General features: G+C 60.9%; 19 protein-coding genes and 3 pseudogenes (1 of these 22 cut by a window edge). 8 read left to right on the top strand and 14 right to left on the bottom strand.

The features are described 5' to 3' along the window. Positions 1-567, bottom strand: a pseudogene (locus ACIP1X_RS06850) (cbb3-type cytochrome c oxidase subunit I); the annotation flags it as partial. A 95-nt stretch (positions 568-662) separates the two neighbouring features. On the opposite strand from ACIP1X_RS06850, the gene ACIP1X_RS06845 reads away from it, so the two are divergent. Beyond that, entirely contained in the window at positions 663-1,343 is a 681-nt protein-coding gene (locus tag ACIP1X_RS06845; protein WP_400750546.1) for an alpha/beta family hydrolase, read from the top strand. A 1,076-nt stretch (positions 1,344-2,419) separates the two neighbouring features. Here ACIP1X_RS06845 and ACIP1X_RS06840 read toward each other — a convergent pair. Then, complete coding sequence (locus ACIP1X_RS06840; RefSeq protein WP_400750543.1) at positions 2,420-2,839, bottom strand: type II toxin-antitoxin system YafO family toxin; 420 nt, start codon at positions 2,837-2,839, stop codon at positions 2,420-2,422. Positions 2,840-2,845: 6 nt separating this feature from the next. Beyond that, positions 2,846-2,992, bottom strand: a complete 147-nt coding sequence (locus ACIP1X_RS06835) for a hypothetical protein (RefSeq protein ID WP_172680093.1) — start codon at positions 2,990-2,992, stop codon at positions 2,846-2,848. Between the two features lie 679 nt (positions 2,993-3,671). Here ACIP1X_RS06835 and ACIP1X_RS06830 point away from each other — a divergent pair. Further along, a complete protein-coding gene (locus ACIP1X_RS06830) occupies positions 3,672-3,965 on the top strand; it encodes a DUF6124 family protein (protein ID WP_400750549.1) in 294 nt (97 codons plus the stop codon). 237 nt (positions 3,966-4,202) lie between these two features. On the opposite strand, the gene ACIP1X_RS06825 is transcribed toward ACIP1X_RS06830, so the two are convergent. The 3 genes from ACIP1X_RS06825 to inhA all read right to left on the bottom strand — a co-directional run bounded on the left by ACIP1X_RS06825 (position 4,203) and on the right by inhA (position 7,564). After that, positions 4,203-5,768: a methyl-accepting chemotaxis protein gene (locus ACIP1X_RS06825; protein WP_400750541.1), complete on the bottom strand. Its 1,566-nt coding sequence runs from the start codon at positions 5,766-5,768 to the stop codon at positions 4,203-4,205. 102 nt (positions 5,769-5,870) lie between these two features. Next, positions 5,871-6,662 carry a lysostaphin resistance A-like protein gene (locus tag ACIP1X_RS06820; RefSeq protein WP_400750538.1) on the bottom strand — a complete coding sequence of 264 codons (792 nt, stop codon included), beginning with the start codon at positions 6,660-6,662 and terminating at the stop codon, positions 5,871-5,873. A gap of 215 nt (positions 6,663-6,877) precedes the next feature. Then, positions 6,878-7,564 carry an isonitrile hydratase gene (gene inhA, locus ACIP1X_RS06815; protein ID WP_400750536.1) on the bottom strand — a complete coding sequence of 229 codons (687 nt, stop codon included), beginning with the start codon at positions 7,562-7,564 and terminating at the stop codon, positions 6,878-6,880. A gap of 89 nt (positions 7,565-7,653) precedes the next feature. Between inhA and ACIP1X_RS06810 the strand changes: the two genes are divergently transcribed. Continuing rightward, the gene (locus ACIP1X_RS06810) at positions 7,654-8,637 is read left to right on the top strand and encodes a GlxA family transcriptional regulator (protein WP_053118818.1); all 984 of its coding nucleotides are present in this window, start codon (positions 7,654-7,656) and stop codon (positions 8,635-8,637) included. On the opposite strand, the gene ACIP1X_RS06805 is transcribed toward ACIP1X_RS06810, so the two are convergent. The 6 genes from ACIP1X_RS06805 to ACIP1X_RS06780 form a co-directional block, all read right to left on the bottom strand. Beyond that, positions 8,606-9,505 (bottom strand): alpha/beta fold hydrolase, encoded by a 900-nt coding sequence (locus ACIP1X_RS06805; protein ID WP_400750533.1) that lies wholly within the window; start codon positions 9,503-9,505, stop codon positions 8,606-8,608. The genes ACIP1X_RS06810 and ACIP1X_RS06805 overlap by 32 nt on opposite strands. 12 nt (positions 9,506-9,517) lie before the next feature. Beyond that, the gene (locus ACIP1X_RS06800; protein ID WP_400750531.1) at positions 9,518-10,150 is read right to left on the bottom strand and encodes a BRCT domain-containing protein; all 633 of its coding nucleotides are present in this window, start codon (positions 10,148-10,150) and stop codon (positions 9,518-9,520) included. A 12-nt stretch (positions 10,151-10,162) separates the two neighbouring features. Beyond that, positions 10,163-10,552 carry a hypothetical protein gene (locus tag ACIP1X_RS06795; protein ID WP_400750528.1) on the bottom strand — a complete coding sequence of 130 codons (390 nt, stop codon included), beginning with the start codon at positions 10,550-10,552 and terminating at the stop codon, positions 10,163-10,165. Positions 10,553-10,945: 393 nt separating this feature from the next. Then, positions 10,946-12,772, bottom strand: a complete 1,827-nt coding sequence (locus ACIP1X_RS06790) for a glycoside hydrolase family 15 protein (RefSeq protein WP_400750525.1) — start codon at positions 12,770-12,772, stop codon at positions 10,946-10,948. After that, positions 12,765-13,565 carry a glucose 1-dehydrogenase gene (locus ACIP1X_RS06785; RefSeq protein ID WP_400750524.1) on the bottom strand — a complete coding sequence of 267 codons (801 nt, stop codon included), beginning with the start codon at positions 13,563-13,565 and terminating at the stop codon, positions 12,765-12,767. The genes ACIP1X_RS06790 and ACIP1X_RS06785 overlap by 8 nt, the downstream gene beginning before the upstream one ends. 118 nt (positions 13,566-13,683) lie before the next feature. Then, positions 13,684-14,694: a hypothetical protein gene (locus ACIP1X_RS06780; protein WP_400750521.1), complete on the bottom strand. Its 1,011-nt coding sequence runs from the start codon at positions 14,692-14,694 to the stop codon at positions 13,684-13,686. A 243-nt stretch (positions 14,695-14,937) separates the two neighbouring features. Between ACIP1X_RS06780 and ACIP1X_RS06775 the strand changes: the two are divergent. After that, positions 14,938-16,108 (top strand): annotated as a pseudogene (locus ACIP1X_RS06775) (MFS transporter). A 210-nt stretch (positions 16,109-16,318) separates the two neighbouring features. On the opposite strand, the gene ACIP1X_RS06770 reads toward ACIP1X_RS06775, so the two are convergent. Continuing rightward, entirely contained in the window at positions 16,319-17,455 is a 1,137-nt protein-coding gene (locus ACIP1X_RS06770; RefSeq protein ID WP_400750519.1) for a cupin-like domain-containing protein, read from the bottom strand. Positions 17,456-17,587: 132 nt separating this feature from the next. Between ACIP1X_RS06770 and ACIP1X_RS06765 the strand changes: the two genes are divergently transcribed. From ACIP1X_RS06765 to ACIP1X_RS06750, 4 genes and pseudogenes are all read left to right on the top strand, one after another. Then, positions 17,588-18,322, top strand: a complete 735-nt coding sequence (locus ACIP1X_RS06765; protein WP_212544378.1) for an alpha/beta fold hydrolase — start codon at positions 17,588-17,590, stop codon at positions 18,320-18,322. A 220-nt stretch (positions 18,323-18,542) separates the two neighbouring features. Further along, positions 18,543-30,992, top strand: coding sequence for a non-ribosomal peptide synthase/polyketide synthase (locus ACIP1X_RS06760; RefSeq protein ID WP_400750516.1), 12,450 nt, complete (start codon positions 18,543-18,545; stop codon positions 30,990-30,992). Between the two features lie 2 nt (positions 30,993-30,994). Further along, positions 30,995-54,396 (top strand): annotated as a pseudogene (locus ACIP1X_RS06755) (non-ribosomal peptide synthase/polyketide synthase). A gap of 84 nt (positions 54,397-54,480) precedes the next feature. After that, positions 54,481-55,443, top strand: coding sequence for an alpha/beta hydrolase (locus ACIP1X_RS06750; protein WP_400750514.1), 963 nt, complete (start codon positions 54,481-54,483; stop codon positions 55,441-55,443). Positions 55,444-55,589: 146 nt separating this feature from the next. Here the strand turns inward: ACIP1X_RS06750 and ACIP1X_RS06745 are convergent, their stop codons facing one another. Next, positions 55,590-55,980, bottom strand: the 3' end of a protein-coding gene (locus ACIP1X_RS06745) for a TonB-dependent siderophore receptor (protein WP_082341413.1). It continues 2,072 nt past the right edge of the window; the window shows 391 of its 2,463 coding nt (coding positions 2,073-2,463); the start codon falls outside the window, past its right edge — the gene reads right to left on this strand; the stop codon is at positions 55,590-55,592.

Below are 55,980 nucleotides of genomic sequence, written 5' to 3'. Positions count from 1 at the left end.
CTACTTGGTGAAACTCACCGGCAACTCAAGGTTGTTGACGATGTGCAGAATCGCCACGGTGATGATGAACGCGCCGAAGAACCAGTTGCCCACGTAGATGTGTTTGGTTTTGCGCTGCATGATCGTGCCGAAGAACACGATCGCGTAGGCGACCCAGACAATGGTGATCAGGATGTCGATCGGCCATTCCAGCTCGGCGTATTCCTTGGAGCTGGTGTAACCCAGTGGCAGGCTGATGGCCGCCAGCAGGATCACCAGTTGCCAGCCCCAGAAGCAGAACGCGGCGATTTTTGGCGCGAACAATTGGGTCTGGCAGGTGCGTTGCACCGAGTAAAACGAACTGGCGAAGAGTGCGCAGCCGCCGAACGCGAAGATCACCGCGTTAGTGTGCAGCGGGCGCAGGCGGCCAAAACTGGTCCAAGGCAAATTGAAGTTGAGTTCGGGCCAGACCAATTGGGCCGCGAGAAAAACCCCGAGCCCCATGCCGACGATGCCCCACACCACCGTCATAATGGCGAATTGGCGGACCACCTTGTAGTTGTAGGCGGTACTGATAGAAGTGTTCATGGTTCCCCATCCACGGTTCAGCCGAAGTGAGCCCGCGCAAAAGACGCGGCGAATCCTTCGTCTGGAGTTATAGGCAGACTAAAAGCGAGGCAAGCATGGACAAACAGCACAAGGCCAGTATTGACGGGGATCAATGGGCGCAGTGCGTGCGTGATCATGGGTGGCTTTGGGATGCTGCTCATGGGGAAGCTGCGGCGACGTTGATCCTGGCTCACGGTGCTGGTGCGCCGATGGACAGCGACTGGATGAACGACATGGCTGGGCGCCTTGCTGCTCTTGGGATTAACGTGTTGCGCTTTGAGTTTCCGTATATGGCGCAGCGGCGGGTTGACGGTGGTAAACGTCCGCCCAATCCGGCGCCGAAGCTGTTGGAGTGCTGGCGTGAGGTGTTTGCTGTAGTGCGACGTCATGTCACTGGGGTTTTGGCGATTGGCGGGAAGTCGATGGGGGGGCGGATGGCGAGTCTTTTGGCTGACGAATTGGGCGTGGATGCGTTGGTGTGTCTGGGGTATCCGTTTTATGCGGTGGGGAAGCCGGAGAAGCCTCGGGTTGAGCATTTGGCTTCTTTGCAGACGCGGACGTTGATTGTGCAGGGGGAGCGGGATGCGCTTGGCAATCGGGAGGCGGTCGAGGCTTACACGTTGTCACCGAGTATTGAGGTGACGTGGCTAGCGGCCGGCGATCATGATCTGAAGCCGTTGAAGGTTTCCGGGTTTACCCATGAGCAGCATTTGGCCAGCGCTGCGCAGAAAGTATCCGAGTTTCTCAAGGGTTAATCGAGATCCCGAACCGCATAAAGATCGGCTCCCTTTCCCCTCGCCCCCTTGGGGGAGAGGGCTGGGGTGAGGGGGATGGATATCAGCTGCGACATATTTTTTGAGTACATATCCATTGCTGCGGTAACGGCCGCTCAGGGTTCCGCCCTTACGGCGGGTCACTTTTTCCAGACGCCGAAAAAGTAACCAAAAAGGCTTGCTCCTACGTTCGGCCCGCTCGCTGGGGCTCGGGGTTCCTTCGCTCCGGGCTCCATCCGGGCGCATCGCCTCCGGTTTGCTGCGCTGCACCTCCTCTCGATGTGTTTGGCTGCGCCAAACGGTCGCTGCGCTCCCACCCCCGGATGAATCCCTCCACTCAGCCTTCCGATGTCGCTTGTGGATCAAGATCCAAATCAAAATCAAAAGCAGCAGCCGAGCTAACGCTCATCCTGTTGAATGGGGCGGCTGCGCCGCGAATTCCATGTAGGAGCTGCCGAAGGCTGCGATCTTTTGATTTTGTTTTTGTAGGAGCAGAGCTTGCTCGCGAAGGCGGCCTGATAGCCGACCAATCTCTTGCTGAAGCCACTGGATCCCCCTGTAGGAGCCAGCCTGCTGGCGATGGCGACCCGCCGAATCTCTATCAGATGTACTCAATCCGTGTGGGAGCGGGCTTGCTCGCGAAAGCGTTCGGGCAAACCACATCAAACCACCAGAGCAATCTCCAGCATTCCTGTCTTTAAACGTAATCCTTCGAGTCCGTTTAAATTACACAAACCGTTACGCCACAAGCCCTACAACGCCTTGCGCCGTTACCTACGCGTACGCCAGAATCCGCCGGCATACACGACCATGACTCGGGCTATATCGTTTCCCTGCCACTGCCCATCAGTGCTCGGGTTTAGTAGCCCGCATGGTTTTAGTAGGTGCATGAGTCCCATTAGTCAGGCGTATCAGCTTGCACTCAATGGTGGCTGTGCTCAGGGCCCTTTCGAGCGCGCCGGTCTTGCTAATTCCTCCGGTCTACTAACCTGCGCACAGCCGCCACCTTTCTTTTAGTAGAGAAAGGTTTTATTCCATCTCACGCCCAAACCTGCAGTTCATCGCTCATCGATGTCCGGAAAGCGGATTCTGCCAACAACCCAGGGCTCAACGATTTCGCAATGTATGGTGCGCAAAAAAGATCCCCACTCGCTCCGGTTATGGGCGTCAGGGCCAGTGATTGTGAGTAGCAGGTACTCATCCCGAAAGGGGTCGTAGGCATAGATCAGCCAGAAATCGTTATCAGGATCACCCACCAATGCTGTGCGGTAGTACTGACGATTGATTGTTGCCCATTGAGTCTGAAGTGTCTGGCTACTTGCAAGGTGAATATGGTGCATATCGCTCAGGTCGAGTCGTTCGTCTCTCCCGAAAATGGCGGGTAATTCGTCGCAGATTTTGTAGTTGTAGAAGTGTGCCGCGAAGTTTTTCCAGTTATTGATTTGTTCAAAAAGTGTGGAAATTTTGATGGCTGGCATCCAGGCCTACTTTGTAAAAGGTAGCCTGCCAGTGATCACAAATTTATCGAACACTTTCTGCCCATCACGCGCGGCTTGCCGAACATCAAGGAATGTCAGTTCATCACGGACATCTTTTTTGTTGGGTTTGTCGGTTTTTCGGGTGGTGGCCATCGGAGCCTCCGAAGGATGTGTATTCATGCTGACCAGCTTATGTGAATTAATTTTGAGCGGCAAACAGTAGAACCCTGCTCAGAGATGGGCAAGTCGGCGGATTCTGATCGAGTTGTAGGACATGGAGCGCAGATGTGTAGGCACTGAAATATCGTCATTTGATGGCTGCGATGGCGCGGGATGCATTTTCAGGTTGAGCGATTTTGTCTAATCGTTTCAGAAAACGGCTTGAACATTTTTCGGCATTTCGCGTTGTTAAACATGATTGCTGACAGATGTTTAAATTACACAAACCGTTACGCCACAAGGCCTACAACGCCTTGCGCCGTTACCTACGCGTACGCCAGAATCCGCCGGCATACACGACTATAGGCCGGGTTATATCGTTTCCCTGTCACTGAAAAACAGTGATCGGGTTTGGTAGCCCGTTTTGAGTTGTGGATGTTGCGACACCTCCAATGCGGTCTATTTTTTGCGTCGCTTTGTATGGTGGGCATGCGTGGGGCTCATTCGTGAGCGCCGGGTTTCCCAATTCGACCGGTCTACCAACCCGCGCATGGCCGCCACCCGCCGTTTGGTAGCGAGGGTGATGGCTCCCATTCTTCGAATTGGAGTTTCATTTATGTTCAAAGCCACCCCAGACGTAGAACCGATCCCGTAGGCCCCATCGCTTGAGTCTCTGAAGACAAAAGACGCCGCCGACCGCGCGCTCGACTTTTATCTCGGCCCCGAAATCCCGAAGTACTTCCCACCTAAGTCCCGCCCCATTTACCTGGTCGATCCCACAGTGGATGACGAAACGCTGCTCGTTGAAGCCAGTGAATCACTGTCGTCAGCTAATGCCATGGCCGGCAATATCGCCAATTCGGTGAGAGGCCCGGAGCGTAAGCCACTGCTGGCGCTGCAACATGTGATCATGCTGAACGAGCTGCTGGTCAATCGGTTGCTGGATAAGCTGAAGTTGCGTCAATAAAGTCGTTGGCTGTTATGGCGTCATCGCGAGCAGGCTACCTCCTACATTTAGAATGTATTTCCCTGTGGGAGCGAGCCTGCTCGCGAAAGCGTTCTGTCTGGCAGCATCCTTTTCGCACAGGCAACAAAAAGCCCGAACAGCTTTCGCCGTACGGGCTTTGAAGATCTAAGATCGCAGCCTGCGGCAACTCCTACAGGGATCGATGTAGGAGCTGCCGAAGGCTGCGATCTTTTGCTTTTAGCGGTTAAACCGCTCCACCAACGAGTACTGCGTATTCGCCGTCTTCGTCAGCTCTTCACTCAACAATGCCGAGTTGTGCGCCTGCTCCGACGTCTGATCCGCCAGTTCTGAAATGTTGCTGATGTTGCGGCTGATCTCTTCCGCCACCGCACTTTGCTCTTCGGTTGCCGCTGCAATCTGCGTGGTCATGTCGGTGATGTTAGCCACCGCTTCACTGATCCCGACCAATGCCTGATCCGCTTCCAATACCCGCGCCACACCTTCTTCGGCCTGGCGATGCCCGGCTTCCATGGTTTGCACGGCGCTGGACGCGGTCTGCTGCAACTTGGCGATCAGGGCGTGAATCTGCCCGGTCGATTCGCTGGTGCGTTGCGCCAGTTGACGCACTTCGTCAGCCACCACGGCAAAACCACGGCCCATCTCACCAGCACGTGCGGCTTCAATCGCGGCGTTGAGCGCCAGCAGGTTGGTCTGATCGGCGATGCCTTTGATCACATCAACCACGCCGCCGATTTCGTCGCTGTCCTTGGCCAGTTGGGTGACGGTCAGGCCGGTTTCGCCGACAACTACCGACAAGCGCTGAATGGCTTCGCGGGTTTCCCCGGCGATGTCACGACCACGACCGGTCAGGCGATTGGCTTCCTGCGTCGCGTCAGCCGTGCGCTGCACGTGGCTCGCGACTTCTTGCGTGGTCGCGGCCATCTGGTTGACGGCGGTGGCGACCTGTTCGGTTTCCACGCGTTGACGTTCCAGACCGCTGGAGCTGTTGTGCGCGAGGACGTCGGATTGCCTGGCCTGATCGGTCAGGTGTTCGGCGGTGTCTTGCAAGCGGGTCAGGCAGGTTTTCAGACGTGCTTCCTGGCTGAGGATCGACATTTCCAGACGCGCCTGCGCGCCACGGCTGTCGGTGTACATTTGTGCGATCAGCGGGTCGGAGGTGGTCTGTTCGGCCAGACGCAGCAGGCGTTTCAGCCCGCGTTGCTGCCATTGCAGGCCCATCAGGCCCAGCGGCACCGACAAACCGGCGGCGAGGGCGAAGCCCCAGTGCGAATTGAGGGTCGCGCCGATCACGAAGCTCAGTTGGCTGACCAGAATGAACGGCAACCAGTCTTGCAGCACCGGTAGCCATTTATCGCTGGACGGGATCGCCGACTTGCCTTGGTTGATGCGTTGGTAGAGCGCTTCGGCGCGGCGGATCTGTTCGGCGGTGGGTTTGATCCGCACCGACTCGTAACCGACCACCTGATTGCCGTCGAACACCGGTGTCACGTAGGCGTTAACCCAGTAATGGTCACCGGTCTTGCAGCGATTCTTGACAATGCCCATCCATGGCAAGCCTTGTTTCAATGTGCCCCACATGTGCGAAAACACCGCCGCCGGGACGTCGGGGTGACGTCCCAGGTTGTGCGGCGCACGGATCAGTTCTTCACGCGAAAACCCGCTGATTTCAACGAAAGCGTCGTTGCAGTAGGTGATCACGCCCTTGGCGTCGGTTGTGGAAATCAACCGCTGCTGAGCCGGGAACGTCCGTTCGCGTTGTGTGATGGGCTGGTTATTACGCATGGTTTTTCAATCCGCAAGGCTTTGAAAGGTTGTCGGCGGTCGCGGCGTTTTATTGAAATTATTTTTCAGATTCAAGAATGGCGTCGCAAAACGGCCATTGCTTCAACCCGCGAGCATCGGATAGGTAAACAGCGCAAAGTGCAGCAGATTCAGGCCGAAATGCGTAGCGATCGCCGCGCCCAGTCCGCCGAAACGGTAGGCCAGGCCATAACCGACACCGGCCAGACTCGCGAGCAACACCCACTGCCAACCGGCACCCAAATGCACCAGGCCGAAAATCAGTGAGGCGAGCAGCAGGGCGAGGTTTTCGCCGTAAGGCAGGTTTTTCAAACGACGGCTGAGACCGCCCTGTATATAGCCGCGAAACAGCGCTTCCTCGACCAGCGTCACCAGCAGCAGATTGTTCAGCACCCATAGCCAGGCCTGATCGGGCCACTTCGGCGCCCACGCGATCACGCCGAGCAATACCGCGCCGCCGAGGGCGAGGATCACGCTCAAGGTCAGGGCGACGACGGTGGCGTAGACCGTCAGTCGCAACGAACGCCGCGCGACAATCCACGGGCAGACCAGCAACAGCCAGAAGCCAATCAACGGTTTGTCGAGATTGAGGTACATCGCGAATGGCACGGCGTCATCGGTGAAACGTTGCGGATCGATAACCCGAGCGCTGGAGAAGCCCGGCAACCAGTGCAGCGCCAACGCCAGCGCCAGCACGATGAACAGACCGTGACCGAGAAACCGCCCGACCGGCACCTGTTGCTGGCGCACGGCGAAGGCCGCGAACATCAGTAGCCCAAGCGAGAGCAACGCCAGCCAGCCGAGTTGGCCGTGGCTCAACGCCAAACCGTAGCCGAGGCTGAGAAGGGCCAGATAGAGCCATGGCAAAGCCTTCATCGAAAGTCCCTGTGCACATTTGTGGAAGGGCTTTCTACACGGGCGAGGGCGTGGGGACAAGTGAAGGCTGCGAGAACATGTTGCCCATACACACATCAAAACTGTGGGAGCGGGCTTGCTCGCGAATGCTGAGTATCAGTCGACATCTTTGTGATCTGACACACCGCTTTCGCGAGCAAGCCCGCTCCCACAGGGGATTTGTATTCCATCAGGAATTAACGCAAGTTGAGTTTCGCCGCCGCACGTTCAGTAATTTCCGTGCGCAATTTCAACGAAGGCGCAGCACGCAGGCGGGCCTCATCGACAACAGCGCTCGGCGCCGTCTCCGGGCTGCCCGAGTCAAACGGCGGCGCCGGCGCATATTCCAGCTGCAACTGCACCAGTTGCGCGGTATCCGCACCCACCAACTCGGCCGCCAACACTAAGGCAAAATCAATCCCGGCCGTAATCCCGCCACCGGTAAACAGGTTGCCGTCACGCACCACGCGATCCTTCACCGCAATCGCCCCCAGCGTCGGCAGCAGATCGTGATACGCCCAGTGCGTGGTCGCGCGTTTACCCTTCAACAATCCCGCCGCCCCCAGCACCAGCGACCCGGTGCACACCGACGTGACGTATTTCGCCTGGGCAGCCTGACGCTTGATGAACTCCAGCGTCGCTTCATCCTCCATCAACACGCCGACACCGCCACCCCCCGGCACACAAATCACATCCAGATCCGGGCAATCTTCAAATGTCGTGGTCGGTTTGAGCAGCAAACCGGTGCTGGCGGTGACGGGCATCAGATCCTTCCAGATCAGATGCACCTGCACGTCCGGCAGCGAGGCGAGCACGTCATAAGGCCCGGTCAGGTCGAGTTGCTGAACCTGCGGAAACAACAGAAAACCGATCTGCAGCGTCATCGTTCTTGCTCCATGAAAAGGGGTGGACGGCTTCACTGTAGGCGCGTAGGTTCTGGCGCATACGCCAATAACCCCACGAATTACGCCAAATGCCCAAAACCATCCACGTACTCGCGTTTGCCAACATGCAGATCCTCGACGTTACCGGGCCTTTGCAAGTGTTCGCCTCGGCCAACGACATCGCCCGCCAGCGCGGCTTGCCGATTCCCTATGCACCAACGGTGATCGCCAGTGGCGGCGGGGCGGTGATGTCGTCGGCGGGGCTGGCGGTATTGGCCGAACCGTTGCCGCAAGAGGCGAGTGACACGTTGATCATCGCCGGTGGCTGGGGCATTTATCCCGCCGCCGAAGACGTGCCGCTGGTGGATTGGGTGCGCGAGCATGCGGCGAAATGCCGGCGGGTTGCCTCGGTATGTACCGGCGCGTTTCTGCTGGCGGCGAGTGGCTGGCTGGATGGTCGCCGCGTGGTTACGCACTGGACACGTTGCGAGCAACTGGCCCAGCAACATCCGAAACTGCAAGTCGAGGCCAATCCGATCTTCATCAACGACGGCCCCGTTTGGACGTCCGCCGGTGTCACCGCCGGCATCGACCTGGCACTGGCAATGGTCGAAGAAGATCTCGGCAGCGACATCGCGCTGGACGTCGCCCGGCATCTGGTGGTGTTCCTCAAACGCCCGGGCGGGCAATCGCAATTCAGCGTGACCTTGTCGCTGCAAAATCAGGGCAATCGTTTTGATGAACTGCACGCGTGGATCGCCGAAAACCTCACCTGCGACCTCGGCATCCCGACCCTCGCCGAACAAGCCGGGATGAGCGAACGCAGCTTCGTCCGCCACTACCGCGCCGACACCGGCCAGACCCCGGCGCGGGCGATCGAATTGATCCGCGTTGAAACCGCTCGGCGATTGCTCGGCGACACTGGATTACCGGTCAAACGCATCGCCGCCAATTGCGGGTTTGGCAGTGAAGAGACATTACGCCGCAGTTTTCTGCGGGCGATTGGCGTGACACCACAGGCCTATCGCGAGCGGTTTTCGGTCAGTGCTGCAACAGATCCAGTAATGCCTTGAGGGTTTGTTCGGGGGCTTCTTCGGGAATGTTATGCCCGACACCGGACAACACGCGCCGCTCATAAAAACCAGTGAAATGCTCCGCGTCTTCATCCTCTTGTGGTGCAGGGCCGACACCGTCGTCGGCGCCGCACAAAGAAATGCTCGGCACGCTAATGGCCGGTTGTCGAGTCAGCAAATCTTCCATCGACTCAAGCGCCGAATCTCCCGCGACATACATAAAGCGATGGCGATAGGAGTGGATCACCACGTCAACGAAATCAGGGTTGTCGAAGGTTGGCGCACTCAGGGGATAACGCTCGGCGCTGCGCGACCAGGTCGGTGACCACAGCTTCCATAGCAATTCACAAAACTCCCGACGATTTTGCTTCAGGCCCTCAACGCCACGTGGCGTGTGGAAGTAATACTGATACCAGAGCCGATGTTCGGTCTCGGGATCCAGCGGTCGAATCGAGTTCGGAATGTCCTGCAGGTTGTAGCCATCACCGGTCACCAGGCCGCGCACCCGTTCCGGAAATAACGCCGCGACGATGCATGCCGCGCGACCACCCCAGTCATAACCGCAGAGCGTGGCTTGTTCGATGGAGAGTGCATCCATCAAATCCAGCAAATCCTGAGCGAGTGCGGCTTGCTGGCCAGAGCGCAGTGTTTTTGCATCGTTGAAGCGAGTCGGCCCGTAACCACGCAGGTACGGAACGATGACTCGGTAACCCTGAGCGGCGAGGAGCGGCGCGATCTCGTCGTAAGCGCGAGGGGAATAGGGGAAACCGTGAAGCAGGATCACCGGCACACCGGTTTCCGGGCCATGCACCTCATAGGCAATGGTCAGGCTGGCGGTTTTGCACAACAGAATCGCTTTTCCACTCATACCGGGCTCCTGTTATCCGAACAGCGCCTTCTGCCAATGATCTTCACTGATGATGGCGATCGGCACGCCGCTGTCTCTTAGCTCAACGGCTTTTTTGATCTTCGTACCATAGCTGCTGTGCAGCCACTGTTCATTACCGATGCTGCCGATCACCAGATAGTGGGTTTTCTTGCTGACACCTGCACCAATCAGTCCGCCGCGTTCTACGATCAACGATTCACACGCTTTGCGCGGCCCGTAAGCCATAACACCGGTAAACAGAAAAACGCGATCGGCACAGTCCAGCGACGGGGCTGGATTATCGAGCGGCAGGTTGTTGGGCATGCTGAAGGTTTGTGCTGCGCCCACTGGCAGACCGGCGAATTGGTGAAGTATCTCCAGCAATTCCACAGACTCGTCGGCATCCAGCACGCCATCGCTAAGCATGCCTTCAAGACGCCTGTAGAGAATATTGACTACTGGATCTTCCAGGTGCACCCAGTGCGTTTCGATCCAGGTTTTTAGAAACTCGGCTTCCTGCTGGTTAATCTTGCCGTCGGCGGCAAGCCCTGCAGCAATACCGGCCAGCGCATCGGCCGAACGCCTGTCGATCCGCGCTTCGTGAAAGAAACGGCTGTTTTGAAATTCCTGATGTAAATCGACCATTGATGCTTCTCCTTAAGCCTCAGCTTCCGCCACCTGATTGAAATACTTCGTCCGATCCGGTGTAAACGTCACCACCATTTTCGTCCGCGAGCACGTCAGCGCGCGTTCCTCCCGCAAATCAATATCCAGATCCTCCCCACGCAAGCCTTGCCACTGTGCGAGGTATTTCAGTGAGCCGAATTTTTCGAGTTTTTTCAGGCTGCGGCTGACGCCTCCTTTCCAGCCGAGTACCGGCAGTTCGTTGGCGAGGCATTTGTCGGCGAGGTCGGGGAAGCGCGTGGCGCGCTGGCGGCCGATTTCCCAGCATTTGATCAGGCCTTTGTCGGCGTCTTCCCAGAGTTGGGTGCGGGTCAGGCCGCTGCGCAGCGGTGAGGTGATGGGGCGCTGGACGTGTTGGGTCATTCCGGTTCCTTGAAATTCGGGTTTTGTTGGACAGCTCCGCTGTGCCCGTTGGGTTTGATGGTAGGGGGGGATGTAACGGCTGGCAACAGGGTATTTCAGGGTGTGAGTGCGGGGTGTGGGGGAGGGATGACGCGGCGGATGTTGAGCTCCTGTAGTCCATAGCCATGCGAATTTGTGGCGAGGGGATTTATCCCCGATGGGCTGCGCAGCAGCCCCAAAGTCAGAAAACTCGGTACCTCTGGGGAAATGAGTTGGATGGTTTTGGGGCTGCTTTGCAGCCCATCGGGGATGAATCCCCTCGCCACAGGGGATTTGCATTGGCTGATTAAATGTCGGTATCAGTCCTACAAATGCGGATGTCTGTGGGGTATTTCCTACAGTCCCCGTCGAACATCACGGCTGCCACTCACTCTTTTCCCCATTCAATTTGCGATCCAGAAAACTCGCCGCACTGATCAACGCAAGATGCGTCAGCGCTTGCGGCGTGTTGCCCAAATGCCGCCCATGGCTGTCGAACTCTTCGGCGTACAGCCCCAACGGATTGGCGTATCTCAGCAATTGTTCAAATTCCAGGTGCGCCTTTTCCACCTGCCCGGCGCGGGCGAGGCATTCGACGTACCAGAACGAGCACGCGGCGAACGCGCCTTCGGTGCCGGACAGTCCATCAATATTGGCGTCATCGTTGCGATAGCGATAAACCATGCCGTCGCGCACCAGATGTTTTTCAATCGCTTCAAGGGTCGACAACCAGCGCGGATCCTTGGCACTGACAAAGCGCACCAGCGGCATCAACAGCATCGAACCGTCGAGCGCGGTGCCGCCCTTGTATTGGACAAAATGACCGCGCTCTTCGTCCCAAAAGTTGTCCCAGATGTCGGCGTAAATCGCCTGCCGGGTCTGATCCCATTGCGCGAACGGTGCCGGCAGCGAGCGTTTCGAGGCGAGACGGATTGCCCGATCCAGCGCCACCCAGCACATCAATCGTGAATGCAGAAAATGGTGCTGTTCGCCGCGCATTTCCCAGATGCCGACATCGGTGGTCTGCCAGGTTTCGCAGACCTGATCGACCACTTCGCGCACATGCTTCCAGCCTTCGTGGGAAATCGCGTCACCGTACTTGTTGACCAGATACACCGCGTCCATCAGCTCGCCAAAGATGTCGAGCTGGATCTGGTCGTAAGCGCCATTGCCGATACGTACCGGTTTTGCGCCGCCGTGCCCGGACAGATGATCCAGTTCGGTTTCCGGCAACTCCTGCTGACCGTCGATGGCGTACAAAATGTTGAGTTTCATCGGTTGCCCGTGGCAATCGCTGACCCGTCCGCGCAGCCAGCCCATGTAGGCGTTGGCTTCGCCGACGAAGCCCAGACGCATGAACGCGTAGACCGTAAACGAAGCATCGCGGATCCACGTGTAGCGGTAGTCCCAATTGCGCTCGCCGCCCGGTGTTTCTGGCAGGCCAAACGTGGCGGCGGCGAGGATGGCGCCGTGTTTGCGCGAGGTCAGCAGCTTGAGCGCGAGGGCCGAGCGGTTGACTATTTCTCGCCAGCGCCCGCGATAGATCGACTGGCCAAGCCAGTCGCGCCAGAACTTCAGCGTGCGCTCCATGCACAGTTGCGCGGCGCCTTCCTCGAAGCGTGGATCGTCTTCGCCACCGAGCAGGAATGCGGCGGTTTGATCTTGCTTCAAGGTGAAGGAAGCGACCGCTGCATTGGCGTCTATCTGCAGCGCTTGATCCGAAGCCAGGCGCAATGACGGCTGACCTTCGGCGCTGAAAATCACCGTTTGCTCATCCATCCGCGCATGCGTGTCGGCCCGCGCATAATCGTGGCGCACCGCGCAGCGCACGTGAAAAGTCGCCTCGCCGCTGACCACACGAACCCGACGGATAAGCACCGGCAAATCATCCTCGCTGTCGCCCACCGGCAGCAGATCGGTGACTTCAACCACCGCGCGTTCGCTCAGCCAACGGGTTTGCAAAACGTTGGTGTCGGGCAGGTAAATTTGCTCGCGTCGCGCATCGGGCAAGTCCGGCGTGATCTGGAAAATCCCCGCTTCCGGCGTGTCCAGCAATGAACAGAAAATCGACGGACTGTCGAACTCCGGCCAGCAGAAAAAATCCACGCTGCCGCGATCGTTGACCAGCGCTGCACTGCGCATGTCGCCGATGATGCCGTGGGCGCCGATGGGGCTTTGTCGTTCCAGGTGATGCTCAGCCATTGCCGCGAAACTCCGGATAGAGGCTCATGCCGCCGTCGATAAACAGGGTGGTGCCAACGATGTAATCGGAGGCGTCGGAAGCGAGGAAAACCACCGCGTTGGCGACGTCTTCGACATCACCGATACGGCCGTAAGGAATCAGTTTAAGCAGCTCTTGTTCAGCATCGCCGGCCGTTGCCGCCGCATTGATCGGCGTGCGAATCGCCCCCGGCGCGATGCCGTTGATGCGAATGCGTTGATGGCTGACTTCCTGCGCGAGGGTTTGCATCAACTGATCGACGCCACCCTTGGACGCCGCGTAATTGACGTGGCCGGCCCAAGGAATGCGTTGGTGCACCGAACTCATGTGGATGATCTTGCCGGCGGCGCGGGAGACCCCTTCGCGGACGCCCTGACGATTGAAAATCCGCAGCGCGGCGCGGGCGCAGAGGAACTGCCCGGTGAGGTTGACGCCAATCACCGCGTTCCAGTCGTCCAGCGACATATCCACCGCCGGCGCGTCTTTCTGCATCCCGGAGTTGGCGATCAGAATGTCCAGCGAGCCGAAGGCATCGAGGGATTGGGCGAATAGTCGTTCGACATCGGCTTCCTTGGAAACATCAGCACCGATGGCCAGCGCCTGACCGCCGTCGGCGATGATCTGCCGGGCCAGTGCTTCAGCGGGCTCTGATTGACGGTTGTAATTGATGACCACCGCAGCACCAGCAGCGGCGAGGGCTTTGGCGGCCGCGTGGCCGATGCCGGAACTGGCGCCGGTGATCAGGGCTACTTGTCCGGTGAGGGAGATGTGCATGCGATGGCGCGCCTTGAGTGAGGGCCTATTTAGCTGACTGGTCTGGGGCGTTGAGAGTTCAGAGGCGAGATCAAAAGATCGCAGCGTGCCGCAGCTCCTACAGGACTTTTGACCTTCCTCACGCCTGAATTTGATACCGCGCGCTGTGCTTATGCCATTCCTGGTTGCCCGCAATCCACGTGGTCAAACCTGTCAGGTAACGCCGCACTAAAGGGTCGGCGTCTTTCAGTAGCCGTTGTTCCAGCGCCACGTATTCGCGCATGACCGCATCATGAATATCCGCAGTTTTGTCGATGGCTTCCTGCAGCGAGCAGTCATGTTTGGCCGCCAGCAAGTAGGGCAGTTTGAAATCGCCCGTTTCGTTGAGGTGCTCTTTGTAAGCGGAATACAAGTCGTTGAGCAGCGTGGTGGCGAGGGACGCCAGTGCGCAAACGCGTTGCATCTCTGGTTTGGCGTAGACATTGGCCGGCACCTCATAGCCGCCGATGGGATCGATCAGCACCTGACAAGGCCAGAAGCTGTTGACCTGCCGGCTGGCCAGATATTCGGCGATGGTTGGCTTTGTGCCATAGAGACGCCATGGCCCCTCGGCCGCCATGGCGACAAACATGGCGATGGTGATTTGTCGCACGCGGGCGACCTGCGAGGGTGTGGAGAAATGGGCGACCCGCTTCATGTACGCGAGCAATCCTCTCAACACGGGATCGTTCCTTTGCTGTTGCAGGAGTTCTTTTTTGTAGGGGGGAGGCAAGTAGACCGGGTCTATTCCGGTGACGGCAAATGACAACTTCTCGGCGACTTTTTCGGGGCAGCCACCCAACGATTGATCGTCGCAATAATGATCGTCCACCGCGAACAACGCCGCGAAACATTGCGCTGCCAGTAGCAATCTGTCGGGATCATCGGTGTCTGCATGACACAACATTGCGTAGCGCCCAAAGTCGCTCGCGCGAATTTTTTCCTGTTTGCCGGCAAAGATACCTATGCGCTTTATCCATGCCATCAGGCGCTTGTTGACGTCCCGGCCCAGCGCTTCATCAATGCGTGTCGGGGGGGGGCAAACAAGTGTGCGGACAACAAAGGGCGGTACGGCGGCGCGCGATTGAGCTGTGTTGGTGGGCTGATTCATGGCGAACTCCTTCGGCGGTGGAAGCGATCAGTCGTTGTCATTGAGCAGCGTTTATAAAAGCGCTTTTTGCCCGAGAAGCGCACCTGTCAGACCTGACAGGTGCGCACGGTTTTGCGACGAATGGTCGAGGTGCCAACGGCGCTCGGCATGAACTGCAAAGCCTTCACATTCCACCAACAATTCCCCACTTCCACGCCACCCAACCCTATGGCAACTTGACGGCCCTTGATGAGGCTGTAACCGATGGCAAACCCCTACCGCGAATTGTTCAACGCCCCCGGCGCACGAAATTTTGTCTTGGCCGGGATGATCGCGCGCATGCCGATTTCCATGACGGGCATCGGCGTGATCACCATGCTTTCGCAGTTGAAGGGTGGTTATGCGCTGGCCGGTGGCGTGGCGGCGACGTTTGCCTTGGCCACGGCGTTTTGCGCGCCGCAGGTGTCGCGGCTGGTCGACCGTTTTGGTCAGCGGCGGATTCTTCCGGTGTCGGCGTTGATCGGTGGCGGGGCGCTTTTGCTGTTGTTGCTGTGCACGCGGTTGCAGGCGCCGGTCTGGACGCTGTTTGTGTTTGCCGCGCTGGCCGGTTGCATGCCGAGCATGTCGGCGATGGTGCGGGCGCGCTGGACTGAGATTTATCGTGGACAGCCGCAATTGCAGACGGCGTACGCGCTGGAATCGGTGCTGGATGAGGTGTGTTTTATCGTCGGCCCGCCGCTTTCAGTTGGTCTGTGCGTCGCGGTCTTCCCGGAGGCCGGGCCTTTGGGCGTTGTTGGCGCTGGCGATTGGTGTGACCGCATTCGTGGCTCAGCGCAGCACTGAACCGGCGGTGCATCCGCGTGAGTCGCAGCATCAGGGTTCGATCATTCGCTCGACCGACATTCAATTGTTGCTGGCGCTGATGATCGCCATGGGCATCATCGTCGGCGTGGTCGATGTGGTCAGCGTCGCGTTTGCCCAGCAGCAGGGGCAGCCGGCGGCGGCGAGCATTGTCTTGTCGGTGTACGCGATTGGCTCGTGCATGGCCGGCATCGCGTTTGGTGCGATGCGCTCGAAACTGCCGCTGCCACGCTTGTTTTTGTACGGCGGGGTGGCGACGGCGGTGACGACGTTGCCGCTGTTATTGGCGAGCAATATCGTCGGGCTGGCCATGGCGGTGTTTGTTGCTGGTTTGTTTTTCGCGCCGACATTGATTGTGGCGATGGCCCTGGTTGAACGCATCGTGCCGCCGGCCAAGTTGACCGAAGGCCTGACGTGGCTGGTGACGGGGTTGAGTATCGGCGTGGCGATTGGTGCGGCGGGCTCGGGGGCGTTGGTCGATGCGTTTGGCGCGCGCAGCGGGTTCTGGCTGGCGATTGCGGCGGGCGCAGTGGTGCTGGGTTCGGCGGTGCAGAGTTACCGCCACCTTAAATAACCCCGCGATCTCTGGATGGTTGGGGGAGCCTTTGTGGCGAGGGGATTTATCCCCGTTGGGCTGCGCAGCAGCCCCGAAGTCAGAGTGCTCGGTACTTCTGGAAAAATGAGTTGCATGGATTAGGGGCTGCTTCGCAGCCCAACGGGGCGGTGCGACGTTTCGATAAATCCCCTCGCCACAAGTACGGTGTAAGAGGCGTGGATTGTTGGGTTACCACCCCCGCCCCGAATTCACCCAGAAATTCACCGACAACGACGTCGATACCGACTCCACCTGATGGAACCAGCCCTCCGGCAAGAACAGCAAATCCCCAGCCTCCAGCGTCACCCGCAAAAACGTCACGTCGCGCGCCTTGGGGAAGCGCTGATAGTCCGGCGCATCCGGGTTGAAATCGCAACCATCGAGTCCACCCTCCGGTGCTGTCGACCACGTGCCCAGGGCTTCACGGTGATGCGGCGCGGCGAGGGTGAAGGTCTTCTGCCCCCAGACCTGCGCGAACAAATTATCGGTGTCGTCGCGGTGCAGCGGCGTCAGTGTGCCCTTGGGCCCGATCCAGATTCGCGGCGGAATAAACAGCGGCGTATCGAAGTAGGCCGGGTACTTGATCTGCTGCATCAACGCCGCCGGCAAGATGTTGTTGCCCATGTAGGCGGGCGGCTCACCGTCCGCACCTTTGCCCGCCGGACTGTCCAGCGAAGCGATGAAATCGGCCATCGACGTCGAACGAAAATCCCGTTCGGTGGAGAAAGTTTTCTTCACGTAATCGCCATGGCGGGTGATGCCTTGCAGCTCGGCGAAATGCACCAGCGATTCTTCGCGGCTGAGTTTGAACAGCGGCCAGTCGTGCAATGCGTTGCTGATCACCACGGGAATGCCGTGGGGCAAATAACGGCTTTTGAACTCAGTCACCGATAGCTCCTCGCGCGCACGCCGTTCGACGTTGACCTGGGTCGGCAGGCTGGCGGTGAGCTTTTCACTGAAGCGCGGCGGCGTCGGGTAGCGCTTGTTCATGTCGACTTTTTCAGCGACCGCACCGCCACCGTTTCGAGCATGGTCGATGATCTGCGGCAGCATCGTCGCCAGCCCCATGTTGCCGCCAATCTTCAGGCGACCGCTGGCGAACAGCTCTTCGACGTTGGCCATGCCGACCATGATCCCGAGGAAATCCTGTTCAGCGACTTCGATGGTCACGTCCGGGCTCGCATGGCGGCCTGCCTCGGTGCGGCTGCTGGCCTTGACCTCAGACCAATAAGCCAGCTGCGGGCTAAAAACGAATTGGAAAACACCTTCAATACCGACGGCGCCGGCATTGGCGAACAGTTTGCTCAGGATGCTCTGCAGATCCACGGTGAATCCTCGTTATTGGTTTTATCTGAACGGTTAACGAGCACCTGTGTGGGCGATTTAGCCGGCGTCGACTAATTTGCCCGGGCAGTCAACCGTTTCTCTCTACAGACGAATTTTTTTGAGGGAAGTGTGGTGACCCAGCTGACTTTGCTGTGCCTGCCGTATTCCGGTGCCAGTGCGATGGTCTATAGCCGCTGGCGACCGAAGTTGCCGCAATGGCTGCAGCTCAAACCGGTGGAGCTGCCGGGGCGTGGTGCGCGCTTTGACGAGCCGCTGCAGACCGATATGCGCGCCTTGGCGATGCAATTGGCCAGGGAGTTACAGCCAACATTGAAGACGCCTTATGCGTTGTTCGGTCATAGCCTCGGTGCGTTGCTGGCCTGTGAGATGGCCCATGCACTGCGGGCCCTGGGTTGCCCTGAGCCGGTGGCGTTGTTCGCGTCCGGCACGGCGGCGCCGACCCAGCGCGCCGATTACGATCGTGGCTTTGCCATCGCCAAGACCGACGCCGAACTGATCGAGCAACTGCGCACGCTCAATGGCACCAGCGAAGAAGTGCTGGCCAATGACGAGTTGATGAGCCTGACCCTGCCGATCCTGCGCGCCGATTTTCTGCTGTGCGGCAAATTCGAGCCGCAGCAACGCCCACTGCTCAACTGCCCGGTGCACGTGCTCGGCGGCAAGGCTGACCGCGCAACTACTGAACAATTGATCGGCTGGAGCAAGGAAACCTCGGGCAGTTTCTCGGTGGACATGCTCGCCGGCGGGCACTTTTTCATCCATGAGCACGAAGCCAAAGTGCTCAAGGTGATCAAAGACCAGCTCGACATACACCATCGCCGCCACGCCATGGCCGCGACTGCCTGACACCATTCCTGTAGGAGCTGCGGCACGCTGCGATCTTTTGATTTTAAAGATCAAGATCAAAAGATCGCAGCGTGCCGCAGCTCCTACAGGAGCGGTCTGAAATCTCCGCTGTACCTCCCGCCTGATAGTTGTTCTCAATCGCTAATTTTTCCGGTCTGCATTCGTTTTATAGGGACGACGTGCCTTTGTGCTGCCTGCCTACTGATCCGGATGCCAAGAAATGAATGCAGAAGACTCCCTGAAACTCGCTCGCCGGTTTATCGGGTTGCCCCTGGAAAAGCGCCAGATGTTCCTTGCTGCCTTGCAGAGGGAAGGGGTGGATTTTTCGCGGTTTCCGATTCCGGCCGGGGTCGAGGCCGAGGATCGGCAGGCACTGTCTTATGCCCAGCAACGCATGTGGTTTCTCTGGCATCTGGATCCGCAGAGCGGCGCGTACAACCTGCCGGCGGCGGTGCGCCTGAGCGGGCGGCTGAATCAGCCGGCGCTGGAGCAAGCGTTCGCCAGCCTGATCGAGCGCCATGAAACCTTGCGCACGGTGTTCCAGCAGCAGCCCGATGACAGCCTGCTGCAAGTGCCGCTGCAACAACCGCTGGAGATCCAGCGCGTCGACCTCAGCGATTTACCCGCTGCCGAACGTGAATTACGCGTAGCTGCAGCAGCCGAAGAGCAATCGCTGCTGCCGTTCGATCTCGCCAACGGCCCACTGCTGCGCGTGCGTCTGTTGCATCTGGCCGAGCAGGAACACGTGCTGCTGCTGACCCTGCACCACATTGTTTCCGACGGCTGGTCGATGAACGTGTTGATCGACGAATTCTGCCGCTTCTATGACGCCCATGATCAGGGGCAAGTGGCCGAGCTGCCGCCGATGCCGGTGCAGTACAGCGATTACGCGCTGTGGCAGCGGCGTTGGCTGGAGGCGGGAGAGCAGCAGCGTCAACTCGATTACTGGCTGGCGCAAATGGGTGACGAGCATCCGGTGCTGGAGCTGCCGCTCGACCGTCCGCGCCCAGTCTTGCCGAGCAATCGCGGCCGTCGCCATGAGCACGTAGTGGAGGCTGCGCTGGTCGAGCAATTGCGCGGCGTCGCCCGACAGCATGGCATCACGCTGTTCATGCTGTTGCTCGGCACCTTCAATATTCTGCTGCACCGTTACACCGGGCAGACCGACCTGCGCGTCGGTGTGCCCATCGCCAATCGCAATCGCCGCGAGATCGAAGGCCTGATCGGATTCTTCGTCAACACTCAGGTGCTGCGCGTGCAACTGGATGGCCAGACACCATTCGCGGATCTGCTCAGCGCGCTCAAGGAAACCGCGCTCGGTGCTCAGGCGCATCAGGATCTGCCGTTCGAACGGCTGGTCGAGGCGCTGAAACTGGAACGCAGCCTGAGTTACAACCCACTGTTCCAGGTGATGTACAACCACCAGCCGGAAGTCGCTGACGTCACCACCCTCAAGGTCGGCAGCGGTCTGGAACTCGGCGTGATCGAATGGGAAAGCCGCAGCACCCAGTTCGACCTGAGCCTGGACACCTACGAAAAGGGCGGCCAGTTGCACGCTGCGTTCACCTACGCCAGCGACCTGTTCGACGGCACAACCATCGAACGCATGGCGCGGCACTGGACACATCTGCTGCACAGCATCGTCAGCGATCCACAACAGCGGGTTGGCGAGATCGGTTTGCTGCAAGCGCAGGAGCTTGAGCAACTGACACAGGACTGGGGTCGTCACGACACAACATGGCCGAGCGAGCGCCCGGTGCATGAGCTGTTCGAAGCGCAGGCCGCGCAAACACCTGATGCCATCGCGCTGATTTTCGACGGTCAGCAACTCACTTATGCACAGCTCAACGCCCGCGCCAATCGTTTGTCTCGCACATTGCTGGCGCAGGGCGTCGGCCCGGAAGTGCTGGTCGGCGTTGCGGTTGATCGCGGGCTGGAGCTGATCGTTGCCATTGTCGCCGTGCTCAAGGCTGGCGGCGCGTATGTGCCGCTGGATCCGCAATACCCGCGCGACCGCTTGCTGTGCATGATCGAAGACAGCGGCAGTCGTTTGCTGCTGACGCAAAGCCATTTACTCGAGCGTCTGCCGGTGCCGCACAACGTGCGCAGCCTGTGCCTCGATCAAGCCGAAGCGTGGGAATTTACCGACGACAGCAATCCGCAACGCGCGGTGTGGGCGGATAACCTCGCCTATGTGATGTTCACGTCCGGCTCCACCGGCCGCCCTAAAGGCGTCGGTATCAGCCACGGTGCACTGAGCAAACACGCCTTCGCTTCGCAGCATTACTACGCCTTGAGCGCCGCCGATTGCGCGCTGCAATTTGCCACGTTCAACTTCGATGCCTTCGGCGAGCAACTGTTTGGCCCGCTGACCTGCGGCGCCTCGGTGGTGCTGCGCGGCAACGAAGTCTGGGACAGCGAAACCCTGTACCGGAATATCGTCGCGCACGGCATCACGGTCATGGACTTGACCACTGCCTACTGGAACATGATTGCCAAGGAATTCGCCGCCGCCGGCCCGCGTGATTACGCCGCGCTGCGTCAGGTTCACAGCGGTGGTGAAGCAATGCCGCCGGAAGGTGTGCAGGCCTGGCGCCTGGCAGGGCTGGAGCACGTCAAGTTGCTCAACACCTACGGCCCGACTGAGGCCACCGTCACCGCAACCACGCTAGATTGCAGCGATTACGTGTTCGGTCGTCAGCCGTTGCCGCTGACCATGCCGATAGGTCAGCCATTGCCGGGACGTCATGCCTATCTGCTGGATGCCGACGCTCAGCCGACGCCGATTGGCGTGGTCGGTGAACTGCTGATTGGCGGTGAGTTGCTGGCACGAGGTTACTTCCAGCGCGCGGATCTGACCGCTGAACGTTTTATCCCCGATCCGTTTTCCACTAACGGCGCACGTCTTTACCGCACCGGCGACCTTGCGCGTTTTAACGCCAATGGCCAGATCGAATACGTTGGCCGGGTGGACCATCAAGTAAAAATCCGTGGCTTCCGTATCGAATTGGGCGAAGTCGAAGCGCGCCTGTTAGAACTCGATGCCGTCAAAGAAGCCGTGGTGCTGGCGGTGCAGGGTGGCAGCAGCCTGCAACTGGTGGCGTACGTGGTGCCGAAAGACACCGCTGTGGTTGCCGCTTCACCCGAAGCCCAAGGCGCTGCGCGCGAAGCGATCAAAGCGCAACTCAAGGACAGCCTGCCGGATTACATGGTGCCGACGCAGCTGTTGTTCCTCGGTGCATTGCCGCTGAGTCCCAACGGCAAACTCGATCGCAAAGCACTGCCGGCGCCGGACGCCAGCCAGATGCAGCAAGCGTTTGTCGCGCCGCGCAGTGCGCTGGAACAGAAAATCGCAGCCATCTGGCAGGACGTGCTCAAGCTCGAACAGGTCGGCCTGACCGACAACTTCTTCGAGTTGGGCGGTGACTCGATCATCTCGATTCAAGTGGTCAGCCGTTCGCGTCAGGCCGGGATTCATTTCAGCCCGCGCGACCTGTTCCAGCATCAGACCGTGCAAGGTCTGGCCAGCGTCGCCCAGCAAGGCAACGTCGCTGTAAGCATCGATCAAGGCCCGGTCAGCGGTGAGTTGTCGTTGCTGCCGATCCAGCAGACGTTCTTCGCCGAAGACATTCCTCAGCGTCACCACTGGAACCAGGCAGTGCTGCTGCGCAGTCATCAAGTTCTGGATGCCGAGGCGCTGTTGCAAGCGCTGAATGCCTTACTGGTGCAGCACGATGCTTTGCGGTCGCGCTTCGTCGAAAGCGCTGAGGGTTGGCGTGCAGAAGTGGCGCCGGTCGCGGTGGATCCTGTGCTGCTGTGGACGGCTGACCGTCTCGACGCTGATGATCTGCAAGCGCTATACGCCAAGGCCCAGCAAAGCCTGAACCTGCAAAACGGCCCGCTGTTGCGCGCGGTACTGGCGACCGTCGCCGATGGCAGTCAGCGTCTATTGCTGGCCGTGCATCACTTGGCGGTAGACGGTGTTTCGTGGCGGATTTTGCTCGAAGATTTGCAACAGGCTTATCAGCAAACAGTGCAAGGCAAGAGCATCAAACTGCCGGCCAAAACCAGTTCGTACAAGGCTTGGGGCGAGCATCTGCAAGCCTATGCCGCGACTGACGCGGTGCAGGCCGAGTTGCGTTTCTGGCAGCAACAACTCGACGGCGCGGCACTGGATCTGCCGTGCGACAACCCGCAGGGCAGTCTGCAAAGTCGCCACGCTCAGGTGCTGCACAGTCGCCTCGACAAAACTTTCACCCAACAACTGCTGCAACAGGCGCCGGCGGCTTATCGCACGCAGGTCAACGACCTGTTGCTGACGGCGCTGGCGCGGGTGATCTGCCGCTGGAGCGGGCACGCCGACACGCTGATTCAACTGGAAGGTCACGGTCGCGAAGACCTGTTCGACGACGTCGATCTGACCTGCACCGTCGGCTGGTTCACCAGCCTGTTCCCGGTGCGCCTGACCCCGGCGGATTCGCTGGCGGACGCGATCAAGCAGATCAAGGAACAATTGCGCGCGATCCCCAACAAGGGCATCGGTTTTGGCGTGCTGCGTTACCTCGGCGACGACGCGGCGCAAGCCTCGCTCAAAGCGCTGCCGCTGCCGCGCATTACCTTCAACTACCTCGGCCAGTTCGACGGCAGTTTCGATGCCGAGGAGGGCGCACTGTTCAGTCCGGCCGGTGAGCGCGCCGGGCTGGAGCAAAGTCTCGATGCGCCGCTGGACAACTGGCTGGGCGTCGAAGGCCAGGTGTACGACGGTGAACTCGACCTGCGCTGGACGTTCAGCCGCGAGCAGTTCAACGAGGCGACCGTCGCCCGTCTGGCCGACGAATACAGCGCTGAATTGCAAGCGCTGATCAGCCATTGCTGCCTGCCGGAAACCATGGGCATCACGCCGTCGGACTTCCCGTTGGCGCACATCGCTCAGGCACAACTGGATGCGATCGCAGTGCCGGCCGCCGGCATCGAAGACATTTATCCGCTGTCGCCGATGCAGCAGGGCATGCTGTTCCACACCTTGTACGAACAGGGCACCGGCGCCTACATCAACCAGCTCTGCGTCGATGTCGACGGCCTCGACCCCGAGCGTTTTCGTGCGGCGTGGCAAGCGACCATGGACGCCCACGACATCCTGCGCAGCGGTTTTATCTGGCAGGGTGAATTGCAGGAACAACTGCAGATCATCCATCGCCGCCTCGAGTTGCCGTACGCCTTGCTCGACTGGCGCGCACGCCCTGACATCGCGCAGGCACTCAAGGATTTCACTGCCGCCGATCTGGCGCAGGGCTTCGATTTGACCGCGGCCGGCCTGCTGCGCGTAACGCTGATTCAAATCGCCGATCAGCGTCATCACCTGATCTTCACCAACCACCACATTCTCATGGACGGTTGGAGCAGCGCGCAGATGCTCGGCGAAGTGCTGCAGCGTTATGCCGGCCAGCAACCGCCGCGTCCGCTAAGCCGTTACGCCGATTACATCCAGTGGCTGCAACGTCAGGACGGCGCCGTCAGTGAAGCGTTCTGGCTGGCGCAACTGGCCGACTTCCACGAACCGACTGTGCTCGCGCAAGCGGCGGCGGGCGGCGGTGAGGTGCGTGCCGAGCGCGGGCATGCGCTCAAGCATTACTCACTCGACGCAGCGCGTACGCAACGCCTGAACGAGTTTGCCCGGCAGCAGAAAGTCACCGCCAACACCTTGGTGCAAGCCGCGTGGTTGCTGCTGTTGCAGCGTTACACCGGCAGCGCTTGCGTGGCGTTCGGCACCACCGTCGCCGGACGTCCGGCGGAACTGGTCGGCATCGAGCAGCAAGTCGGTTTGTTCATCAACACCTTGCCGGTGATCGCCGGTTCGCGTCCGGATCAAAGCGTAGCCGCATGGCTGGCGGCGGTGCAGGCGCAGAACCTCAGCCTGCGCGAGTTCGAACACACGCCGCTGGCGAACATTCAGCGTTGGGCCGGGCAGGGCGGCGAGTCGTTGTTCGACACGCTGCTGGTGTTCGAGAACTTCCCGATTTCCGAGGCGCTGCAACACGGCACCGCGCAAGGCGTGGTATTCGGCGAAGTGGCCAACCAGGATCAGACGCACTACCCGCTGACCCTGGGCGTGACACTGGGCGAAACCCTCGCGCTGCACATGAGTTTTGATCAGACGCATTTCAGTGTCACGACTGTCGAGCGTCTCAGCGCGCAACTGCTGCACCTGCTGGAGCAATTCGCCGAATCTGCCGAACGTCGTCTCGGTCAAATAGCCTTGGCAACGGTCGAAGAACACACCCGGCAGATCCTTGAAAACCAACCGCAGGCGTACCCGGTCGAACTCGCCGTGCATCAGCGTTACGCGCGCTTGGCGGCGCAGCAGCCGGATCGCACCGCAGTGATTTTCGACGGCAAGCATTTCAGCTACGGCGACATCGATGCCCGCGCCAACCGTCTCGCCCATGAACTGGTGGCGCGTGGCGTTGGCGCCGAAGTGCGTGTCGGTGTCGCGCTGCCGCGCAGCGAAGGTTTGATTGTCGCGCTGCTGGCGGTGCTCAAGGCCGGCGGCGCTTACGTGCCGCTGGACACCAGTTACCCACGCGAGCGGCTGGCGTATCTGATGGAGGATTCCGGTCTGGCGCTGTTGCTGACCGATTCGCGGGTGACGGCGCAATTGCCGATCGCTGACACCCTGACCGTGCTGGAACTCGATCACCTCGACCTCAGCGCGCACCCGGCGCAGGCACCGATCGTGGCGCTGGATCCGCACAACCTTGCGTACGTGATTTACACCTCGGGTTCCACCGGCAACCCGAAAGGCGTCAGCGTCAGCCACGGCCCGCTGGCCATGCACTGCCTGGCCATCGGTGAGCGCTATGAAATGCGCGACAGCGATTGCGAATTCCATTTCATGTCGTTCGCCTTCGACGGCGCCCACGAGCGCTGGCTGACCAGCCTGACCCACGGCGGCTCGCTGCTGATTCGCGACGACAGCTTGTGGACGCCGGAGCAGACCTACAACGCGATGATCGAGCACGGCGTGACCGTGGTCGCGTTCCCGCCGGTGTACTTGCAACAACTGGCCGAACACGCCGAACGGGTCGGCAATCCGCCCAAGGTGCGTATCTACTGCTTCGGTGGCGATGCGGTACCGAACGCCAGTTTCGAACGGGTCAAGCGGGCGCTGAATCCCGAGTACATCATCAACGGCTACGGCCCGACCGAAACCGTGGTCACGCCGCTGATCTGGAAGGCCGCTCGCGACGAACCGTGCGGCGCCGCGTACGCGCCAATCGGCAGCCGCATCGGTGATCGCAGCGCCTATGTGTTGGACGCTGATCTGAATCTGCTGCCGCAAGGCATGGCCGGTGAGTTGTATCTGGGCGGCAGCGGTGTGGCGCGGGGTTACCTGAACCGCCCGGCGATGACCGCCGAGCGTTTTGTCGCTGACCCGTTGAGCCGTAGCGGCGGCGTGCTGTATCGCACCGGCGACTTGGTGCGCCAGCGCGCTGACGGCACGTTCGACTACCTGGAACGTATCGACAATCAGGTGAAAATCCGTGGCTTCCGCATCGAACTCGGCGAGATCGAAGCCAGTCTGCAAGCCCTTGAAGGCGTGCGCGAAGCGGTGGTTGTGGCGCAGGAAAGCGCCGGCAGCAAACGCTTGGTCGCGTACGTGGTCAGCGACTCGCCGCGCGAAGATTTTGCCGAGCAACTGCGTGAACAACTCAAGGCCACGCTGCCGGCGCACATGGTTCCAGCCTACGTTTTGCGTCTGGAGCGCATGCCGCTGACCCCGAATGGCAAGCTCGATCGCAAGAACCTGCCGAAGCCGGATGTCAGCCAATTGCAGCAAGTCTATGTCGCGCCGCAAAGCGCGCTGGAGCAGCAACTGGCGACGATCTGGCAGGACGTGTTGAAGCTGGAACGCGTCGGCCTCAGCGATAACTTCTTCGAGCTGGGCGGCGATTCGATCATCTCGATTCAAGTGGTCAGCCGCGCTCGTCAGGCCGGTTTGCGCTTCACCCCGAAGGATCTGTTCCAGCATCAGACCATTCAGGCGCTGGCCGCCGTGGTGCAAACCGGCGAGCCGCTGCAACTGATCGATCAACAACCGGTGACCGGTGCAACGGCGCTGCTGCCGATTCATCAATGGTTCTTCGCCCAGCCGATTCCTGATCGTCATCACTGGAACCAGTCGGTGATGCTCAAACCGAACCAGGCACTCGACGCGCAAGTGCTCGAACAAGCACTGGACGCACTGGTAGCGCATCACGACAGCCTGCGTCTGGACTTTGCCGAACAGGCGCAAGGCTGGTCGGCGCAATACCGCGATGTCGCGACGCAAGCGGGCGAAACCGTTTTGTGGCAAGTCGAGGTCGCCGATGTCGCGGCGCTCGAAGCGCTGGGCAATCAGGCTCAGCGCAGCCTGCAATTGAGTGACGGTTCGTTGATTCGCGCGGTGCTGGCAAACCTCGCCGATGGCACTCAACGCTTGTTATTGGTGATTCACCACTTAGTGGTCGATGGCGTGTCGTGGCGGATTCTGTTCGAAGATCTGCAGAGCGCTTATCGGCAGATTCTGGCGGGTGCGACTGTGCAACTGCCGGCCAAAACCAGTGCGGTCAAAGCCTGGGCCGAGGCGCTGCAAGACTACGCCGCGAGTGCGCCGCTGCAGGCCGAACTGGGTTTCTGGCAACAACAACTGCAAGGCGTTTCGACTGAGTTGCCTTGCGACAACCCGCACGCCGGTCAGCAACACGATCAGGCGCAATCGATCCGCACGCAACTGGACAAAGCCCTGACCCGTCAGCTGTTGCAGGAAGCCCCGGCGGCCTACCGCACGCAAGTCAACGACCTGCTGCTGACCGCGCTGGCGCGAGTGATGGTGCGCTGGACCGGCGACGACAGTGTGCTGGTGCAACTGGAAGGTCATGGTCGCGAAGACCTGTTCGACAACGTCGATCTGACCCGCACCGTTGGCTGGTTCACCAGCGTGTTCCCGGCGCGATTGGCGCCGGTCGCCGACCTCGGCGCTTCGCTGAAGCAGATCAAGGAGCAACTGCGTGCGATCCCCAACAAAGGCATCGGTTTCGGTGCCCTCGCGCACCTTGGCGACGCCGCTGCACAGCAAGCGCTGCAAGCCTTGCCGAAACCGCGCCTGACCTTCAACTACCTCGGCCAGTTCGACGGCAGCTTCGATGCCGGCGACGATGCCTTGTTCGTGCCGACCAGCGAATCCGGCGGCGAAGAAGTCAACATGGCCGGCCCGCTGGGCAGCCCGTTGGCGCTGGACGGCAAAGTCTTCGGCGGTGAGCTGGATCTGAGCTGGACGTTCAGCAGCGAGATGTTCCACCCGGCGACGATCCAGCGTCTGGCCAACGATTACCTGCAAGAACTCACCGCACTGATCGCGCATTGCTGCGACAGCGCCAACCGTGGCGTGACGCCGTCGGACTTCCCGCTGGCGACGCTGACGCAGGCGCAACTCGACGTGTTGGTGCAACAGCCGCAGTCCGTCGATGACATCTACCCGCTGTCGCCGATGCAGCAGGGCATGCTGTTCCACACCTTGCTCGAACAGGGCGGTGGCGATTACATCAACCAGATGCGTCTGGACGTCGACGGCGTTGATCCGCAGCGTTTCCGCGCCGCGTGGCAAGCGGTGGTCGATGCGCACGACATTCTGCGCACCGGGTTCTTCTGGCAGGGCGATCTGGATCAACCCGTTCAAGTTGTGCAGCGTCATCTCGACGTACCGTTCCGCGTGCTCGACTGGAGCGCTCAGACTGATCTGGACGCGGCACTGCAAACCCTTGCCGATGACGAGCGCGCACGAGGTCTGGATCTGAGCGCGGTACCGTTGCTGCGTCTGATCTTGGTGCGCATTGCTGCCGATCGTCATCACTTGATCTACACCAACCACCACATCCTGATGGACGGCTGGAGCAGCGCGCAGTTGCTCGGCGAAGTGTTGCAGCATTACAGCGGTGAAACGGTGGCGCGGCCGAGTGGGCGTTATCGCGATTACATTGGTTGGTTGCAGCGTCAGGACGCCGGTGCCGCGCAAGCCTTCTGGCTCGAGCAATTGCGTGAACTGGATGAGCCGGTGCGTCTGGCGCAGGTGTTTGCGGCGCCGACGCAAAACGTCGAGCCTCACGCTTATGCGCAGCATCGGGTGCAGCTGGATTCGGAACAGACTCAGCGTTTGAGCGAATTTGCCCGCGATGCGAAAGTGACGGTCAACACGCTGGTGCAAGCGGCCTGGCTGCTGCTGTTGCAACGTTACATCGGCAAATCCTGCGTGGCGTTCGGCGCGACGGTGTCGGGGCGTCCGGCGGATCTGCTCGGTGTAGAACAGCAGATCGGGCTGTTCATCAACACCTTGCCGGTCATCGCCAGCCCGCGTCCGGAGCAGCGTCTCGGCGACTGGTTGCACGGCGTGCAGGCGCAGAATCTGGCGCTACGCGAGTTCGAACACACTGCGTTGTTCGACATTCAGCGCTGGGCGGGATTGGGCGGTGAGGCGCTGTTCGACACTATTCTGGTGTTCGAGAACTACCCGATTTCCGAGGCGCTGGAACAGAGCTCGCCGCAAGGCCTGCGTTTCGGTGCCGTGGATAATCTGGAGCAAACCAACTATCCGCTGACGCTGTCGGTCAGCCTCGCTGCCGAGCTGGCGGTGCAATTCAGCTATCAATGCGCACAGTTTACGGCCGCTTCGGTCGAGCAGATGGGCCTGCACCTGCAACGTTTGATGCTGCAAATGATCGACGGCAGCGAACGTGCACTGGGTGAATTGAACCTGCTCGACGCCGCCGAAACCGATCAGCAATTGTTGGCGTGGAATGCCAGCGCAGCGCCTTGGCCCGAGTCGCGTTGCATCCACCGGTTGATCGAAACGCGCGCCAGCCAGACGCCTGACGCGACAGCGCTGGTGTTCGGTGAGCAATGCTTGACCTACGCCGAGCTGAATGCGCAGGCCAACCGTCTGGCCCATCGCCTGATTGCCCAAGGGGTTGGCCCGGATCGTCTGGTCGGCATCGCTTTGGAGCGCGGCGTGGAGATGATTGTCGGCTTGCTGGCGATCCTCAAGGCCGGTGGCGCTTACGTGCCGCTGGATCCGCAATACCCGAGCGATCGTTTGGCGCACATGATCGAAGACAGCGGTTTGCAGTTGTTGCTGACTCAGGCGTCGTTGCTGCAAGTGCTGCCAATTCCGGCCGGTGTGCAGACGCTGGTGCCGGGCTCCCTCGAAGAACCGATCAGCGCTGCACAGGCGGCCAATCCGCAGGTGGCGGTCGACGGCGATAACCTCAGCTATGCGATCTACACCTCGGGTTCCACCGGCAAGCCGAAAGGCGTGATGGTGCGCCACGCGGCACTGGTCAATTTTGTCGCGAGCATGGCCCGTGAGCCGGGGCTTGTGGCGACTGACTGCGTGCTGTCGCTGACCACGTTCTCCTTCGATATTTTCGGGCTCGAGTTGTACGGCGCGCTGTTCAGCGGGGCTTGCGTGGTGCTGGTGGACAAGCAGAGTGCGCACGACCCGCAGGCGCTGCTGCAGATCATCGATCAACAGCAGGTCAGCGTGGTTCAGGCGACGCCGTCGACCTGGCGAATGTTGCTTGATCATCCACAGGCTGCGCGGCTTGCAGGGCGCAAATGCCTGTGTGGCGGTGAAGCGCTGGCCGAGGATCTGGCCGCACGTCTGCTTGAGGTCGCCGGGCAAGTCTGGAACCTTTACGGGCCGACGGAAACGACGATCTGGTCAGCGGCTTATCAACTGACGGCCGAGCAACGCCAGCCTTACCTTGGTGGGCCGATTGCCAACACCACGCTGCACATTCTCGGCGAACACTTTGCGCCAAACCCGGCCGGTGTGATCGGTGAATTGCTGATCGGTGGCGATGGTCTTGCGCGGGGTTATCACGAGCGGCCGGCGCTGACCGCCGAGCGCTTCCTGCCCGATCCGTTCGGCAACGGTGCGCGGCTGTATCGCACCGGTGACCTGGCGCGTTATCGCGCTGACGGGGTGATCGAGTACCTCGGGCGCGTTGACCATCAGGTGAAAATTCGGGGCTTCCGCATCGAGCTGGGTGAAATCGAAGCCTGCCTGTTGGCGCAGCCGTCGATTCGCGAAGCTGCGGTGGTGGCGCAGGAAGGGCCGGGTGGCTTGCAACTGGTGGCCTACCTGATTGCGGCGAAGCCACAGGATGCCGAGCCCGCAGCCCTGCGCGACGCGTTGAAATCGGCACTGGCACCGTTACTGCCCGACTACATGATGCCGGCGCACTGGATGCTGCTGGAACGTTTCCCGCTGACCCCCAACGGCAAGCTCGACCGCAAGGCGCTGCCGCTGCCGGACGCCAACCAACTGCTGCGCGCCTACGTGGCGCCGGATGGGGCGCTGGAACACAGCGTCGCCGCCATCTGGCAAGACGTGCTCAAACTCGACCGGGTAGGGCGCGACGACAACTTCTTTGAACTGGGTGGACATTCACTGTTGGCGACTCAGGCCACCGCGCGCCTGCAACTGGAGCAAGGGGCGGCGGTGCCGCTGGATCTGCTGTTCCGCACCGCATCGCTGCGCGAGTACGCCGAGCAACTGGCTGTTCACCTGACCCCTCACTCCAGCGAAGACCTGAGTGAGATGCATGATTTCCTGGCAGACCTGGAGACCCTTTGAAAATGACTCAGCTCGATAACCTGTCTCTGGTTCAGCGATTCATCCGTTTGCCGCTCGCCCAGCGGCAAGCGTTTCTGCAAAAAATGCAGAGCAAGAACATGAGCTTTGCGGCGTTGCCGATTCCACCGGTGCGCGGTGAGTTCGAAACGATTGGCTTGTCGTTCGCGCAGGAGCGTCAGTGGTTCCTCTGGCAACTCGACCCGCACAGCGCCGCTTACCACGTGCCGACGGCATTGCGTTTGCGTGGTGCTCTTGATCTGTCGGCATTGCAGCGCAGTTTCGATGCCTTGCTCCAACGCCATGAAGTGCTGCGCACGGTGTTTGTCGATGGCGCGGACGGCCCGATTCAGGTAGTCCAGCCGCGACTTAGTCTGCCGCTGACTGCGCAGGTGCTGGACACGCCGCCCGACGATGCAGGCCTCAAGGCGTTGATCGACGCTGAAATCGCCACGCTGTTCGACCTGCAACAAGGCCCGTTGCTGCGGGTCAAGCTGCTGCAAATCGCGCCGGATGATCATGTGCTGGTGCTGACCCAACATCACATTATTTGCGATGGTGCTTCGGCGCAGATCATGGTCGATGATCTGGTCAAACTCTACGCCGCGCACAGCAGTGGCCAGCCAGCCAACCTCGCGGCTTTGCCGATCCAATACGCCGATTACGCGATCTGGCAGCGCAAGTGGATGGAGGCCGGTGAGCTGGAGCGGCAACTGGCGTACTGGACCGAACGTCTGGGCGATGGCGGCGAAGTTCTGCCATTGCCGACGGATCGTCCGCGTCCGGCGGTGCAAAGTCATCGCGGCGCGCGTCTGGATCTGAGCGTTGGCAGCGAGCTGAGCGAACGTCTGAAACAGTTGGCCCAGCGTGAAGGCATGACGTTGTTCATGGTCTTGCTGGCGTCGTTCCAGGCCTTGCTGCATCGCTACAGCGGTCTGGCGGATATCCGCGTCGGCGTGCCGGTGGCCAACCGTAATCGGGTCGAAACCGAAGGGCTGATCGGCTTCTTCGTCAACACCCAGGTGCTGGACGCTCAGGTGCAGGGCAGCATGTCCTTCAAGGCATTGCTGGCGCAGGTCAAACAGGCGTCGTTGGGCGCGCAAGCGCATCAGGATCTGCCGTTCGAGCAACTGGTGCATGCCCTCGCACCGGATCGACAGTCGAGCCACAACCCGCTGTTCCAGGTGATGTTCAACCATCAGGGCGGCGTGGCGGCGCAGGCGTTGCAACTGCCGGGGCTGCAAGTCGAAAGCCTCGACTGGAGTTCGCACACCGCCCAGTTTGATTTGACCCTCGATACACATGAGGCTGACGGCGCACTGGCAGCCACCCTCAGTTACGCCACCGACCTGTTCGATGCTGCCACCGTGCAGCGCATGGCCGGGCATTGGCTGAACCTGCTGCACGGCATCGTCGCCGACCCGCAGCAACGTATCGGCGAACTGCCGTTGCTGGACGCCAGCGAACAACAACAGAACATCGCCGAGTGGAACCCGAACCCGCGTAGTTTCCCGAGCGAAGCCTGCGCGCACCAACTGATTGCCGAACAGGCGCGTCTGCGTCCCGATGCAATCGCTGTGCGTTTCAACGAGCAGACCCTGAGCTACGGCGAACTAAACCGTCAGGCCAACCGCCGTGCTCATCAGTTGATCGCCCTCGGTGTCGGCCCGGACGTGCTTGTCGGTCTGGCCGCTGAGCGTGGTGTGGAAATGATCGTCGGCCTGCTGGCGATCCTCAAGGCTGGCGGCGCGTACGTGCCGCTCGACCCGACTTATCCGCAGGATCGTCTGGCCTACATGATCGAGGACAGCGGCATTCAGTTGCTGCTGAGCCAGGCTGCGCTGGCCGGTCAATTGCCGGTGCCGGACGGCGTGCAGACCTTGCTGCTGGACAGCGACGTCAGCGCATTCGCCGACACCGATCCGCAAGTGATGATGGCGTCGTCGAACCTCGCCTATGTGATTTACACCTCCGGTTCGACCGGTAAACCCAAAGGCACGTTGCTGCCGCACCAGAATATTTTGCGTTTGTTCGAAGCCACCGAGCCGTGGTTCGGTTTCGCCCCGACAGACGTCTGGAGCCTGTTCCATTCCTATGCCTTCGACTTCTCGGTCTGGGAGATTTTTGGCGCGTTGCTGCACGGCGGCGAACTACTTGTGGTGCCGTACGATGTCAGCCGTTCGCCGCAGGAATTCCATGAATTGCTCTGCGACGCTGGCGTCACCGTGCTCAACCAGACGCCGTCGGCGTTCAAGCAATTGATGCACGTGGCTTGCGCTGATGCTCGGGCGAATGCCTTGCGTTACGTGGTGTTTGGCGGCGAAGCGCTGGACGTGAAATCCCTGCGTCCGTGGTTCGAGCGCTTCGGCGATGCTGCCCCGCAACTGATTAACATGTACGGCATCACCGAAACCACCGTGCACGTGACGTATCGTCCATTGTCGGTGGCGGATCTTGAGCAGGACGCCAACAGCCCGATCGGCGAGCCAATCGCCGACCTGTCGTGGTACGTGCTCGACGGCGAACTGAACCCGGTGGCCAAGGGCTGCATCGGTGAGCTGTACGTTGGCCGTGCCGGTCTGGCGCGCGGTTATCTGAATCGCGGCGACCTCACTGCACTGCGCTTTATCCCCGATCCATTCGGCGAGAGCGGGGCGCGTCTGTACCGCACCGGCGACCTCGCGCAATACCGCAGCGACGGCGTGATCGAGTACGTCGGACGTATCGACCATCAGGTGAAAATCCGCGGTTTCCGCATCGAGCTCGGCGAAATCGAAGCACGCCTGAATGCCCTCGATGCCGTGCGCGAAGCGGTGGTGTTGGCGCAGGACGGGCCGAGCGGACAGCAACTGGTCGGCTACGTGATTGCCGCGCACAGCGTCGACAACGAAGCCGATTTACGCGAGCAACTGAAGGCACAACTCAAGGCCGATCTGCCGGATTACATGGTGCCGACGCACCTTCTGTTCCTCGAACAATGGCCGCTCACCGCCAACGGCAAGCTCGACCGCAAAGCGCTGCCGCCAGCGGACGCCAGTCAAGTTCAGCTGGATTACGTCGCGCCGCAAAGTGCGCTGGAACAACAGATCGCGGCGATCTGGCAGGACGTGCTGAAACTTGAGCGTGTCGGCCTCAGCGACAACTTCTTCGAACTCGGCGGCCACTCGCTGCTGGCCACGCAAATGGTTTCGCGCATCCGCCAGACCCTCGGCCTCAACCTGCAACTGCGCCAGTTGTTCGAAAACGCCAGCCTCAAAGCCTGCGTTGCAGCGCTGGAACAAACTCAAGTGGCCAAGCCTGCGAGCATCCCTCGGGCGCCGCGTGATCAAATACAACTGCCATTGTCGTTCGCTCAGCAACGTCAATGGTTCCTCTGGCAAATGGAGCCAGCGAGCGCGGCGTATCACATTCCGGCGGCGCTGCGTATTCACGGCGCGCTGGATCTGAACGCGCTGCAACGCAGTTTTGCCGAGCTGATCCAGCGTCACGAAAGCCTGCGCACGACCTTCGTGCAGGTCGATGAGCAAGCGTTCCAGGTGATTCATGCCGAACAGGCGCCGATCCTGCTGCCGGAGATTCTTGACTGCACCTCGGGCAATGCTGCCGAGCAGACTCAGGCTTATGTGCAGCGCCAGATCAGCCAGCCATTCGACCTGCAAAACGGCCCGCTGCTGCGCGTCGGTTTGTTGCAAGTGGCGCGCGAAGAACATGTGCTGGTGTTGACCCAGCATCACATCGTCTCCGATGGCTGGTCGATGCAACTGCTGGTGCAGGAATTGATTCAGCGCTACGCCGCGTATAGCCAGGGTCACTCGGTCGAGTTGGCCGAGCTGCCGATTCAGTACGCCGATTATGCGGTCTGGCAGCGCCAATTGATGGCGGCCGGCGAGCGTGAGCGCCAACTCGATTACTGGACTGGCGTGCTCGGCGGTGAGCAGCCTTTGCTGGAACTGCCGACTGATTGTCCGCGTCCGGCGCGGCAGAGTTTTGCCGGCGCCCGTCTGGGCATCGACCTGCCGCCGCTGCTCAGCCAGCAACTGCGGCAACTGGCCCAGCGCGAGGGCAGCACGCTGTTCATGCTATTGCTAGCCTCGTTCCAGAGCCTTTTGCATCGCTACAGCAATCAGTCGGACATTCGCGTCGGCGTGCCGATTGCCAACCGCAACCGGGTCGAGACCGAAGGCCTGATCGGCTTCTTCGTCAACACTCAAGTGCTCAAGGCCGAGGTTGATCCGCAGCAGCGTTTCAGTGCTCTGCTGGCGCAGGTCAAACACGCCGCCATCGGTGCCGAGGCGCATCAGGATCTGCCGTTCGAACAATTGGTCGAGGCGCTGCGCCCGGAACGCAATCTGAGTCACAGCCCACTGTTTCAGGTGTTGTACAACCATCAGAGTGCCGGGCGTCAGGCCCTGCCGGCGTTGCCGGGGCTGATCATCGAAGCGCAGGATTGGCACAGCCAGACCGCGCAGTTCGACCTGACCCTCGACACTCTTGAGGCAGATGGCCAACTCAGCGCCGCACTGACCTATGCCACCGACCTGTTCGACGCCGCCACCGTGCAGCGCATGGCCGGGCATTGGCTGAACCTGCTGCACGGCATCGTCGCCGATCCGCAGCAACGCATCGGCGAATTGCCGTTGCTGGACATCAGCGAACAGCAACAGAACATCGCCGAGTGGAATCCGAATCCACGCAGCTTCCCGACTGAAGCCTGCGCGCACCAACTGATTGCCGAACAGGCGCGTCTGCGTCCCGATGCAATCGCCCTGCGTTTCAACGAACAGACCCTGAGCTACGGCGAACTCAACCATCAGGCCAACCGCCGTGCTCATCAGTTGATCGCCCTCGGTGTCGGCCCGGACGTGCTGGTCGGTCTGGCCGCCGAGCGTGGTCTGGAAATGATCGTCGGCCTGCTGGCGATCCTCAAGGCCGGTGGCGCGTACGTGCCGCTCGACCCGACTTATCCGCAGGATCGTCTGGCCTACATGATCGAGGACAGCGGCATTCAGTTGCTGCTGAGCCAAGCTGCGCTGGCCGGTCAATTGCCAGTTCCAGAAGGCGTGCAAACGTTGCTGCTGGACAGCGATGTCAGCGCGTTCGCCGACACCGATCCGCAAGTGATGATGGCGTCGTCGAACCTTGCCTATGTGATTTACACCTCAGGTTCCACCGGCAAACCCAAAGGCACGTTGCTGCCGCACCAGAATATTTTGCGTTTGTTCGAAGCCACCGAACCGTGGTTCGGTTTCGCCCCGACGGACGTCTGGAGCCTGTTCCATTCCTACGCGTTCGACTTCTCGGTGTGGGAGATTTTCGGTGCGTTGCTGCACGGCGGCGAACTACTTGTGGTGCCGTACGACGTCAGCCGCTCGCCGCAGGACTTCCATGCGCTGCTGTGCGACGCCGGGGTCACCGTGCTCAACCAGACGCCATCGGCGTTCAAGCAATTGATGCACGTGGCTTGCGCCGATTCGCGGGCGAATGCTTTGCGTTACGTGGTGTTTGGCGGCGAAGCGCTGGACGTGAAATCCCTGCGTCCGTGGTTCGAACGCTTCGGCAATGCTGCCCCGCAACTGATCAACATGTACGGCATCACCGAAACCACCGTGCACGTGACGTATCGTCCATTGTCGGTGGCGGATCTTGAGCAGGACGCCAACAGCCCGATCGGCGAACCAATCGCCGACCTGTCGTGGTACGTGCTCGACGGCGAATTGAACCCGGTGGCCAAGGGCTGCATCGGTGAGCTGTACGTTGGCCGTGCCGGTCTGGCGCGCGGTTATCTGAACCGTAGTGACCTCACCGCACTGCGCTTTATCCCCGATCCATTCGGCGAAAGCGGGGCGCGCCTGTACCGCACCGGCGACCTCGCGCAATACCGCAGCGACGGCGTGATCGAGTACGTCGGACGTATCGACCATCAGGTGAAAATCCGCGGTTTCCGCATCGAGCTCGGCGAAATCGAAGCACGCCTGAATGCCCTCGATGCCGTGCGCGAAGCGGTGGTGTTGGCGCAAGACGGGCCGAGCGGTCAGCAACTGGTCGGCTATGTGATTGCCGCGCACAACGTCGATAACGAAGCCGATTTACGCGAACAACTGAAAGCTCAACTCAAGGCCGATCTGCCGGATTACATGGTGCCGACGCACCTGCTGTTCCTCGAACAATGGCCACTGACCGCCAACGGTAAGCTCGACCGCAAAGCGCTGCCGCCAGCGGACGCCAGTCAGGTGCAACTGGATTACGTCGCGCCGCAAAGCGAGCTGGAACAACAGATCGCGGCGATCTGGCAGGACGTGCTGAAACTTGAGCTTGTCGGCCTCAGCGATAACTTCTTCGAACTCGGCGGCGACTCGATCATCTCCATTCAGGTGGTCAGTCGTGCACGCGCGGCGGGCATTCGTTTCTCGCCGAATGATCTGTTCCAGCATCAGACCGTACAGGCGCTGGCTTCAGTGGCGCAGACCGGCACTGACCAGCAAGCAATCGATCAGGCCCCGGTTCAGGGCGCCGCGTTGCTGTTGCCGATCCAGCAAGCGTTCTTCGCCGAGGCGATTCCCGAGCGTCACCACTACAACCAGTCGGTACTGCTGAAACCGGCCAGCGCGTTGCGAGCCGAGCTTGTCGAACAAGCCTTGCAGGCACTGGTGCAGCATCACGATGCCTTGCGTCTGTCGTTCAGCGAAAGCGCTGAAGGCTGGCGCGCCGAGTACCGTCAAGCGGCGTCGGAAAACCTGCTGTGGGTGCGCGAAGTCGCCGATGCAGCGGCGCTGGAAGCCCTGGCCAATCAGGCCCAGCGCAGTCTGGATCTGCAAGCCGGGCCGTTGCTGCGCGGGGTGTTGGCGAACCTCGCCGATGGTACTCAACGGCTATTGTTGGTGATCCATCACCTGGCGGTGGACGGCGTGTCGTGGCGGATTCTGTTCGACGATCTGCAAACCGCTTACAACCAACTGCACGCCGGGCAGGCCGTGCAACTGCCGGCCAAGACCAGTTCGGTCAAAGCCTTCGCCGAACAGTTGCAGGGCCACGCCCGCAGCGCCGAACTGCAAGAACAATTGGCCTACTGGCAGGCGCAGTTGAGCGACGTGCAGGGTGACTTGCCGTGCCTTGATCCAGAGGCGGGCGCGCTCAATAGTCAGGCTGTCACCGTCGATACGCGACTGGACAAGCAACTGACCCGACAACTGCTGCAAGAAGCCCCGGCGGCGTATCGCACGCAGGTCAACGACCTGTTGCTGACCGCGCTGGCGCGGGTGATTTGCCGCTGGAGCGGGCACGCCAGCACCTTGATCGAGCTGGAAGGCCATGGCCGCGAAGAATTGTTCACCAACATCGATCTGACCCGCACCGTCGGTTGGTTCACCAGTATGTTCCCGGTGAAATTGACCCCGGCGGCTGACCTCGCCGATTCGATCAAGTCGATCAAGCAGGGCTTGCGCGCGATTCCCGATAAAGGCGTCGGTTTCGGTGCGCTGCGTTTTCTCGGTGACGACGCCACTCGTGCAGCGTTGCAGGCGCTGCCGCAACCGCGCATCACCTTTAACTACCTGGGCCAGTTTGACGGCAGTTTCGATGAAGCGCAGGGCGCGTTGTTCAGCCCCGCCAGCGAAGGCGCCGGCGACGAGCAGAGCCCGCTGACCACGCTCGGCAACTGGCTGACCCTCAATGGTCAGGTGTTCGACGGTGCGTTGAATCTGGGCTGGACGTTCAGTCGCCAGCAGTTCGATCCGGCGCTGATCCAGCAACTGGCCGATGACTATGCCGCTGAACTGGCGCTGTTGATCGCGCATTGCTGCGAGCCGAGCAATCAGGGCATGACGCCGTCGGACTTCCCGTTGGCCGACTTCACTCAGGCGCAGCTTGATGGTCTGGCACTGCCGGCGCGTGCGGTGGATGACATCTATCCGTTGGCGCCGATGCAGCAGGGCATGTTGTTCCACAGCCTCTATGAAAACGGCAGCGGGCATTACATCAACCAGATGTGCCTGGACATCGAAGGCCTCGATCCACAACGTTTCGAAAATGCCTGGCAGGCCGCCGTCGATGCCCACGATATTCTGCGCAGCAGTTTTATCTGGCAGGGCAGCGAGCGCCCGCTGCAAGTGGTGCACAAACAGGTGCGCGTGCCCTTCACGTCGCTGGACTGGAGCGCTCGCGCCGATGTCACGTCAGCACTCGCTGAACTGGCTTCGGCAGAGCTGGCGCAGGGCTTTGATCTGGCCTGCGCACCGTTGTTGCGTCTAGTGCTGGTGCAGACCGGCGCGCAGCGTTATCACCTGATTTACACCCATCACCACATCCTGATGGATGGCTGGAGCAATTCGCAGTTGCTCGGCGAAGTGCTGCAGCGTTATGACGGCCAGGCCTTGCCGCGTCAGGCCGGGCGCTACCGCGACTACATCAGTTGGCTGCAAGGGCGCGATGCCAAGGTCAGTGAAGCGTTCTGGCTGGAGCAACTGCGCTCGTTCGAGGCGCCGACCCGTCTCGCCGAAACCCGTTTAGGTGTTGACGAAGCGGCGTTCGCCAGCAGCCACGCCAGTCACTACCACTGGTTGGACAAGGTGCAGACCCAAGCCCTGAGTGAATTTGCGCGTACGCAGAAAGTCACCCTCAACACCGTCATCCAGGCCGCCTGGCTGTTGCTGCTGCAGCACTACACCGGGCATGCCACCGTGGCTTTCGGTGCGACCGTGTCCGGACGGCCGACCGAGCTCAAAGGCATCGAGCAGCAGATCGGCCTGTTCATCAACACCTTGCCGGTCATCGCCAGCCCTCGGCCGGAGCAAACGGTGTCTGCCTTGTTGCAACAGGTGCAGGCGCAAAACGTCGCCCTGCGCGAGCACGAGCACACGCCGCTGTTCGAGATTCAGCGCTGGGCCGGGCAGGGCGGCGAGGGCTTGTTCGACACCTTGCTGGTGTTCGAAAACTACCCGTTGTCGGACGCGCTGCAAGCGCAGGCACCGTCTGGGTTGAGCTTCGGCACCGTGGACAATCAGGAACAGACTAATTTCCCGTTGACCCTGGCCGTTAATCACAATGACACCCTGAGTCTGCACTTTACTTATGCCCACGCTGCTTTCCCTACACACACCGTCGAGCGCCTGGCTGAGCAGGTGGCACACGTGCTCGCGCAGATGGTGAGCACGCCGGCCGGCCGCAGCCTTGGCGAGATCGACTTGCTGGGCGATGTCACGCGCACGCTGTTGTTGCGCGACTGGAACGCCACGACTGTCGCAACGGCCGAGCACCATCAGGTGCAGCAATGCATCGAAGCGCAGGCACGGCTGACGCCGGACGCCGTGGCGCTGGTGACCGAGCAGACCACGCTGACCTATGCGCAACTCAATGCCCAGGCCAACCGTTTGGCCCATGCCTTGATCGAGCGCGGCGTCGGCCCCGACGTTTTGGTCGGTCTGGCGATGTCGCGTGGCGTGCAAATGGTGGTCGGCTTGCTGGCGATTCTCAAGGCTGGCGGCGCCTATGTGCCGCTGGATCCGGCGTATCCGCAGGATCGTCTGACCTACATGATCGAGGACAGCGGCATTGTCCTGCTGCTGACTGAAACCAGTCTGCAACCACGTTTTGCCGATGTCGCAGTGACCACGCTGTTGCTCGATCAGCCGGCGCATTGGCTGGATGCTTACAGCGAGCGCGATCCGCAGGTGCTGATCGATGAGCACAACCTCGCCTACGTGATCTACACCTCCGGCTCCACCGGCCAGCCGAAGGGCGTGACCCTGCGCCATGGCGGCCTGAGCAACCACATGCAGTGGATGCAGGAATGCCTGCAACTGACGCCTGCGGATCGCGTCCTGCAAAAAACCGCGATCAGCTTCGATGCGTCGGTCTGGGAATTCTGGCTGCCGCTGATGAACGGCGCGCAACTGGTGCTGGCCTCAGCGCAATTCAATCTCGACCTGACCACGCTGTGGGCCGACGTCGCGCGACTGCGCATCAGCGTGCTGCAAATGGCGCCGTCGCTGTTGCAAGCGTTGCTGCCGCTGGCGACGCGTGAGCAACTGGCTTCGTTGCGCCTGTTGCTGTGCGGTGGCGAGGCCCTGAGTGCGCACCTTTCACGTGAAGTGATGGCGCTGTTCGACGGTGAGTTGCGCAATCTCTACGGCCCGACCGAAGCGACCATCGACACCAGCAGCCACACGGTGCCGCGCACGGTCGCAGACGACGCGCGAATCATGCCGATCGGGCGCCCGATCAACAACGTGCGCACCTACGTGCTGGACGCGGCGCTGCAACCTTGCGCCATCGGTGCGACGGGTGAGTTGTACATCGCCGGTGATTCTCTGGCCCGTGGTTATCACCAGCGCGGCGCACTGACCGCCGAACGCTTTATTCCGGATCCGTTCGCCGGTTTTGGCGGTCGTCTGTACCGCACCGGCGACCTGGCGCGTTATGCCGAAGACGGCGTGATCGAATACATCGGTCGTATCGACCATCAAGTGAAGATTCGCGGTCTGCGCATCGAACTCGGTGAAATCGAAGCACGTCTGCAAGCGCTGCCTGAAGTGCGTGATGCGGTAGTGCTGGCGCGGGAAGAACTGAGCGGGCCGAACCTGGTCGCGTATCTGGTCAGCCACGACAACAGCCTCGACGCGGCACCTCTGGCCGAACAACTCAAAGCGCAATTGGCCCGGCAGGTGCCGGATTTCATGGTGCCGACCCACCTGATCTTCCTTGACCAATTGCCGCTGACGCCCAACGGCAAACTCGATCGCAAGGCCTTGCCGGCACCGGACACCCGCGCGCATCAGTCGGTTTATCTGGCGCCGCAGAGCGAGCTGGAATGCAAGGTCGCGGCGATCTGGCAGGACGTGCTGAAAATCGACCAGGTCGGGCTGGCTGACGACTTCTTTGAACTCGGCGGGCACTCACTGCTGGTGGTCAATGTGGTCTCGCGCCTGCAACTCGAACTGGGCCTGAAGCTGACGCCCCAACTGATATTCCAATTCCCGGTGCTGGGTGCGTTTGTCGCGCAACTCGAGCAGTCCGGCGAGCAAATGAGCACGTCGAAATTGAGCAAGCTTGAAGCGCTGCTTGATGAATTTGAGGAGGTTTGATGGACACCGCTGTCGCACAACGTATTGCCAGGCGCTTCATAACGCTGCCGCTGGAAAAACGTCGCCTGTACTTGCAGAAAATGCTCGAAGAGGACGTTTCCCCGGCGAACCTGCCGATTCCGCCTGTCAGTGCCGAGTTCGACACCTTGTCGTTGTCTTTCGCCCAGGAACGTCAATGGTTCCTGTGGCAGCTGGATCCCGAAAGCGCGGCGTACCACATGCCCACGGCCCTGCGTTTGCGCGGGCCGCTGGACGTCGCTGCACTGGAGAAGAGCTTCAATGCGCTGGTGGCGCGCCACGACAGTCTGCGCACCACCTTCGTGCTCAACGGCGAGCACGCTGTGCAGCAAGTCCACGCGGTTTCGCCAGTGCAGCTGCAAGCGCAAGTGCTGGCGCAGAGGCCGGACGACACGCAACTGCGCCACTTGATCGAAGAAGAAACCCGCCAACTGTTCGACCTGCAACAAGGGCCATTGCTGCGCACACGTCTGCTGCAACTGGCACCCGACGATCATGTGCTGATCGTGACCTTGCACCACATCGTCTCCGATGGCTGGTCGATGCAGGTGATGGTTGAGGAACTGGTCAAAGGTTACGCCGCGTTCATTGAAGGGCAGGCGCCGGTGATGCCCGAGTTGCCGATCCAGTACGCCGACTATGCGATCTGGCAGCGGCACTGGATGGAGGCGGGCGAGCGTGAGCGTCAACTCGAATACTGGATCGCGCGCCTCGGCGGTCAGCAACCGGTACTCGAATTGCCAACTGATTTTGCCCGCCCGGCGGTCATGAGTTATCGCGGTGCCCGTCTGGAACTGGACATCGACGCGGCGCTGGTCAGCGGCCTCAAGCAGATGGCGCAGCGCGAAGGGGTCAGTCTGTTCATGATCCTGCTGGCCTCGTTCCAGGCTTTGCTGCATCGCTACAGCGGTCAGAACGACATCCGCGTCGGTGTGCCGACGGCCAACCGTAATCGGGTGGAAACCGAGCGCCTGATCGGCTTTTTCGTCAACACTCAAGTACTCAAGAGCGAGGTCGACAGTCAGGACGCGTTCAGCGCATTGCTGCAGCAGGTCAAGCAGACTGCGCTGGGCGCGCAGGCGCATCAGGATCTGCCGTTCGAGCAATTGGTCGAAGCGCTGCAACCCGAGCGCAACCTCAGTCACAGTCCGCTGTTCCAAGTGATGTTCAATCACCAGACCCAAGGCCTGTCGACTGCAGCGCCGGTGGGCGGTTTGAAAGTCGAGGGTTTGCGTTGGGACAGCCACAGCGCGCAGTTCGATCTGACCCTGGAAACCGTCGAGCACAGCGACGGCCTGTCGGCGGCGCTGATCTACGCCACCGACCTGTTTGGCGCCGACACCGTTACGCGCATGGCCGGGCATTGGCAGAACCTGTTGCGCGGGATTGTCACCAATCCTGGCCAGTCCATCGGCGAGCTGCCGCTGCTGAGCGCCGCCGAGTATCAAGCGCACCTCAACGACGGTAACCGCAGCGTCGCGCCGGCACCTGAAAAAGGCTTCGTTCATCAGCTGTTTGAAGCGCAAGCGGCGCGCACCCCCGATGCCCCGGCGCTGGTGATTGATGGCCAGCGCTTGAGCTACGCCCAGCTCAATGCCCGGGCCAATCAGTTGGCGCGCAAGCTGCAAACCCTTGGTGTGGCGCCGGATGTGCTGGTCGGTATTTCAGTCGAGCGCAGCACGCACATGCTGGTGGGCCTGCTGGCGATCCTCAAGGCGGGCGGCGCCTACCTGCCGCTGGATCCGGCGTTCCCGCAGGATCGTCTGGCGTACATGATCGACGACAGCGGCATCGATTTGCTGTTGACGCAGAACTCGCTGCTCAGCCAGTTGCCCGTACCGGACTCGCTCACCACGTTGGTGCTGGATCAAGAGGGCGATTGGCTCGACGGCTTTGCCTGCGAAGATCTGCCGACACGACTGCACGGCGAACATCTGGCCTACGCGATCTATACCTCCGGCTCGACCGGCCAGCCGAAAGGCGTGATGGTTCGCCACGCTGCGTTGACCAATTTCGTCGCCAGCATGGCCAAGGCGCCGGGCATGGTGGCACAGGATCGCGCGCTGTCGTTGACCACGTTCTCCTTCGATATTTTTGGCCTGGAAATCTATGTGCCGCTGATGGTTGGCGCCTGCATTGTCCTGACCGGGCAGGAGGTCGCGCAGGATCCGTACGCGGTGCTGGCGCTGATTGCTGCCGAGCAGGTCAACGTGGTGCAAGCAACACCGTCGACCTGGCGCATGCTGCTCGACAACGAAAACGCCGCGCAACTGCGCGGTTGCAAGTGCCTGTGCGGTGGCGAAGCACTGCCTCAGGAACTGGCGGTGCGCATGCTCGCCCTCGGCGGTGAAGTGTGGAACCTCTACGGGCCGACCGAAACCACGATCTGGTCGGCGTTGCATCCGCTGCGCTCGCAAGATGCACAACCGTGGCTGGGCGGGCCGATCGACAACACCTCGCTGTACATCGTCGGCGCCGATTTGCTGCCGGTGCCTTATGGCGTGGCCGGTGAGTTGCTGATCGGCGGTGAAGGCCTGGCGCGCGGTTACTTTCAGCGACCGGCGCTGACGGCCGAACGTTTCGTACCGCATCCATATGCCGCGACGGGCGAGCGTCTGTACCGCACCGGCGACCTCGCACGGCAGCGTGCCGACGGCATCATCGAATACCTCGGCCGCATCGATCATCAAGTGAAAATTCGTGGCTTCCGCATTGAATTGGGCGAGATCGAAGCGCGTCTGCTCGAACAGGACGCCGTGCGCGAAGCCGCCGTGCTGGCCCAGGATGCGCCGGGTGGTCAGGCGTTGGTGGCCTACGTTGTGCCGAGTGCTGATCTGAGCACGCTGGATGCCGACGCACAAAGCCGTTTGCGCGACAGCCTCAATGCACGCCTCAAGATCAATCTGCCGGATTACATGGTGCCGGCGCACATGGTGCTGCTGGCGCGGTTCCCGCGGACGCCGAACGGCAAGCTCGATCGCAAACAGTTGCCCAAACCCGATGCCAGTCAATGGCGCAAAACCTATGTGGCACCAGAGACGCCGGTGCAACAGGCGGTAGCGGCGATCTGGGCCGAGATTCTCAAGGTCGAGCGCGTTGGCCTGAGCGACAACTTCTTCGAATTGGGCGGTCATTCGTTGCTGGCCACGCAAGTGGTGTCGCGCATCCGCCAGCAACTCGAGATTCAAGTGCCGCTGCGCCTGCTGTTCGCCCACAACAGCCTGCAAGGGTTTGTCCAAGCGATGGACTCGGCGTCGACCGAGCAGGAATCGGTGATCAGCCGCGTTCCGCGAGAACAGCCGCTGGCCTTGTCTTTCGCGCAACAGCGGCAGTGGTTCCTCTGGCAACTGGATCCGACCAGCAGCGCTTATCACATCCCGGCGGCGCTGCGCTTGCGCGGCGCACTGGATCCAGCGGCGTTGCAACAGAGTTTCGATGCGCTGGTCGAGCGTCACGAAAGTTTGCGCACCCGCTTCGTGCTGGACAACGAACGTCCGGTGCAAGTGATCGAAGATGCTGCTGCCGTGACCATTGCGCTTGCAGCGGTCGATGCCGCGCTCGACGCGCAAGGCCTGCGCGGGTTGATTGAAGCCGAAACCCGGCAACTGTTCGATTTGCAGCGTGGGCCGCTGCTGCGGGTCAAACTCCTGCAATTGGCAGCTGACGACCATGTGCTGATGCTGACCCAACACCACATTGTTTCTGATGCCTGGTCGATGCAAATCATGGTCGATGATCTGATGCAGTTGTACGCCGGTTTCAGTCAGGGTCAACCGGCTGCGCTGGCGCCGTTACCGATCCAGTACGCCGATTATGGCCACTGGCAGCGGCAATGGCTGGAGGCGGGGGAGCAGCAACGGCAACTGGATTACTGGACGGCGCAGTTGGGCGGCGAGCAGCCGATTCTTGAATTGGCCACCGATCATCCGCGTCCGGCGCAGCAAAGCTATCGCGGTGCGCGTCTGCCGATCAGCCTGGAACCGGCACTGGCTGAAGGCCTCAAGCGTCTGGCCAAAGAGCGCAACACCACGCTGTTCATGCTGTTGTTGGCGAGCTTCCAGACCCTGTTGCATCGCTACACCGGGCAAAACGATATTCGCGTCGGTGTGCCGATCGCCAACCGTAACCGGGTCGAGACCGAGCGCCTGCTGGGCTTCTTCGTCAACACTCAAGTGCTCAAGGCTGAGATCGACGGCAACCTGCGTTTCGACCAGTTGCTTGATCAGGTCAAACAGCGCGCATTGGGCGCGCAGGCGCATCAGGATCTGCCATTCGAGCAGTTGGTGGAATTGCTCGCACCCGCTCGTAACCTGAGTCATACACCGTTGTTCCAGGTGATGTTCAACCATGCCAGCGATGCGCGTCGCGCCGTTTCGACGTTGCCAGGCCTGAGCCTCGAAGAACTGACCTGGGACGCCGGCACCGCGCAGTTCGACCTGACGCTGGACACCTTCGAGTTCGATGAAGGCATCAGTGCGGCGCTGTCGTATGCCAGCGATCTGTTCGAACCTTCGACCATCGCTCGTCTCGGCGAACATTTCCTCAACCTGCTGCGCGCTATCGTCGCGCAGCCGACCCGACGCATTGGCGAACTGCCGCTGCTCGACGCGGCCCAGCGCCGAGTGATCGTCGAGGACTGGAACCACACATTTGCCGACTACCCGAACCAGCAGCCGGTGCATCATCTGATCGAAGCGCAGGTCGAGCGTGATCCGCACGCGGTGGCGCTGGTGTTCGAAGGGCAATCACTGACCTACCGTGAGCTGAACGAGCGGGCCAACCGTTTGGCCCATGCCTTGATCGCACGGGGCATCGGCGCGGATGTGCTGGTGGGCATTTCGCTGCATCGCAGTCTGGAAATGGTTATTGGCTTGTTAGCCATTCTCAAGGCTGGTGGCGCTTACGTGCCGCTGGATCCGGAGTACCCGACGGAACGTCTGGCGTACATGATCGATGACAGCGGCATTCAGTGGCTGCTGACGCAGCAGGCGCTGCTCGACACCTTGCCGATTCCCGACCGCGTGCAGACGCTGTTGCTCGACGCCGATGACGCGTGGCTGGGCGACGCTGCCTCAAGCAATCCGACGCCGGCGCTGACCGCGCACAATCTGGCGTACGTGATTTACACCTCCGGCTCTACCGGCAAGCCAAAAGGCGCCGGCAACAGCCACGGCGCGCTGACTAACCGTTTGTGCTGGATGCAGCAGGCCTATGAGCTGCGCGCTGGCGACAGTGTGCTGCAAAAGACCCCGTTCAGTTTTGACGTGTCGGTGTGGGAGTTTTTCTGGCCATTGATGACCGGCGTACGTCTGGTCGTCGCGGCACCGGGCGACCATCGTGATCCGGCGAAACTGGTCAGCCTGATCGAGCGCGAAGCGATCACTACCCTGCATTTCGTGCCGTCGATGCTGCAAGCGTTTGTCCTCGATGCCCATGTCAGCCGCTGCACCAGCCTGACCCGCATCGTTTGCAGCGGTGAAGCGCTGCCGGTCGATGCGCAGCAACAGGTTTTCGCCAAGTTGCCGAATGCCGGTTTGTATAACCTCTACGGCCCGACCGAAGCGGCCATCGATGTGACCCATTGGACCTGCCGCGATGAAGGTCGCGATGCGGTGCCGATCGGCGAACCGATTGCCAACCTGATGACCTACATTCTCGACGCCGAACTCAATCCGGTGCCGAGCGGCGTCAATGGCGAGCTGTACCTCAGCGGCCTGGGCCTGGCGCGCGGCTACCACCGTCGTCCGGAATTGACCGCCGAACGCTTTGTCGCCAGTCCGTTCGTGGCCGGCGAGCGCCTGTATCGCACCGGCGATCTGGCGCGCTATCGCCCGAACGGTGTGATCGATTACATCGGTCGCATCGACCATCAGGTGAAAATCCGTGGTTTCCGTATCGAGCTGGGCGAAATCGAAGCGCGCCTGCTGGAACATGACGCCGTGCGTGAAGCGGTGGTCGTCGCGCAGGACAGCCGCAGCGGCAAAGTCCTCAGTGGTTATGTCGTCGCCACGGAATTTGACGCGACGGACTGGCCGTCGATGCGCGAAACCCTGCAGGCGCATTTACGCCAGACCCTGCCGGAACACATGGTGCCGGCGCACTTGACCCTGTTGCAGAGCATGCCGCTGAGCCCCAATGGCAAGCTCGACCGCAAGGCACTGCCGGCACCTGACGTGGCTGAAGCCCAGCAACTTTTCGTCGCGCCGATCAATGCGATCGAAACAGCGCTGGCGCAGATCTGGCAAGCGGTGCTCGGCGTGGCTCAAGTCGGTACGGCAGACAATTTCTTCGCCCTCGGTGGCGACTCGATCAACTCGATTCAAGTGGTCAGCCGCGCCCGACAGCAGGGCATAGGCCTGACGCCGAAAGACCTGTTTTTGCATCAGAACATTCAAGCGCTGGCGCGCGTGGCCACGGCGACTGAGGATGCGGTGATCGACCAAGGCCCGGTCACCGGCGACAGTCCGCTGGTGCCGATGCAGCAGTGGTTTTTCGCCAGTGATATTCCGCACCGCGAGCACTGGAACCAGTCGGTGATGCTAACGCCGCGCGAGGCGCTGAACGTCGCGCACTTGCAGCAGGCGTTGGCGCATGTCGTGGCGCATCACGACGCTTTGCGTCTGCGTTTTGTGCAGGCGAGCAATGGCGCCTGGCAGGCCAGCCATCAGGCGCTGGCCGAGCAGGTGTCGGAAATCTGGCAACGCACAGCCGAAAGCGCTGACGAAATCGTCGCCATCGCCGATCAGGCCCAGCGCAGTCTCGATCTGCAAAACGGCCCGTTGTTGCGCTGCACATTGATTGCCGTGCAGGACGGCAGCGAACGTCTGCACCTGGCGATCCATCACCTGGTGATGGACGGTGTATCGTGGCGCGTGCTGCTGGAAGATTTGCAGAATGCTTATCGTCAGCTCAGTGCCAATCAACCGGTGACGTTGCCGGCAAAATCCACGGCGTTGAAAACCTGGGCCGAGCAGTTGCAGGCTTACGCGCACAGCGAAACGCTGAACAAGGAACTCGACTACTGGAGCCGTCAACTCGATCAGGCCTTGCCGGAGTTGCCGCGCAGTCGTCCCGAGGGCAGTCAGGCGTCGGTGCATGGTCGTTCGGTCAATACGCGTCTGGATGCCGAGCAGACCCATCGTCTGCTCAAACAGGCGCCGTCGGCGTATCGCACTCAGGTCAATGACCTGTTGCTCAGCGCCCTGGCGCAAGTGATTTGCCAGTGGACGGCGCAGCCGGCGTGTCTGGTGCAGCTTGAGGGGCATGGTCGCGAAGAGTTGTTCGATGGCGTCGACCTGAGCCGCACGGTGGGCTGGTTCACCAGCCTGTTCCCGGTGCTGCTGACCCCGGCGAAACAGCCAGCCGAAGCGATCAAACGCATCAAGGAACAACTGCGCGCGGTGCCGGAAAAAGGTCTGGGCTATGGCGTGTTGCGCTACCTCGGTGCGGACGCTGTCCAGCAGCGTCTGGCGCAATTGCCGCAAGCGCGGATTACCTTCAACTACCTCGGCCAGTTCGACCAGAGCTTCGATGAGCAGGCACTGTTTGTGCCGAGCGAAGAGGGCAGCGGGGCCGGGCACGGCGACGACGTCGCCTTGAGCAACTGGCTGACCATTGATGGCCGGGTGTTCAACGGACAGTTGTCGCTGGACTGGACGTTCAGCCGCGATGTCTTCGACGAAGCGGTGATTCAGCAACTGGCCGATGCCTACGCGGTAGCGCTGGAGCAATTGATCGAACATTGCTGCACCCAGGAGCACTTGGGCCTGACGCCGTCCGACTTCCCGCTGACGCGTCTGACCCAGCCGCAGCTGGATCGTCTGCCGGTGCCCGTGGCGCAGGTGGAGGATATTTACCCACTGTCGCCGATGCAGGACGGCATGTTGTTCCACACCTTGGCCGACGACAGTTCCGGTTTGTACATCAACCAGATCAGCCTGCCGGTGCACGGTCTGGACACCGAACGCTTTGCACAGGCTTGGCAATACGTGATCGGCCGCGAAGACATTTTGCGCACCAGTTTCCACTTCCCCGAAGGCTCGAATACCCCGGTGCAGATCGTCCATCGTCAGGTGGAGTTGCAACTGACGGTGGAAGACTGGCGCGTGCGAGACATCAGTGAAGCCGCCGTCACCGAACGAGCGACCGCCGATTATCTGGCCGGTTTCGACCTCAGTCAGGCGCCATTGCAGCGCGTCTTGCTACTGCGTCTGGAAGACGATCGCTACCAGATGATCTGGACCTGCCATCACATCCTGATGGATGGCTGGAGCAGTTCGCGGTTGTTCGGCGAAGTCATGCAGTTCTACAGCCACGGCCAGGTGCAGGGCCGTAATGGTCGCTATCGTGAATTCATCGAGTGGCTGCAACGTCAGGATCAGGGTTCGCTGGAAAGTTTCTGGCGCAGTCGCCTCGAACCGCTGGAGCAGGCGACGTCGCTGAATCAGGCGATGTTCCCGCGACATGTCGAGGAACTGCCGGGGCACGAGGCGATTTATTCACGGTGGGACGCGGCGCAAACCGCGCGTTTGCAGCAGGCTTGCCGTGCTTTGCAAATCACCCCGAACACGTTGATTCAGGGGGCGTGGTTGCTGTTGCTGCAACGCTTTACCGGGCAGAACACCGTGGTATTTGGCGCGACCGTTTCCGGTCGCCCGGCCGGTTTGGCCAACGCCGACAATATTCTTGGCCTGTTCATCAACACCTTGCCGGTGATCCAGACCTTGCGGCCGGAACAGCCGCTGGATCAGTGGCTGCAGCAACTGCAGGCTTACAACACCGATATTCGCGAGTTTTCCCATGCACCGTTGGCGGACATTCAGCGCTGGTCGGGGCTGGGCGGGCAGGGCTTGTTCGACAGCATCATCGTCTTCGAGAACTACCCGATCGACGAGCGTCTTAGCGAGCAGCAGGACAGCGGTCTGAGCTTCGGTGAGTCACGCAATCATGACGTGACCAATTTCCCGATGGATCTGGCAGTCAATCTCGGCGAGCAACTGTCCATCGAGTATCTGTTCCTGCGTAACGCATTCAGCCTTGAGGCGGTGGAGCAGATCCGTCGCACGCTGGAAGACACCCTTGAAGCGATGATCGCCGCGCCAAGCGTGTGCCTGGGCAACCTGCAGCGTTTGTCCGCGCAGCAATGGCAAGCGTTTGAACAATGGAGCGCAGCGCCTGAGGCGAGTTATCAGGCGCAGTTGCTGCCCGAATTGATTGCTCGTCATGCGCAGTCGCGGCCTGAGGCCACGGCACTGGTCTGCGGTGACGCTACCCTGAGTTACGCTGAGCTGGAGCGTCGCGCCAACCGTCTCGCCCATCGACTGATCGAACTGGGTGCCGGGCCGGAAGTGGTCATCGGTGTGGCGCTGGAACGTTCGGTGGAAATGGTCGTGGCATTGCTGGCGGTGATGAAAAGCGCTTCGGCGTATGTGCCGTTGGACATCGATTATCCGCCGGAGCGTCTGGCGTTCATGATCGAAGATTCGGCGATGGCGCTGCTGCTCACCCACACGCAGGTGCAAGATCGCTTGCCGGTGGTCGAGGGGCTGGCGCGTCTGGCTATCGATGAATTCGACGACAGCGCTTACCGCGACACACCTCCGGTCAGCGGCTTGCTCGCGGGCAATCTGGCGTATCTGATTTACACCTCCGGCTCGACCGGAAGGCCGAAAGGCGTCGCGGTGGCGCACGGGCCGATGAGCATGCACTGCCAGGCCATTGCCGAGCTATACGACATGGACGAGCGCACCCGTGAGCTGCATTTCATGTCGTTTGCCTTCGACGGTGCCCACGAGCGCTGGCTGAGCACGCTGTTCAGCGGCGGCACGCTGGTGATTCGCGACGCCAGTTTGTGGACACCGGAGCAGACCTTCGAGGCCTTGCATCAGCACGCGATCACGATTGCCTGTTTCCCGCCGGCCTACCTTAAACAACTGGCCGAATACGCTGCACACAGCCAATTGGCGCCGCCGCCGGTACGCGTATATTGCTTTGGCGGCGACGCGGTGCCGGATCAAACCTTTGAGCAAGTGAAAGCCGCGTTGCGTCCGCAATTCTTCACCAACGGTTATGGCCCGACCGAAACAGTGGTCACGCCGATGCTGTGGAAGGTGCCGGTCAGCGAACGCTGTGAAGCGGCGTACGCGCCGATCGGTCGTGCTGTCGGCGAACGTGCGTTGTACGTGCTCGACGAAGATCTCAACCCGCTGCCGCCGGGCATCGCCGGCGAGCTGTACATCGGCGGCCAGGGTATCGCCCGTGGCTACTACCAGCGTCCGGATCTGAGCGCCGAGCGTTTCGTGCCGGACCCGTTCGGGCCGCCGGGCGATCGTCTGTACCGCAGCGGCGATCTGGTGCGCCAGCGTGCCGACGGTGTGCTCGATTACGTCGGGCGCATCGACCATCAGATCAAGGTGCGCGGGTTCCGTATCGAACTCGGCGAAATCGAAGCCAGTCTGCGTCAGCTCGCCGACGTCAGCGATGCCTTGGTGATCGCCCGCGACAGTGCCTCGGGTAAACAACTGATCGGTTATGTGGTGACGCCGCAGGGTGTGGCTATCGGTGATCGACTCAAGTCCGAATTGCGTGCGCAACTGCCGGACTACATGGTGCCGGCGCAGGTGATCTGCCTTGCCGCGCTGCCCGTCACGCCGAACGGCAAACTCGATCGCCAGGCCTTGCCGGAACCCGAGTTCAAGGGCGCGGAATATGTGGCCGGGCGCACCCGTGACGAGCAACTGCTGGCCGAGGTCTGGGCCGATGTGTTGCAAGTCGAGCGGGTGGGCATTACCGACAACTTCTTCGAACTGGGTGGCGACTCGATCCTCAGCCTGCAAGTGGTGTCGCGGGTGCGCAACCACGCGGAGCTGAAGATGGATCTGAAACTGCGCGACCTGATGCGTGGACAGACCATCGAAGCGATTTTCGAACAGCGTTCGAGCGCAGTGGCAAGCGTGGTGGAAGACGTGACGCAGGTGGCGGCCGAAGGGCAGTTCAACCTGATTCCGATCCAGCAATGGCTGTTCGATCAGCGCATGAGCGAGCCGCATCACTACAACCAGGCGCTGATGTTGCGTGCGCGGCAAGCACTGAATCTGCCGGCGCTGGAAATGGCCCTGCGCGCAATGATGCAGCAACACGACGCCCTGCGTCTGCGCTTCAGCGATGTCGGCGGGCGCCATTATCAGCATTACCAACCGCTGGCGGAGATGCAGGCGCAGTGGGCCAACGAAGCGTTGCTGTGGCAGCACGAAGTGGCCGATGAAGCCGAACTGGAACTGTATGCCGAGCAGGTGCAACGCAGCCTCGATCTGCACAATGGGCCGGTGTGGCGCACGGCGCACGTAACGTTGCCTGCTGGCGAAAGCCGTGTGCTGATGGTCATTCATCACTTGGTCATCGACACGGTGTCATGGCGTTTGCTGTTGCAGGATTTGCAGGTGGCTTACGAGGCGTACAGCGCCGGTGGCTCACCGAACCTGCCGATTCGCACCAGCAGCTATCGCGCCTGGGCCGAAGGCTTGCAAGCCTACGCGGCGGATTATCCGCCCGAGGAAAAGGCCTGGTGGCTGGCGCAGATCGACCAGCCCGGCAGCGAGTTGCCGTGCGATAACCCGCGTGGCAAGAATCAGGTGCAATACCAGTCGGTGGCGCATTTGGGCTTGTCGGAACAGCACACCCAGCAACTGCTCAAGCAAGTGCCGGCGGTGTATCAGACGCAGATCAACGATGTGCTGCTGGCGGCGTTGAGCCGGGTGCTGTGCCGCTGGAGTGAGCAGTCTTCGGTGCTGATTCAGCTTGAAGGCCACGGGCGTGAAGATCTGGTCAAGGACATCGACTTGAGCCGCAGTCTGGGCTGGTTCACCAGCATGTTCCCGGTGCGCCTGATGCCCGGCGAAAACGCCGACATCGGTACCTCGGTGCGCGCCGTGCAGCGGCAATTGGCGGCGGTGCCAAATAAAGGTCTGGGCTACGGCGTGCTGCGTCACATGAGCGGCGGGGCGATGGCCGAGACCTTGAGTCAGGCACCGCAGGCGCGCGTGACCTTCAACTATTTGGGGCAGTTCGACCAAAGCTTTGACGACAAAGCCATGCTGGTGCCGGCGGCAGAAAGCTACGGCAGTTGCTACAGCCCGCATGCTGCGCTGGGCAACTGGCTGGAAGTGGTCGGTCAGGTGTTCGACGGGCGCCTGGCCTTGCGCTGCATCTACAGCACTCGCCGTTACCGCGCCGAGACTGTCGAGCAACTGATGCGCGAGTATCAGGCGGAACTGGAGGCGCTGATCGAGCACTGTGTCGCACAAGCGGCCTAAGTATTGGCCCTGATCCATCGTTATACATAGAGGAGCCCTTGCGGCTCCTCTTTTGTCTGTGGCTTTTTCATAAGGAAACCTGCGATGTCCCTGCATCCGGAACTCAATGCCTTCCTCGACTTGGCCGAAGAAAGCCAGGCCGATGGCCCCGGCCCGTTTCATTTGTCGACGCCGGCTCAGGCCCGGGAAGCCTTCGAGCGCACCACGGTGCAGTTGCGCTGGGGCGCGCCGACGGATGTCAGCGTCATGACGGTGCCGTACACCGCGCGTGATGGCGCCAGTCTGGAGCTGCGTTTATATCGGCCCGCCAATGCGCAGGCCGAGGCGCTGCCGGTGCTGGTGTATTTCCACGGTGGCGGTTATGTGGTTGGCAGCCTGCAATCCCATGACGGCGTGTGTCGCGAGTTCTGCGCGCGTACGCCGTGCGCGGTGTTGTCGGTGGGTTATCGCGTGGCGCCGGAACATAAGTTTCCAACGCCGCTCAATGATGGTGCTGATGCCTTGGCGTGGCTGGCGCAGCACGCTGTGGCTGAAGGTCTGGACATCAACCGCGTGGCGTTCGGTGGCGACAGTGTTGGCGCGACACTGGCGATAGTGTTGGCCCTGCAAGCGGCGCGCGATCCGGCTTCGCTGGCAATCACGCCTTGTCTGCAACTGCTCTGCTATCCGGTAACGGACGCTTCCACCAGCAGCCCCTCGACCGAGCTGTTTGGCGAAGGTTATCTGCTGGAAAGCGAGACGCTGGAGTGGTTCTACCGGCACTACGCCAACGACGCGGCGGATCGTCTCGACTGGCGCTTCTCACCGCTGCTGGCGACGGATTACCAAGGCATGGCCCCGGCCGTCATCGCCTTGGCTGGCCACGATCCATTGCTCGACGAAGGCCGCGCTTATGCCCGGCGTCTGCAAGAGCACGGCGTGACCGTGGAGCTGATCGAATACACAGGTTTGATTCACGACTTCCTGCGTCTGCAGAGCGTGGTGCCGGACATCGATAACGTCTACACCCAACTCACCCAAAGCCTGCGCACAGCCATCTCACACTAAACACGTCCCCTGTAGGAGCTGCCGAAGGCTGCGATCTTTTGCTCTTTAAGATCAACAGATCGCAGCCTTCGGCAGCTCCTACAAAAAGCGGTTTCAGGGCATAAAAAAACCGGGCAATCGCCCGGTTTTTTTGTCGGTGGGGTGGCTTACCAGTCGTAAGACACTTCAACCGATGCCACGCGCTCCTGGCCGTAGTAGCAACCGAACGAGTAGTTGCAGTCCGAGATGTACTCGCGGTCGAAGATGTTCTGCACGTTCACGCTGGTCTGCACGCCGCGCAGGCTTGGCGAGAGTTTGCCCATGTCGTAGCTGACGGTGGTGTCGTAGACAACGTAGGACGGCACGTCGAACGAGTTCGCCGCATCACCCGGTTTGCGACCGGTGTAGCGGGCGCCGACGCCGAAGGTCAGACCGTTGAGCGAAGCCTGGGTGAAGTGATAGTTGGCCCACACCAGCGCCGAAACAGGCGACTGTGCTTCGCTGCGGTTGTCTTCGTTGCCCCAAGTGTCTTTGGTGTAGAACGAGTCGAGGTAGCTG

The organism is Pseudomonas sp. NPDC088885 (assembly GCF_044750025.1).
Classification (GTDB): domain Bacteria; phylum Pseudomonadota; class Gammaproteobacteria; order Pseudomonadales; family Pseudomonadaceae; genus Aquipseudomonas; species Aquipseudomonas rustica.
The sequence above is the reverse complement of the archived record's forward strand: the minus strand, read 5'-3'. Positions and strand labels throughout refer to the sequence as shown.

Bases quoted from the DNA above. Each gene is read 5' to 3' on its own strand.
- ACIP1X_RS06820 (WP_400750538.1), bottom strand. From the start codon at position 6,662: ATGAAGGCTTTGCCATGGCTCTATCTGGCCCTTCTCAGCCTCGGCTAC.
- ACIP1X_RS06780 (WP_400750521.1), bottom strand. From the start codon at position 14,694: ATGAATCAGCCCACCAACACAGCTCAATCGCGCGCCGCCGTACCGCCC.
- ACIP1X_RS06760 (WP_400750516.1), top strand. From the start codon at position 18,543: ATGAATGCAGAAGACTCCCTGAAACTCGCTCGCCGGTTTATCGGGTTG.
- ACIP1X_RS06795 (WP_400750528.1), bottom strand. From the start codon at position 10,552: ATGACCCAACACGTCCAGCGCCCCATCACCTCACCGCTGCGCAGCGGC.
- ACIP1X_RS06790 (WP_400750525.1), bottom strand. From the start codon at position 12,772: ATGGCTGAGCATCACCTGGAACGACAAAGCCCCATCGGCGCCCACGGC.
- ACIP1X_RS06810 (WP_053118818.1), top strand. From the start codon at position 7,654: ATGCCCAAAACCATCCACGTACTCGCGTTTGCCAACATGCAGATCCTC.
- ACIP1X_RS06825 (WP_400750541.1), bottom strand. From the start codon at position 5,768: ATGCGTAATAACCAGCCCATCACACAACGCGAACGGACGTTCCCGGCT.
- inhA (WP_400750536.1), bottom strand. From the start codon at position 7,564: ATGACGCTGCAGATCGGTTTTCTGTTGTTTCCGCAGGTTCAGCAACTC.
- ACIP1X_RS06835 (WP_172680093.1), bottom strand. From the start codon at position 2,992: ATGGCCACCACCCGAAAAACCGACAAACCCAACAAAAAAGATGTCCGT.
- ACIP1X_RS06800 (WP_400750531.1), bottom strand. From the start codon at position 10,150: ATGGTCGATTTACATCAGGAATTTCAAAACAGCCGTTTCTTTCACGAA.
- ACIP1X_RS06805 (WP_400750533.1), bottom strand. From the start codon at position 9,505: ATGAGTGGAAAAGCGATTCTGTTGTGCAAAACCGCCAGCCTGACCATT.
- ACIP1X_RS06840 (WP_400750543.1), bottom strand. From the start codon at position 2,839: ATGCCAGCCATCAAAATTTCCACACTTTTTGAACAAATCAATAACTGG.
- ACIP1X_RS06845 (WP_400750546.1), top strand. From the start codon at position 663: ATGGACAAACAGCACAAGGCCAGTATTGACGGGGATCAATGGGCGCAG.
- ACIP1X_RS06785 (WP_400750524.1), bottom strand. From the start codon at position 13,565: ATGCACATCTCCCTCACCGGACAAGTAGCCCTGATCACCGGCGCCAGT.
- ACIP1X_RS06750 (WP_400750514.1), top strand. From the start codon at position 54,481: ATGTCCCTGCATCCGGAACTCAATGCCTTCCTCGACTTGGCCGAAGAA.